This is a genomic window from Pseudomonas sp. NPDC086251, from assembly GCF_044746405.1.
Lineage (GTDB): Bacteria > Pseudomonadota > Gammaproteobacteria > Pseudomonadales > Pseudomonadaceae > Aquipseudomonas.
On the sequence record NZ_JBIVBY010000025.1, the window covers coordinates 1 to 57,671 of the forward strand.

Below are 57,671 nucleotides of genomic sequence, written 5' to 3' on the forward strand. Positions count from 1 at the left end.
GTACGGAGATCGATTCATCAGACCAAACTGGTGAAATGAAGGCCTGCCTAACGGCAGGCCGTTATCGGCCCGCACACAAAAAATCTGACACTCTCGGCTTGGGCCTCATCGCGAGCAGGCTCGCTCCCACAGTGGATCTTCAGTGTCCACAAACCCTGTGGGAGCGAGCCTGCTCGCGATCCGATGGCGCAGCCAGCGGCCATTCACCCTTTACTTCGGAATCAGTGCCCCAGGCACCTGAATCACCCGACTCGCCAACCGATGCCCCGCCTCGGCCGCCTCCACCGGGCTGCCACCTTTCAGCCGACTGGCCAAATACGCCGCGCTGAACGAATCCCCCGCCGCCGTGGTATCCACCACGCGCTCAACCACCTGAGCCGGCACTTCAAACAACTCGCCATCACAACGAATCAGGCACGCCTCGGCGCCACGCTTGAGCACCACTTCAGGCGTGCCGATCTGCTCATAAGCGGCAAACACCGCCTCGACATCGGAAAAATGAAACAGCGCCTGCTCGTCATCGACCGTCAGCAACGCCAGGTCGACGTAGGGTAAAACGCTGCGATACGCTGCCCGCGCTTCCTCGATCGAGGCCCACAAACGTGGCCTATAGTTGTTGTCGAAAACGATCCGCGCATCCCGCTGCCGGGCCTCGATCAAGGTTTCCAGCAGCTTCTCCCGACCTTGCACGCCAAGTACCGCCAAGGTGATGCCACTGAAATACAGCACGTCGTAATCCGGCAACGCCGCCAGGATCTGTGCGGCGGCCGGGGTGGTGAAGCAATCGCGCACGGCCGCCTCGTTGCGCCAGTAGAGAAAACGCCGTTCGCCGGCCGCGTCAGTCTGGATGCAATACAAGCCAGGCAGTCGGCCCGGCAAGCGCTGGACCATGCCGAGGCCGAGGTTTTCGGCGGCCCAGCTTTGGCACATGGCATCGCTGAAACTGTCATCGCCCAGTGCCGTGACGTAGTCGACCGTGCCGCCCTCGGCCAACTCCCGGGACAAATAGACCGCCGTGTTCAGGGTATCGCCGCCGAAGCTTTGTTGCAGGCTGCCGTCGGCGCGCTGTTGCAGCTCGATCATGCATTCGCCGATCAGGGCGATGCGCGGGGTGTTGGGGCCGAGGGTGTTGATGGTGTGCATGTGTGGGGTCTCTGGTGTTGCGGTGGTGTCTGAGCGGGCCTCTTCGCGAGCAAGCCCGCTCCCACATTGGAATGCGTTCCCCTGTGGGAGCGGGCTTGCTCGCGAAAGCCGCGCCGCGGTCTAGACCTTAGAAACAGGTTTCCATGGTTTCGATGACGTTCAAATGCTCATCCACCAGGCAGCCGATCCGCCACTTGTCGAACGTCAGGCACGGGTGCGACGTGCCGAACGAAATGATGTCGCCCACGCGCAACTCAACCCCCGGCGCCACGGTCATGAACGCATGTTGATCCATCACCGCGGTCACCTTGCAGGCGCTCACGTCGTCGCCCGTCGCCGGCACCACGCCAGCCTTGTAACGCAACAACGGCACCGGCAAACCGGCGTCGTAGGCCACGTCGCGTTTACCCAGGGCGATCACCGCAAACCCTGGCTCCGGCAACGATTGCACGTGCGCCCAGACTTCCAGCGCCGGGCGCAGGCCTTCGTGCAGGTCGCTGCGACGGTCGAGCACGCAGCATTGCGCTTCTTTGTAGATGCCATGGTCGTGCGCCACGTAACTGCCGGGGCGCAGCACGCTGAGGAAACGCCCGGCGGCGTTCTGCGCTTCAAAGGATTCGGCGATCAAGTCGTACCAGGCCGAACCCGACGCGGTGATGATCGGCTTGGGAATCGCGAAGGCGCCGCTGTCCTGCAACTGCACCGCCAGACGCACCAGGGACGCGGCGAATTCGCGGATCCCGCTCACGGCATGATCACCGTGGATCACGCCTTCGTAGCCTTCGATGCCGGTCAGCGCCAACGCCGGTTGCGCGTTGATGGCTTTGGCCAGGGCGACGACTTCCTCTTCCGAGCGGCAACCGCAACGACCGCCGACCACGCCGTACTCGATCATCACGTTCAAGCGCACGCCACGCGAGGCGAAGTACGCGCCGAGGTCAGCGACGTTGTCCGGGTGATCGACCATGCAATGGAAATCGAACGCCGGGTCCGCCAGCAGATCGGCGATCAGCGCCATGTTCGGCGTGCCGACCAACTGGTTGGCCATCAACACCCGATGCACGCCATGGGCATAGGCCGCACGGGTCTGGGTCGCGCTGGCGAGGGTGATGCCCCAGGCACCGGCGTCGAGTTGGCGGCGGAACAGCGCCGGGGTCATGCTGGTTTTGCCGTGGGGCGCCAGTTCCGCGCCGCTGTTGCTGACGAAGGTCTGCATCCAGCGAATGTTGTGCTCCAGTGCTTCGCGATGCAGCACCAGCGCTGGCAGGCTGACGTCGCGCACCAGGTTGGCGCCGGTGTGGGCAAAGCCCTTTTCCACGGCGGCAGTATTTTTGGCAGAAGACATGGTCGAACTCCTCACATTCGCGGCCGCAGGCAGCCGCTGTTATTCGTTGATGCGACGGGCCAGGCTGTTGGCGCTGTCGATCAGCACCCGGCGATAGTCGTTGTAGTTTTTCTTCGCATCGGCCCGTGGGGCGACGATGCACAGGGTCGCAATGGCCACGCCGCCGGGGTCTTTGACCGGGGCGGCGAAGCAATGGGTAAAGGTGTCGGCGACGCTATCGAAAGAGAAAAATCCGTCGAGACCGGCCTGACGGATTTCTCCGAGAAACTGTTCCAGCGGCAAGCGTTCGCCACCCGGCAGGATAAAGTCGTCGTGGTCGATCAGGTCGATGATTTCCTGATCGCTCAGATGCGTCAGCAGCAAGCGTCCGGAGGCGGTCCAGGGGATCGGCGCGTTCTCGCCGATGTCCGAGGAAATGCGGAAATGCCGCTCGCCCTCCTTCATCAACGCCACGGTGTATTTGCGCCCGTTGAGCAGGCACATCTGCGCGGTTTCGTGGGTCTGGCTGACGATCTCCTGCAAGGCGTGATCGGCCTCGCGGGTCAGGTCGAAATGGCGCAAATGCGCCTGCCCGAGGAAGTACAGCTGACGGCCGAGGTAGACGTGACCGTCCTTGCCCACAGGCTCGAGAATCCGTCGCTCCAGCAGCGAAGCCACCAGTTCGTAGACCGTGGATTTCGGGCTACCGATGCCGCTGGCGATTTCGTTCGGGCGCAGGGGTTGGCCGATTTCCTTGAGGAAATCGAGGATATCGAACGCCCGGTCCAGACCGCGAGCCCGGCGCTTGATGGTGTCTTCGGTCATGTCAGTGGTTCCCCTTCAAAATGCCGGGAGTTTACCTAGGGTGTTGCAGTGACCGTTAGGCCGTCTTCGCGGGCAAGCCTCGCTCCTACAGGTAATCGTCGTCTGTAGGAGCGAGGCTTGCCCGCGAAGAATTCACCGCAAGTCTCAGGCCTTTTTCTTGTACGCGATGCAGTCGATCTCGACTTTGCAGTCGACCATCATGTTCGCCTGCACGCAGGCCCGAGCCGGTGCGTGTTCGCTTTTGAAGTACTCGGAGAACACCTTGTTGAAACTGGTGAAATCCCGCGGATCCTCCAGCCACACGCCAGCACGCACCACATCTTCCAGGCCATAACCGGCCTCTTCGAGAATCGCGATCAGGTTCTTCATGGTCTGATGGGTCTGTTCGACAATGCCGCCAGTAATAATCTCGCCGTCCACCGCCGGCACCTGCCCGGAAACGTGCAGCCAGCCATCGGCTTCAACGGCGCGGGCGAAAGGACGAGGCGTGCCGCCTGCAGCGGAGCTGCCGGTGCCGTAACGAGTAATGCTCATGAGTGTTTCTCCTGATTTGAAAGTGAACGGTTAAAAGCGCGTGTTCTTGAGGAACTCCGCCAGACGCGGTGATTGCGGGCGCTCGAACAGCTCCTTGGGTGGCCCCTGCTCTTCGATGCGCCCCTGATTCATGAAGACGATCTTGTCCGAGACCTCGAAGGCGAAACGCATTTCGTGGGTCACCAGCAGCATGGTCATGCCGTCTTCGGCCAGGCCCTTGATCACGCTCAGCACTTCGCCGACCAGCTCCGGGTCAAGGGCCGAGGTGACTTCGTCGAACAGCATCAGGCTCGGGTTCATCGCAATGGCCCGGGCAATCGCCACGCGCTGCTGCTGACCGCCGGACAACTGGCCAGGATAGTGATCGCGACGCTCCAGCAAACCGACGCGCTCCAGCCATTTTTCCGCCAGTGCGACGGCCTCGTCCTTGTGCAGCTTCTTGACCTTGAGCAGACCGAGCGTGACGTTCTGCAACGCGGTGAGGTGCGGAAACAGGTTGAACTGCTGGAACGCCATGCCGGTCATGGCGCGATGACGGGCGATGACTTTTTCCGCGTGACGCACGCGTTTGCCGTTGATTTCGTCATAACCGATGGACTCGCCATCGAGCATGATCTGCCCGCCCTGAAACTCTTCGAGCATGTTCACGCAACGCAGCAGCGTGGTCTTGCCCGAGCCACTGGAGCCGATCAGCGTGACCACGTTGCCGCGCTGCATGGTCAGGTCGACGCCCTTGAGCACTTCGAGCTGGCCGTACTTTTTGTGCAACCCGCGAATGTCCAGCAGGGGTTGGCCGTTTTGCGTTTTTGTTGCTTGAGTCTGAGTCATGGCAAGGCCACCCGCTTTTCAATGTGCCGGCCGAGTAATTCGATGGCGTAGTTGATGACGAAAAACAGAAATCCGGCGAACAGGTAAAACTCCAGGGTCATGAAGGTGCGAGCGATGATCTGCTGCGTACTGAGCAGCAGTTCGGCCACACCGATCACCGACAGCAAGGTCGAGGCCTTGACGATCTCGGTGGAGGAGTTGACCCACGTCGGCAAGATCTGCCGCAACGCCTGAGGCAACAGCACGTAGCTCAAGGATTGAAAGAACGTCAGGCCGATGGCCTTGCTCGCCTCCATCTGGCCGCTGGGCAACGCTTGCAATGCACCGCGCACGATCTCGGCGACGTGGGAGCCGCAAAACAGCGTCAACCCCAACGCACCGGCCTGAAACGCACTGATCTGCCAGCCCAGCGCCGGGGCCATATAGAAGCAGGCCAGGACCAATACAAACACCGGCGTACCGCGAATCAGGTCGACGTAAAAGCGAAACGGTGCGCGCATCCAGAACGTGCCGTAGGTCAGCACCAGACCGGCGACGATGCCGACCATCGTGCCCAGCAGAATCGCCAGCGCCGAGACCTGCACGCTGGTCAAAAAGCCCTGCCACAGCACTTCCCGGGCGACCCATAACTCATGCAACCAACTGGGGGATTCGTACATGGGGGCCTCCTATCGGCGAATCGCCAGACGCTGCTCGAGGTAACGCAGCAGCATGGCAATGAGGTAACAGGCCGCAACATAGAGCGCTGTGGTGACCAGCCAGGTTTCAATCACCCGGTAGCTTTCGACATTGATCTTGCGCGCGTAATACGTCAGCTCCGGCACGGCAATCGCCGCCGCCAGCGAGGTGTCCTTGAACAGCGAAATGAAGTTGTTCGACAGCGCCGGCAGCACATTGCGCAGCATCACCGGCACGGTGACGTAGGCCTTGACCTGCCATTCACCGAGCCCGATGGCCAACCCGGCTTCGCGCTGGCCCTTGGGAATGCTCAACAGTCCGCCACGGAACACTTCGGTCAGGTACGCCCCGGCATACAACGACAGGGTGATGATGAACGACGGGATCTTGTCCAGACGAATCCCCAGGCTCGGCAACGCAAAGTAGATCAACAGAATCAACACCAGAATCGGCGTATTACGGATCACCGTCACATACACCGACGCCAGCACCCGCAACGCGCGGTGCTTCGAGAGCAAAGCAAACGCCATCAGCAGGCCGATCACGCAGCCGATGGCGATCGACACCAAGGCCAGTTCGAGGCCCAGACCGAGCCCCGCCAGCAAGGTGTCGAAATCGCGCCACACGGCGGCAAAATTCAACTGATAGTTCATGGTCAGCAGTACCTTGAGCGGGGCGATTTAAAACCGCCCCACTCTCACGGGATCATTTGAATTCGACAGGGAAACCGATGGCGGGTGTCGGCAAATCGACCCCGAACCACTGCTTGAAGGAGGCCGCGTACGTTGGGAACTCAACGCCGGTCATGGCTTCATGCAAGGTGGTGTTGACGAAGTTCAGCCAGTCCTGATCGCCGCGTTTAACGGCGCAGGCGTAAGTCTGTGGGCTCCAGGCGTAGGCCGGGCTGCGGTAGCGGCCCTGGTTCTGCACCATCAGGTATTTCACCGAAGACTGGTCGGTGGCGGCGGCATCGGCACGGCCAGAGTTCACCGCCTGATACATCAGGTCGACGCTGTCGTATTGATCGACCTTGGCTTTAGGCAACGCCTGGTGCACCAGTTCTTCGGCGTAGACGTTTTGCAGCACCGCCACGGTGACGCTGTCGCCAGCGGCTTTCAGGTCTTCGATTTCCTTGTACTTGCTGTTGGCCGGCAACAACAGGCCGACGCCTTCGCGGTAGTACGGCAGCGTGAACGCGACCTGCTGCGCACGGCTGGCGGTCACGGTAATGAATTGGCAGCTCATGTCGACCTTGTCGGTCAGCAGGTTGGGAATCCGCGCATCGGACGACTGCACCACGAACTCGACCTTGCTCGGGTCGTTGAACAACCCTTTGGCCACCATGCGCGCGATATCGATATCGAAACCCTGCAACATGCCGTCCGCGCCCTGGAAGTGCCACGGCGCATTGGTACTGCCCGTGCCCACAATCAATTTGCCACGGGCCAGCACGCTATCGAGCTTACTGTCCGCCGCCTGAGCAACACCCATGGCAGCAGCCGAAGCCGCGAAAAGAAAAACACACGCTTTGAACAAAGAAGGTCGGCGATGCATGGCAAGCACTCCAGGGTGATGTGTATTCCGTTATACCGGACGTTGGTGTGTAACAACGGAATAGACAGCAGAAAGTGTGCCACAGGATGCGGAGGGAATGTAGAGGAGATTGAAAAGTGTTTTGAATCAGAGGGATGCGCAAAACGGCGCAAGCGGTGTTACGAAAGGCACAAGTGAAGAAGCGCTACCGTTGGCTACGGAGGGCGGGTATCAGGTTCACAGTGGGTGCGGTGATGGCTGAAATGGAGCAGAGGTGCTGCCAGGCATTATCGCTCGCCCGCGTCGCTGTAAACGTCGCCCCGCTCTCTTTTCCCGACTGCTATTACAGTCACTACCAGCACTTCATCAATGACGCGATAAACCATTCGATACCCGGCGCTGCGCAGCTTGATTTTGTACGCATTTCCAAGACCGCTAAGTCGATCGGCTGGAACGTGCGGGTTTCCAAGCCGCTCCTGAAGCTTTTTTTTGAACTGCTCCCTCAAATTTGCCCCAAGCTTTTTCCATTCTTTCCAGGCCTTCTCGGAAAATTCCAGCTCATAGGTCATCAATTGAAACCTTTATGGTCGGATCGTTTTCGCGCTCTTTACAAAGGGCTATCAGCTCCAGATCCTCCAGGCGATTCATCATCGCCTCATACTCTTTGGCAGGCACACAATAGAAAGCCGGTTCGTTACGGTTGAGGATCGCAACTGATTGACCACCACCGGCGGCAACCGTACCCATCGGGTTTTTTTTCAATTCAGAAATACTCGCTACAACATGCGAAAGCACGATATGTGTCATGAAGATGCCCCTTAGAGTGCTTTTAGGAGTGCTAAAAATAGCACTCCGAAGCGAATCTGACTTCAATGCTTTTGACATAGAGGGGCGGTGACCATGAGCAGTTAAGGACGTATAGAAGTTACCACTTCACATCCTTCTCAATTTCCGAGTCTCCTATCGGGCGGGTCCTGCAATCGCGTGAGTTCTGTCCAAATTCCCGTGGGAAAATTCCAGGATGGGATGGTGAGCGTAGGAATGTTCTGTCAATCAACGAATGCGGCAGCGCTCAACAGGACCTCATCGCGAGCAGGCTCGCTCCCACATTAGTTCGCGCTCCATCAAACAATGGAGATCAAATGTGGGAGTGAGCCTGCTCGCGAAGGGGCCTTCAGATTCAGCGAAAAATTACCCGCCAACGCGAGCCAGAAACACCCGCGTCACCCGCCGCTCTTCCACCGACATGACGGTCATCCGCCACCCTTCCCACTCATGGCTGTCGCCGATCATCGGCAAACGATCGAGCAGGCTCACCACCAACCCGGCCAGGGTTTGATAGTCGTCGGTCGGCTCCGCAGCAAACCCGGTGTGTTGGCGCACCCGCGCCAGGTTCAATGCGCCGCTGACGACAAATCCGCCCTTCTCTTCAACCACATCCGGACCTTCGATTTCGCTGGCGTCAGGCAGCTCACCAGCGATCGATTCGAGGATGTCGGTCATGGTCAGCACGCCGACAAAGTCGCCGAATTCATTGACCACAAAGGCGATGTGGGTCGACGCCTTGCGCATTTGTTCCAGGGCATTGAGGATCGAATAGCTGTCCAGCAGGTTGACGGTCTGGCGCGCCAGGTGCGCAAGATCGGGCTGGTTGCCGGCCAGGTATTCCTTGAGCAATTCCTTCTTGTGCACGAAGCCCAGCGGTTCATCCACGGCGCCGTCGCGAATCAGCGGCAGCCGCGAGTAGGACGAATGCATCAGCCGCGTACGAATCGCCTCGGCGTCCTCGGCCAGGTCGATGTGATCGACGTCAGCGCGCACGGTCATCAAGCTGCGGATCGGCCGCTCGGCCAGTTGCAGCACGCCGCTGATCATCACGCGCTCCCGACGATCAAACAGCACTTCGCTCGACGCTTCACCGCTGTCCAGCATGTCGGCAATTTCCTCGCCGACCTCTTCCACCGCCAGCTTGCGACCGCCAAGCAAACGCATCACCGCATGGGCTGTGCGCTCACGCATCGGCCGCATGCCTTGCATGGATTTTTTGCGTCGAGCCCGGGCGATCTGGTTGAACACTTCGATCAGGATGGAGAAACCGATGGCCGCGTAAAGGTAGCCCTTCGGAATGTGGAAGCCCAGGCCTTCAGCGGTCAGCGCGAAGCCGATCATCATCAGGAACCCCAGGCAGAGCATGATCACCGTCGGGTGTTCGTTGACGAAACGTGTCAGCGGTTTGCTGGCGACAATCATCAGACCGATGGAAATGATCACCGCGGTCATCATCACCGCCAGTTCATCAACCATGCCCACGGCGGTAATCACCGCATCGAGCGAGAACACCGCATCGAGCACCACAATCTGCGCGACGATCGGCCAGAACATTGCGTAAGCCGCATTGGACGAACGCTGGCCGACATGGCCCTCAAGCCGTTCGTGCAACTCCATGGTCGCCTTGAACAACAGGAACACACCGCCGAACAGCATGATCAGGTCGCGACCGGAGAAACTCTTGTCGAACACTTCGAACAGTGGCTGAGTCAGCGTGACCAGCCAGGAAATACTCGCCAGCAGGCCCAGGCGCATCAGCAACGCCAGGGATAAACCGATGATTCGCGCACGGTCGCGCTGCTCGGGCGGCAATTTGTCCGCCAGGATCGCGATGAACACCAGGTTGTCGATGCCGAGCACCAACTCCAGCACGATCAACGTCAACAGGCCCAGCCACGCGGTGGGGTCAGCTATCCATTCCATAAAAACGTCTCGATCTCGTCAGTGAATTCAGAATGCCGGGCACGGCAAGGCGCGGCGCAGAGGCCGTGGGGCTGCAATGTCAAAGGCGTTCGGAAGTCGAAAGACGGGATGTTTCGCGTGCATCAAGGCCGCGTGGTGGCGCGAGGAGAAAGGATAACCGGGAGGCTCCAGAAGGGTGTTCATGCAAGTCCTGAAAGGAAAAAGGACTTGGATCGTACAGGCGAAGGGGACAATTCCTACAGCCGGAAATCATTACAAAATCTGTAAAACCTTGAGATATCGTTATTCTGACGGCCGTCTTCGCGAGCAAGCCCGCTCCCACACTTGATCTCCATTAATTGATAGAACGTGGACTCATGTGGGAGCGGGCTTGCTCGCGAAGCTTTTGCTCTTAAAGGTTTCTGACCTTCTCGATATACCGCGACACCGCCGCTGATTTCTCGAACCGCCGATAGATCAGCGACAACCACGAACTCGCTTCACAGCCCTTGATCGACCGGTATAACACTCCGGGCAAACCGACGTGCCCGACCACCGACTCCGGCACCACCGCCACGCCCTGCCCTAACGAAACCAACGCAATCACCGCCACCAGGCCGCCCGGTTGCGCCCCCAGTTTCGGTGCAAAGCCGCCCTCGGCGGCGACTTGCAGCGTGCCGCTGATTTGTTCCGGGAGGATGAATGTCTCGTTCTGCAGGTGCTCTGGATTGATCTCGGGCAAACGACACAGCCAGGACTCGCTCGACAGCGCCAGCACAAAGCCTTCGGCGTCCAGGCGAATGGCGTCCAGGCCTTCGGGCAAGGTCATCGGTGAGCGCACATAACCAATGTCGAATCGCCCCTCGACCACCATCGCCGGCAATGACGCCATGGGGCTTTCCCGCACATTCAGGCTGACATCGGGACACTCGCGACTGAAGGCCTGCACCTGCTTTTGCAGCAAGCCCGAATAGACCGCCGAGGCCACGTAACCCAGTTCGATATGACCAATATCCCCACGCCCGGCCCGCTGGGCGTTGTGCTGGGCGTATTCGAATTGGCGCACGGTCGCCTCGGCCTCGATCAGCAACGCGGCGCCGGCTTCGGTCAGGCTGACTTCACGTGTCTGGCGCACGAACAAGCGGGTGCCGAGTTCGTTCTCCATGTCCTGGATCTGCCGGGTCAAGGTTGGCGGCGCGATACCCAGTTGCTCGGCGGCGCGGGTGAAGTTGCCTTGCCGGGCAACGGCCAGAAAATAGCGGAAATGCCGTATGTCCATGGGTGTATTAGCTCAAAGGTAATGAAGTCCCGATGCCTGGCTAACGAAGGCTTTAATGGGCCACGATAAACTCACTGGCAATCACAGTAGAGAGCCAGCGCCATGTACGTCAAACCCCAGATTGCCGTTGTGATCAATGATCTTGCCCAAAAGGCAATCCGGCCATGAGCCGGGTCAACCCGCGCCTGACGCTGCTGACAGCCTCCGGCGTCTGCTCGCTGATCGTCCTCGACACCAATATAGTCGCGGTCACCCTGCCAACGATCGCGCGGGACCTGGGCGCAAACTTCGCGGATATCGAATGGGTGGTCAGCGCCTACATGCTGGCCTTCGCCGCCCTGCTGTTGCCGGCCGGGAGCATCGCCGACCGCTTCGGCCGACAGAAAACCCTGCTCTGGGGCCTGGGCATTTTCATCCTCGCGTCCATCGGTTGTGGCGCCGCGCCCAACGCGTTGTTTCTCGACATCGCCCGTGCCGTTAAAGGCGTCGGCGCCGCGTTGCTGTTGACTTCGGCACTGGCCTCCATTGGCCACACCTTTCACGACGAAGTCGAACGGGCCAAGGCCTGGGCGTTCTGGGGTGCGTGCATGGGCGTGGCGATGACCGCCGCGCCGACGGTCGGTGGGCTGATCACTGAATACATGGGCTGGCGCTGGATTTTCTACCTCAATCTGCCCGTCGGTTTGTTCCTGATGGCGATGGTCTGGCGCGCGGTGCCGGAGTCTCGAGACCCGCAATCGGCACGCCTCGATCCATGGGGCAGCCTGGCGTTCAGTGCGAGTTTGCTGTGTTTGATCTGGGGCCTGATCGAGGCCAACCGGATCGGCTGGAGCAACCCGCTGACCTACGCCCGACTCATCGGCGGCGGCCTGTTGCTTGGGCTGTTCGTGGTGATTGAACGGATGCAGCAGCGGCCGATGGTCGATCTGCAATTGTTCAAACACCCGCGTTTCATCGGCGCGCTGTTGGGCATGTTTGCCTACGCCGGTTGCGCCCAGGTGATGATGACGCTGCTGCCGTTCTACCTGCAAAACGGCCTGGGTTTCTCGGCCATCGCGTCGGGCCTGGGGATGCTGCCGTTTGCCCTGACCATGTTGATTTGCCCGCGCATCGGCGTGCGCCTGGCCAGCCGATTCGCCCCGGCAACGATCATGGCCACCGGTCTGACGCTGGTCGGCAGCGGCAACCTGCTCAGCGCCTGGGCGGTCAGCAGCGGCGGCTACCTGCCCTTCGCCCTGGCGATTGCCGTGACCGGTGCCGGTGCCGGGCTGCTCAATGGCGATACACAAAAAAACATCATGGCGTGCGTACCACGGGAGCGTACCGGGATGGCGTCGGGCATGAGCACCACCATGCGTTTCAGTGCGATTGTGCTGGCCATCGGCGTGTTCGGTGCGTTGCTATCCAGCCACACCGAACAGTTGTTGCGCACCAGCCTGTCCGCACACGGCGCGCAATGGCTCGGCCAAACCCAGGGCATCGCCTCGCGGGTGGTGGCCGGTGACATGGCGGCGGCGATGAGCCTGCTGCCCGACGCTGCGCGCACGGTGGTCGAACCGTTGGCGCGCCAGGCCTTCGTCGGCGGGTTCAGTCTGCTGCTGTGGGTCGCGGGTTTGCTGGCCTTACTCGGGGCGCTGGTGGTGGGGACGCTGATGCGCAAGCCGATTCCAACCGTGTCGAGCGGTTCGGTGAAGGCTGCGAACGTCACTCATGCTTGAGTGACGCCAGCACCCGCTCGGCGTTCGCATCGCAGGCCATGCCCTCGGGTTTGGCCTCGATGTTGTCGAGCAACCCCAGCAATTGCGCCTTGCTCTGGGCAAGGTGCAGTTGCATGGCTTCAATCTGCTCGATCTTGCGCCCAAGGCCCGCCACCAGTTCGTCGTGATTGAACGCACCGGTCACGTTATCGGGGAGCAACTGCTTGAGTTCTTCCAGACTGAACCCGGCCTGCTGGGCGCACTGGATGATTTGCAAGGTCTGCAACACTTGCGCCGGGTAACGCCGATAACCGTTGGCCTGACGCTCCACCTGACGGATCAAGCCCTGAGCCTCGTAAAACCGAATGCGCGATGCGTTCAAGCCACTTAACTGCGCCAATTCACCAATCTTCATCATCGCCTCATTTGCCTGCTTGACATTAAAGTTAACTTTAAGCTTAGCCTCTGCTCTTCACTGATGAGGAGTCAAGCATGTCGCCCTTCCAAGCGTTGAATTTGCCCAACGGCCAGACCATCGGCAATCGTATCGCCAAAGCTGCGATGGAAGAGAACCTTGCCGACACCGGACAGGCGCCTTCCGCCGCGTTGTTTCACTTGTATCAGGCCTGGGCCGAAGGCGAAGCCGGGCTGCTGTTGACCGGCAATGTGATGATCGACCGCCGCGCCATGACCGGTCCCGGTGGCGTGGTGCTGGAAGACGAGCGCGACCTTGAACACTTCCGCCAATGGGCGCGCATCGGCCGTGCCGGTGGTGCGCAGTTCTGGGTGCAACTCAATCATCCCGGGCGCCAGACCATGGCCAACCTCGGCCAGCAAGCCTGGGCGCCTTCGGCGGTGGCGCTGGATCTCGGTTCGTTTTCAAAGATGTTTGCCGAGCCCAAGCCAATGAGCGAGGCCGACATCGACGAGGTGATTCAACGCTTCGCCACCAGCGCCGCTCTCGCGGAAAAAGCCGGTTTTACCGGCGTGCAGATTCATGCCGCGCACGGTTATCTGATCAGTCAATTCCTCTCGCCGCTGACCAATCGCCGGACCGATCGCTGGGGTGGCTCGCTGGAAAATCGTGCGCGTCTGCTGATCAATGTGGTCAGTGCTGTGCGTAAAGCCGTCTCACCGCAGTTCTGCGTGTCGGTGAAGCTCAACTCGGCGGACTTCCAGCGCGGCGGTTTCGATGCCGACGATGCCCGACACGTCATCCAGTGGCTCAACGAACAACAGATCGACCTGCTGGAACTCTCCGGCGGCAGCTACGAAGCGCCGGCCATGCAAGGCGAGGCGCGCGATGGTCGGACCTTGGCGCGTGAGGCGTATTTTCTGGAGATGGCCGGTGAGTTGGCTGGCGTGGCGAAGATGCCGGTGATGGTCACGGGCGGCATCCGGCGCCTGGCGATTGTCGAACAGGTGCTTGACAGCGGCATTGCCATGGCCGGCATCGGCACGGCACTGGCGATTGAACCCGACCTGGTCAAACGTTGGCGTGCAGGTCAGAACAGCCATCCGCAACTGCCGCCGATTCGCTGGAAACGCAAACCGCTGGCGGCGCTGGCGAGCATGGCGGTGGTCAAGTTCCAGCTCAGTCGCCTGAGTCGCGGGCGCAAGACCCGGCCTGAGGTGTCGGCGATATGGGCGTTGATTGTTGATCGGCTGTATATCGCCCGACGGACTCGGCAGTATCGGCAGGCGATGCAGATTAAGCGTGATTATCCGGCACCGAGCTGATGCTTTCGCGAGCAAGCCCGCTCCCACATTAGTCCGTGTTCGATCAAAAAATGGAGATCGAATGTGGGAGCGGGCTTGCTCGCGAAGAGGCCGGCAGAGACAACACAAGACTCAGCCTGAAATCAGCTCATCGATATGTCGATAATCGGCTTGTAGTTCCAATGCCAACTGCTTCGCCCGGCCAAGCCGAATCGGCCCGCGCTCGATATCGATCAGCAGCCCCGGACAGTCGAGCGCCGGCAACGATGGCCACTCCTTCAGACGACCATCCGTCACCAACAACAACCGCTGCCGCTCCGCTGGAAAACGCTTCTGCCGTGCCGCCAGCCACTGCCCCGCCTCGCCCAATGCGGCCAGCAACGGCGTGCCGCCACCGGCGCCCAGGCCATCGAGCCAATGACGCAAACCCGTCGAAGCCTTCAGCCCTTGTACCTGCCATTTCGGCGCGACACCGCTGGCTGTCAGCAAGGCCAGGCGTGCACGCTGGCGATAGGCATCGTCGAACAGTTGCGCCAGCAATCCCTTGGCGTCACTCAACGCCTGATGACGGCGCGTCGAGGCCGAAGCGTCGACGATCACCAGCCACAGTTCATGGGGTGAACGGGTGCGCAGGTGAAACAGCACGTCAGCGCGCAGACGCGGGCGGCCGTTGAGCAAGGTGCCAGGCCAGTTGATCGAGCCGTTGCGGGCGGCGTGACGCTTGCCTTGCTTGCCGTTGTCCAGGCGTCCGGCATGGGGTCTGGCATTCGCCCCCGCGTCAGATCGAGGGCGAATGCCTAAGGCTTTTTTGGCCAGCTCGGCACTTCACGACGGGCGCCCACCGGCAGCGCTTGCGCGGGCATTTCACCCCATTGGCCCTGGCCTTCGCTCGGGCTGGAAGGCTGGGCCGAAGGGGCCTGGGATTGTTGCGGCGCCGGTGGCGACTGTTCGCGGCGCCGATGGCGCAAGGCGAACTCCGCAACGGCGTCGATATCTTCCTCGGTGATACCACTTGCCCCTCGCCACGCCGCGTGGGCTCGGGCTGCGCGCAGCCAGACCAGGTCGGCGCGCAAGCCATCGACGCCAGCGGCAAAGCAGCGCTCGGTAATCTGTGCCAGCGCTTGATCGTCGAGAGGAATGCTTGCCAATGCGCTACGCGCTTTCTGGCAACGCTCGCGCAACGACTGCTGCTGACGTTCCCATTCGGCACAGAAGCGTTGCGGATCACTGTCGAAATCCAGTCGCCGACGGATGATCTGGCCGCGTTCGGCCGGCTGGGTGTGACCACTGAGGGCGACGTTCAGGCCGAAGCGGTCGAGCAGTTGCGGGCGCAATTCGCCCTCTTCCGGGTTCATGGTGCCGATCAGCACGAACTTCGCCGAATGCCGATGGGAAATGCCATCGCGCTCGATCAGGTTGGTGCCGCTGGCGGCCACGTCGAGCAACAGGTCGACGAGGTGATCGGGCAGCAGGTTCACTTCATCGACGTAGAGCACGCCGCCGTCAGCCTTGGCCAGCACGCCGGGGGAAAATTGCGCGCGGCCTTCGCTCAGGGCTGCGTCGAGGTCGAGGGTGCCGACCAAACGTTCTTCAGTGGCGCCCAAGGGCAAGGTGACAAATTGGCCGCTGGCCAGCAGGTCCGCGAGGCCGCGTGCCAGGGTGGACTTGGCCATGCCGCGCGGGCCTTCGATCAGCACACCGCCGATTTTCGGGTCGATGGCGGTCAGGTACAGGGCGAGCTTCAAGTCGTCGGCGCCGACCACGGCGGAGAGCGGGAAATGCGGGGTGTCGGTCATTATTAAATCTCGGTCATGGTCGGTGATCCATCAACAAATATCACAGGCACTTAAATCCCTGTGGGAGCGGGCTTGCTCGCGAGAGGCCATTACATACGCCATCATCGTTGACTGGCAGATCGCCTTCGCGAGCAAGCCCGCTCCCACAGGGGAATTGCGCTAGCCGTCTTCTTCGATGTCGAGCAACAGATTTTCCAGTGCCTCGCGGTATTCACCGGGCTCCTTCCACATCCCGCGCTGCTGCGCTTCAAGCATCCGCTCGGTCATGTCGCGCAATGCGTGAGGGTTGTGCTCACGGACGAAATCACGGGTCGCCGGGTCCAGCAAATAGGCCTCCGCCAGCAACGCGTACTGGTGATCGTCGATCAACTGCGTGGTGGCATCGAAGGCAAACAGGTTATCGACCGTGGCCGCCAGTTCGAACGCGCCTTTGTAGCCATGTCGCTTCACGCCGTCGATCCACTTCGGATTGGCGGCCCGGGAACGGATCACCCGGTTCAGTTCTTCCTTCAACGTGCGGATCTTCGGCAGATCCGGCTGACTGTGATCGCCATGGTAACTGGCAGCCGCTTCGCCACTGAGGCTTTCCACGGCGGCGAGCATGCCACCCTGGAATTGGTAGTAATCGTTGGAGTCGAGCAAATCGTGCTCGCGGTTGTCCTGGTTTTGCAGCACCGCTTGCACCTGGCTCAGACGCTGGGCGAATTGTTCGCGGGCAGCGGTGCCTTCGTCCGAACCGCCATACGCGTAGCCGCCCCAGTTCAGGTAAACCTCAGCCAGGTCCTCGCGGCTTTGCCACAAACGACCGTCGATGGCGCCCTGCACACCCGCGCCGTACGCACCGGGTTTGGCGCCGAAGATGCGCCAACCGGCCTGACGTCGGGCTGCGTCCTCATCCAGACCACTTGCCAATAAAGCCTCACGCTCGGCGCGGACCTTGGCGGCTAACGGGTTGAGATCGTCCGGCTCATCGAGTGCCGCGACTGCTTGCACTGCAGCGTCGAACAAGCGGATCAGGTTGGCGAACGCATCGCGAAAGAATCCCGAGACGCGCAAGGTCACGTCCACGCGCGGGCGGTCGAGCAAGCTCAGCGGCAGGATTTCGAAATCGTCGACCCGCTGACTACCCGTGGCCCACACCGGGCGCACGCCCATCAGCGCCATGGCCTGGGCGATGTCGTCGCCGCCGGTGCGCATGGTCGCGGTGCCCCAGACCGACAGACCGAGTTGCCGCAGGTGGTCGCCGTGGTCCTGCAAATGCCGCTCAAGAATCAGGGTTGCCGACTGGAAACCGATGCGCCACGCGGTGGTGGTCGGCAGGTTGCGCACGTCCACCGAATAGAAGTTGCGCCCGGTCGGCAGCACGTCCAGACGACCGCGACTCGGCGCACCGCTGGGGCCGGCGGGGACGAAACGGCCGCTTAGAGCGTCGAGCAAGCCGCGCATTTCTGCCGGACCGCAAGCGTCCAGGCGTGGGGCGACGACTTCGCGCAAATTGTCGAGAATGGCGTTCACTTCCGACCAGCCGGGTTCTTGTGGGAGCGGGCTTGCTCGCGAAAGCGGAGTGTCAGTCGATAGTGATTTGGCTGACACTCCATCGCGAGCAAGCTCGCTCCTACAGGGGTCGTTCACCGTTTGGGAAATCAGTTGGGCGGCGAACAATTCCAGGCGTTCGCGGGTATCGCCTGCGGTGCGCCAAAGTTCATCGTTAAGGGTTTGCAATTCAACCGGACGTGGTCCGGTCCACGGATCAGCCAACGCACAATCCAGCGGATCGAACCCCAACGCGAACGCCTTGGCCAACGCCCGCAGCAAACTCGACTGTGCCCCGCGCCCGTCGCCACGAGGAATCCGCAGCAGCGCCAGCAATGTATCAATGCGCAAGCGCCCGGTCGGCGATTCGCCAAAAATGTGCAGGCCATCGCGGATCTGCGACTCTTTCAAGTCGCACAGGTAGGTGTCCAGACGCGGCAGCCAGATCGCCGCGTCGGCGTCGCTGTCGAGTTTTTCGTCCAGTTGCAATTCGCGGTCGATGTGCGTGTCGCGCACCAGTTGCAGGATGTCGCGCTGCAACTCCCGGGCACGGCGCGGATCGAGCAATTGCGCTTCGTAATATTCGTCGGCCAGCAGCTCAAGGTTGCGCAGCGGACCGTAGGTTTCGGCGCGGGTCAGCGGCGGCATCAGGTGATCAATGATCACGGCCTGAGTGCGACGCTTGGCTTGGGCGCCCTCGCCCGGATCGTTGACGATGAACGGGTAGATATTCGGCAACGGCCCGAGCAGCGCGTCCGGCCAGCAATTTTCCGAAAGCCCGACACCCTTGCCCGGCAGCCATTCGAGGTTGCCGTGCTTGCCGACGTGGATCACGCCGTGGGCGCCGTAGGTGTTGCGCAACCAGAAGTAGAACGCCAGATAGCCGTGCGGCGGCACCAGGTCCGGATCGTGATACACCGCGCTCGGGTCGACTTGATACCCCCGCGCCGGTTGAATCCCGACGAAGGTCAGGCCGAAACGCAGCCCGGCGATCATCATGCGTCCGCCACGGCACATCGGGTCGCTCTCGGGCACGCCCCAGCGTTCCAGCACTGCTTCGCGGTTGGCCTCGGGCAGTGCGTTGAACATCAGCAGGTAGTCGCCCATCGCCAGGCTTTGCTGGCACGGACGCTGGTCGAGCGTGTCGAGGTCATTGCTGACGCCGCCGAGCAACTGCTGGATCAACGCGGTGCCGCTGGCCGGCAATTCGGCGGGCAGCGGATAACCTTCTTGATGCAACGCACGCAGGATGTTCAGCGCCGCGGCCGGCGTGTCGAGGCCGACGCCATTGCCGATGCGGCCATCGCGCGTCGGGTAGTTGGCGAGGATCAGGGCGATGCGTTTTTCAGCGTTCGGCACCCGCGCCAGATCGATCCAGCGCCGCGCCAGTTCGGCGACGAAATCCATGCGTTCCGGTTGTGGCCGGTAGCAGACCACATCGGACTGACTGCGCTCACTGCGCCACGCCAAATCCTTGAAGCTGATCGGGCGGCTGATGATCCGCCCGTCCAGTTCCGGCAACGCAATGTGCATCGCCAGATCGCGCGGGCCGAGGCCTTGCTCGCTGGCGCGCCAACCGGGTTCGTTGTCCTGGGCGCAAATCGCCTGGATCACCGGGATGTTGCGTCGAAACGGTCGCAGGTGCGGTGCTTCGGGGCTGGACTGGGCGAAGCCGGTGGTGTTGAGAATCACCGTCGCTTCAGTCTCGTCCAGCAGGTCCTCAACCACCGTCAGGCAGCCGGGCTCCTTCAAACTGGCCACGGCGATCGGCAGCGGGTTGAGCCCCGCCGCTTGCAGTCGTTGGCAAAAAATATCGATGAAGCCGGTGTTCGCCGCCTGCAAATGCGAGCGGTAGAACAGCACCGCCGCCACCGGTTGATCAGCCTGCCAGTCGGCTTGCCAATCGCGAAGGTCGGCGGGGCTTTTTTGTGGATGGTAGATCGCGGTGCGCGGCAGGGTTTGCGGCTCGGCCCAGGCATAGTCGCGTTCCAGCCAGCGATTGGCCAGGCAGCGGAAAAAATCCAGGGCATTGCCCATGCCGCCTTGACGCAAAAACTGCCAGAGGCGGTCGCGGTCTTCGGCGGGCACGGTGCTCAGATCACTGAGCTCCGGGTCCGGACGATCATCGCCCGGCACCAGAATCAGCTGCACACCACGCTCCGAGAGCTGCACCAGTTGCTCGACGCCATAACGCCAATAGGCGATGCCACCGTGCAACGAAATCAGAATGACCTTGGCATGGCGCAACACTTCGTCGACGTACAGGTCGACCGAGGCGTGATTCTGCACCTGCATCGGGTTGGCCAGGCGCACGCTCGGGTAATCGTCGGGCAACTGCTGCGCCGCTTCGGCGAGCAGCGCCAGGCTGGAATCACCGCTGCACAGGATCACCAGCTCGGCGGGGGTTTGCCCAAGGTCGGCAATGTTGTCATCCGAGACGAAACCGCCGGGCTGGGTCCTGAGCAGGTGCATGGCTTAAACGCTGAGCGCAGCGCGCAGTTGCGCTTCGAGCAGGGCGGCGTCCAGTTCCTGGCCGATCAACACCAGACGCGTGGTGCGCGCTTCATCGGCGCCCCACTGACGGTCGAAGTGCTTGTCGAAACGCGTGCCCACACCCTGGATCAGCAGACGCATCGGTTTGTTCGGGATCGCGGCGAAACCTTTGACGCGCAGGATGCCGTGCTGGACTACCAATTGCGTCAGTGCGTCCATTAGCAGGCTTTCGTCGGCTTGCGGCAGCTCAATGGAAATGGAATCGAAGGCGTCGTGGTCATGCTCATCGTGATGGCCGTCTTCACCTTCATGGTGGTGATCGTGATGGCTGTGACGGCTGTCGATGTGCTCTTCGGAACCGGCGCCCAAGCCAATCAGTACGTCCAATGGAACGCGACCGCTGCTGGCTTCGATGACTTTGACCGCTGGCGGCAGTTCTTCAGCGACTTCCAGGCGCACACGGGCGAGGTCTTCCGGGCTGATCAGGTCGGCCTTGTTGAGGATTACCAGGTCGGCGCTGGCCAGTTGGTCGGCGAACAATTCGTGCAGCGGCGATTCGTGATCGAGGTTCGGGTCGAGCTTGCGCTGGGCATCGACCTGATCCGGGAACGCGGCGAAGGTGCCGGCGGCCACGGCCGGGCTGTCGACCACGGTGATCACCGCATCGACGGTGCAGGCGCTGCGGATTTCCGGCCACTGGAAGGCTTGAACCAACGGTTTTGGCAGGGCCAGGCCCGAGGTTTCAATCAGGATGTGGTCGAGGTCGCCGCGACGGGCCACCAGTTCGCGCATCACCGGGAAGAACTCTTCCTGAACCGTGCAGCACAGGCAGCCGTTGGCCAGTTCGTAGACGCGGCCGTTGGCTTCTTCTTCAGTGCAGCCGATGGCGCACTGCTTGAGGATTTCGCCGTCGATGCCCAGCTCGCCGAACTCGTTGACGATCACCGCGATGCGGCGGCCCTGAGCGTTGTCGAGCATGTGCCGCAGCAAGGTGGTTTTGCCCGAGCCGAGGAAGCCGGTAACGATGGTGACGGGGAGTTTGGCCAGTGTTTTCATCGGATGCCCTTTGGCAAGGTGGCGGGCATACGGGACGACAATCGCTGCGACGTGCGCGCGCGGAAGAGTTCGCCACCGGATCACCCCGCCCGGTTGTAGTGAGAATCTGTGTCGAGGCAGGTCTCCTGGCTGACGGTGTGCCAATCGTTGGACTGGCGTTGGCTGCGCCTTCCCGCGAAGCCGTTGGACGGCGTTTGCAGTGGCGTGGCAGCGAACATCACCGTTCACAGTTGCGGGGGCAGCCGCGGCATCGACCGCGTTCCCTTCTTAGCTTCGGCAACACGCCGAAGAACCTCGAAAGCGCAAGGCTACGCATCGTGTGGGGGCGGGTCAATGTCTTGTAGCGGCCATCAGGACGCCTTCGCGGGCAAGCCTCGCTCCTACAGGGCCGCGGTGCTTTTGTAGGAGCGAGGCTTGCCCGCGAAGAGAGCGACTCGGTATCAACTGAGAACCCCTGCCAATTGACGCCCAACCCCCGGCCATGCTCTCCTACTCACCTTGTTACGGGTGCCCTTCACAGGGTGAAACGGGAAACCGGTGAATCATGTGCTTTACTCAAGGCCATGTCAGTCCGGTGCTGCCCCCGCAACGGTAAGCGAGCGAAGCGTCAGATCCACTGTGCCAGCAGTTCGGCATGGGAAGGTGATGCTTGCAGGTGTTGGCGTAAGCCTTAGCCCCTCGTGAGCCCGGAGACCGGCCCGCAACACACAGTGACCGATACGTTCACTGAATAACAAACCCGCGGTGGGCGGGCGCTGTTTGAACCTCTGCGCGCCCGACTCGCAGGGATCTTCCATGCGCTCTATTCACCCCACTGACAGACCAGAGGGAAGCGCCATGTCGATTATCAGCAGCACCGGCAGCAACACCGATCAGAGCACTGCCAGCACCACCACGACCCTGACTCAACGCCTGACCGCTGCCGTTTGCGCATCGATCCTTGGCGCCAGTCTTGTGTATTTCGCCGGTTTCTCGCACATCGAAGCGGTGCACAACGCCGCGCACGACACCCGTCACAGCTCCGCTTTCCCGTGCCATTGAGACCTGCCGACATGATCAAGCGTATTGCGCAAACCGCAGGTTTCACCGGACTGCTGGCCGCCCTGCTGCTGACCCTGCTGCAAAGCTTCTGGGTGGCTCCGTTGATTTTGCAGGCCGAAACCTACGAAAAATCCGAACCTGCTGCCGTTGAAATGCACGAACACGCTGAGGGCGCCGTGGCCGCTCACACCCACGACGCCGAAGCCTGGGAGCCAGAAGACGGCTGGCAGCGCGTGCTGTCGACCACTGGCGGCAATCTGGTGGTCGCTGTCGGTTTCGCCCTGATGCTCGCCGGTCTCTACACCTTGCGCGCACCGACCAAAACCTCGCAGGGCTTGCTCTGGGGCCTGGCCGGTTATGCGACGTTCGTGCTGGCGCCGACCCTCGGCCTGCCGCCTGAGTTGCCGGGCACCGCTGCGGCCGATCTGGCGCAACGGCAGTTCTGGTGGATTGGCGCGGCGGCCTCCACCGCCGTCGGTATCGCTTTGATCGTGTTTAGCCGCCACTGGCTGATGAAAGTCCTTGGCGCGGCGATCCTGGCCGTTCCTCACTTGATCGGCGCTCCGCAACCGGAAGTGCATTCGATGCTCGCTCCGCAAGCGCTGGAAACCCAGTTCAAAATCGCGTCGCAGCTGACCAACATGGGATTCTGGCTGGCCCTGGGCCTGATCAGTGCCTGGTTGTTCCGCCGCAAAAGCGCGGGTCAATACCACGCATGACGGATACCCGCGCAGCGCCGACCCTGGCAGTCGGCCTGGGCTGCCAGCGCGGCTGCCCCGTCAGCACGCTGCGGGCATTGCTCGATCAGGCGTTACAGGCGCATCAAATCGGACTTCATCAGATCAGGGCCCTGGCCAGTATCGACATGAAGCGCGATGAGCCTGGCCTGATCGAACTGGCCGAACAACTGTCGCTGCCGCTGATTTATTTCAGCAGTGCGCAACTGGTCGGTTATCAAGCGCAACTCAGCCATCAGTCGGACATCGCGTTCGAACGCACCGGCTGCTACGGCGTGGCAGAAAGTGCCGCCCTCGCCCTCGCCGAACACCTGTCCCAGGCGCCGGCAAAACTGCTGATTTCGCGACAAAAGTATGCCCAGGCCACCCTCGCGTTGGCCTGCGCTGTCTAAAATCCCCGATAATCCCCGTCTTCGATCATGAGCAATCTTCATCTGAAGCCTTGCCCAGACCCTTTTCTCACAGGAACCGACGATGACCGTCTATTTCATTGGCGCAGGTCCCGGCGACCCGGAACTGATCACCGTCAAAGGCCAACGGCTGATTCGCACCTGCCCGGTCATTATCTACGCCGGCTCCCTGGTGCCCACCGCCGTGTTGGCAGGCCATCAGGCCGAACAGGTAGTCAACAGCGCCGAATTGCACCTGGAACAGATTATCGACCTGATCAAGACTGCCCATGCCAACGGCCAGGATGTGGCTCGGGTGCATTCCGGCGATCCAAGCCTGTATGGCGCCATTGGCGAACAGATTCGTTACCTGCGCGAATTCGACATCCCGTTTGAAATCATTCCCGGCGTGACCGCGACGGCGGCCTGCGCGGCGTTGCTCGGTGCGGAACTGACACTGCCGGACGTGTCACAGAGCGTGATTCTGACCCGCTACGCCGACAAGACCGCGATGCCGGCGGGCGAAGAGCTGGGTAGCCTGGCGCAGCACGGGGCGACCATGGCGATTCATTTGGGGGTCAATCATCTGGAGAAGATCCTGGCTGAATTGCTGCCGCATTACGGCGCGGATTGTCCGATTGCGGTGATTCACCGGGCAACCTGGCCGGATCAGGATTGGGTGGTGGGAACGCTTGAGGATATTGCCGGGAAGGTGGAGGCGAAGGGGTTTCGGCGTACGGCGCTGATATTGGTCGGTCGGGTGTTGGGCAGCGATCATTTTAGTGAGTCGTCGCTGTACCGTGCCGGGCATGCGCATTTGTATCGCCCATAGGGCCTCTTCGCGAGCAAGCCCGCTCCCACATTTGATCTTTGTCGGGCTCAAAATTTGTGTGCGCAGGAGATTAAATGTGGGAGCGGGCTTGCTCGCGAAGGCGTCAGTGAATTTCACCCATAAAAAAACGGCGCTCACGGGGCGCCGTTTTTTTTGTTTGCAGCGAACACCTTACTCAGTAGTAGGCGTTTTCTTTCTGCGTGTGGTCGGTCACGTCGCGAACGCCCTTGAGCTCGGGAATGCGCTCGAGCAAGGTGCGCTCGATGCCTTCACGCAAGGTCACGTCTGCCTGGCCGCAGCCCTGGCAACCGCCGCCGAACTTGAGCACGGCGATGCCGTCCTCGACCACATCGATCAGGCTGACCTGACCGCCGTGGCTCGCGAGCCCCGGGTTGATTTCGGTTTGCAGGTAGTAGTTGATGCGCTCGTTCACCGGGCTGTCGGCGTTGACCATCGGGACTTTGGCGTTTGGCGCCTTGATGGTCAGCTGGCCGCCCATGCGGTCGGTGGCGTAGTCGACTACCGCATCGTCCAGGAACGCTTCGCTGAACGAGTCGATGTAAGCAGTGAAGCTTTTCAGCCCCAGCGCCGTGTCTTCAGGTTTTTCTTCGCCCGGCTTGCAATAAGCAATGCAGGTTTCGGCGTACTGGGTGCCAGGCTGGGTGATAAAGACGCGGATGCCGATGCCTGGGGTGTTCTGCTTGGAGAGCAGATCAGCCAGATAATCGTGGGCGGCGTCGGTGATGGTAATAGCGGTCATGGAAACTCCTCGCAGGCTTGGGCGCAGTTTACGCCAATCATCGCGCCGGACAAAGTCCTAGTATTTTTGTCGGGAAAGAGCCGGGACCGGCTCGACCGCCGGTTCGCCGTCGATCCAGTCTTTAAGCCACCGATAGCTGCATTTTTCCACCCATTCGTAGCTTGCCCACGAACCCAGGCCAATCGTCGCCGCGCAAACAACGAACATCACGTAGGGGTTTATGCCGTAGCGCTGTGCGACAAAACCGCCGGCAGACAGCACCAGCACGTGCATCAGGTACACCGAGTAGGAACAATCACCGAGCAGCTTGAACAGCCGATTGTTCGCGAAAAAGCGTTCCAGCGACATGCACGCCGTGACCAGCACCGCGCTCGGCACGCCCCAGGTCAGGAATCGTGGTTGCGGCGCCAAGTGATAAATCGCCGTCAACGCGCCGGCAATGCCCAGCAATGGCAGGTACAAGCCCGGCTTGATCCAGCCACGGCGGTAGATCATGCCGATGGCGATCCCCAGCAGAAACTCATAAACGATACCCGAGCGATAGAACTCGCTGACCCAGCCATAACCGGTCCACGCCTGGCACACCGCGAACAGCAGCGCCGCCACGACCAGCAACCGCACCTGCAAGCGAAACAGCAGCGCCCAGGCGAACAGCAGGTAGAACAGCATTTCGTAGTTAAGCGTCCAGCCGACGTTAAGCGTCGGATAAATCCCGTAGCCGCCGGGGTTCTCGGTAGGAATGAACAGCAGCGACAGCAGGAAATGCGACCAGTCGACCGTCTGATCCGGCAGCAAGGGTTTGGCGAACACCACCAGCAACGCCATCAGCACCGTATACAGCCAGTACGCCGGGACGATGCGAAAGAGTCGATACAGCAGAAAGCGCCCCGGCGGCAGCGACTTGCCCTCGGTGGAGAGGAAAATCACCAGGCCGCTGATGACAAAAAACACGTCGACGCCCACCGCCCCCTTGTCGATGAACATCTGCCCCACCGGCCCATGGGCCTTGAAGTCGAAGAAAATCTGCATGAAATGGTGGCAAACCACTGCCCAGGCGGCGATGGCGCGCAGTGCCTGCACTGAAATCAACATTGACCGCCCTCCCGCTCCCGATCCGCAATCCGCCGCATTTCTCTTGTGGGAGCGGGCTTGCTCGCGAAAGCGGTGTGTCAGGCAATATTAACGTCGACTGACACACCGCCTTCGCGAGCAAGCCCGCTCCCACATTGGATTTGCGGTGCCTACAGATCCGACACCGGCCAGCTGTCAAAGGTCGATCAAAGATTCTCGTAGCGGTTCATGTCCAGCACGCCCTCTTCCACCGGGTCGGTCTCATGCACGTAGCGGCTCAGGTCATGGAAGTAGAACCAGAATTGCGGATGGCTACGGCGAATTCCCCAGCGTTCGACGATTTTCTCGAAGCGATGGGCGTCCTTGGCGTTCTCCATCGCGTCGACGAACTCGGGCACCTGCCCGGCCGGAATGTTGAACATGAAGTTCGGATAGCTGCTGAGCACGCCGGGGAAAATGGTCAGCGTGTCGAGCCCCGGTTGATAGCGCAGCGACTCACCGAGCAGGAACGCCACGTTGCTGTGCGCGCGGTTGCGCAGCAGGCTGTAAACCTCACGCTTGCCGCTGGTGGTCTCGATACGCAACATCGTTGCTTCCGGCAACTGATCGATGACCTTAAGCCCCGCCGCCGGACGCGACGTCAGGCGACTCAAGGCCTGCTCGGCACTCTGCAATTGCAGATCGATGTTCGGTCGCGAGCAATAAGCACCGTCACAGCGATTGATCGGATCGGGCTTGGCATTTAGGTCGCCGTAGCGGGCCAGCAACTGCATCGCGAAATCACGTTTGGGGTCGTTTTCGTTCAGGACGAGCGCCGTCTCCTTGTCGTTATCGATGGCCTCGTAATCCAGCCACATCTTGATCTTGCCGCTGTTCTGGTACCAATCGTCGAGGTACGCGTCCCGCGAATCCGCCGGCATCAAGCGCAGGAAGTTCTGCTCGGCGCCGTTACGGATCAGGTCGAAATACAGCCGCGTCTGCGCCTGATGGGAGACGTTGCCGAACACGTCGAAGTTGACCGCCAGCTGATAGTAGGTGCGCTCCAGCAGCGGGAAGTCGAACAGCCACATCGTTTGCGGCACGTCACCGATCAGGCCTTTGTTCACCGAAGCGCTGTCGAAGTGGCGGAAGATGGTCAGCAAGGCGTTATCGTTGCCGGCCCACAAGGTCGACCAGCTCGGCGCCGGCGCATCGGCGTAACTGTCGCGGCGCAGCGCCTCGTATTCGTTACGCTTGTCGCGGTAGTCGTGCCACAGGCTCAGGACACTGCCGACGTCGTCGTTCTGCCCCGGCATCGCCAGCAACGGCGTGGCCTGACCGCGGTAGTTCGGGTCAATGATGTAGAGGTCGTGTTCCGGCGCCTGGAACAGCGCCCAGAAGTTATCGCGGATCACATCAGTGGCAATCTGACCGCGACAGACCGGGCCGCGAATGAAGGTGCGCACGAAGTATTCGGCGTTATCGAGCATGAACTGGTAGCGCGCCTGGGCCGGGATCGCCTCGAAGGTGGTGAACGGATTGGCCCGGCGCTCCGGCCCGTAACCCGGCAAGGCGTTGACCTGCCAGTTGCCGTTATAAAAGAGGGTTTTGATCCGCGCCATCTTCGCCGCGCTCAGCGGATAGGTGATGTGGGTTTTCTGCACAATCACCCCTTGCACCGGCCACAGGCGGTAATACACCTGAGTGCCGGGGTCGTCGTTCGGGCGGCGGGTGTTGATCAGGTCGATCGGCTGGCCGGTCGGCGTGCGCGAACGCACCCACTGGAAGAAATGCCCCGGCTCGCCGTCCTTGAAGTAAAGGTGAGCGAGAAACCAATGCTCGAACAACCAGCGCCCGACCAGGCTTTGCCGCGCCCCGGGCGCGTTCAGCAGGTTTTCCCATTGCACCACCTGCAGCGCTTCCTTCGCCGAAGGCACCAAGCCTTGCTCATCGATGGGCGCGCCGGAGGCCAGCCAGCGTTGCAGCGTCTGGTATTGCTGATCGGTCAGGCCGGTGACCGCCAACGGCATGCCTTCTTTCGGATGCGCCCGGGCATAACCTTCGAATTCTGCAGGCATGGCGCAACTGTTTTCCCGGTTCAGGCCCAGGACAATGTCTTCCGGCAACTTCGCGTTGGGCTGCAACGGCGTGGTGTGTCCCAGCTCCAGCATCCGCGCCATCAGCGCGGCCTGGCTGCCCTGGGCGTCGAGTACCGAATAGAAGCTTTTTTGCTGCCAGGCGCGTTTACCGAACGCGTCGTAAAACAGCCGGGTCGGTGCAGCGGCCTGGCTGCGTTCGCCGTCATAGACCGGAATCTTGGTCGCACCGCGCGCGACCCCTTCGCCACTGCCCAGATTGAGCTGACAGGCGGCGTCGTAGCAGGCATGGCAGGCCACGCACTTTTCGGTGAAGATCGGTTGGATGTCGCGGGTATAGGAAATGCCAGCGGAGATGGCCGGTTCCTGCGCGGCGGCGCCCCAGCTTAAAAACAGCAACACCATGCTGATGACGCGATAAGGCATGTCCCTGGTCCCAATCATGAAAAAACGCCGCGATTCTAACGCTCGGACACCCGTACCAACATGAGCGATATTCATGCAAAAACCGGACATGCTCTAAAAGCGCGCAGGTTTGCTATTATCCCGCCCCTTCGTCATGGCCTTACCGAGTAGTCCAAATGTCCGATCGCAGCGTTCGCCTTCAAGCTCTCAAGCACGCCCTCAAAGAGCGCATCCTGATTCTCGATGGCGGCATGGGCACGATGATCCAGAGCTACAAGCTCGAAGAGCAGGATTACCGTGGCAAACGCTTCGCTGACTGGCCGAGCGACGTCAAAGGCAACAATGACCTGTTGGTGCTGACGCGCCCGGACGTGATTGGCGGCATCGAGAAAGCCTACCTGGACGCCGGCGCCGATATTCTGGAAACCAACACCTTCAACGCCACGCGGATTTCCATGGCCGATTACGGCATGGAAGAACTGGCCTACGAACTGAACGTAGAAGGCGCTCGCCTGGCGCGCAAGATCGCCGACGCGAAAACCCTCGAGAACCCGGACAAGCCGCGCTTCGTCGCCGGCGTGCTCGGCCCGACCAGCCGCACCTGCTCGCTGTCGCCGGACGTGAACAACCCCGGCTACCGCAACGTGACCTTCGATGAACTGGTGGAGAACTACACCGAGGCCACCAAAGGCCTGATCGAAGGCGGCGCCGACCTGATCCTGATCGAAACCATTTTCGACACCCTCAACGCCAAAGCCGCGATCTTCGCCGTGCAAGGGGTTTACGAAGAACTCGGCGTCGAACTGCCAATCATGATCTCCGGCACCATCACCGACGCCTCCGGCCGTACCCTGTCGGGCCAGACCACGGAAGCGTTCTGGAACTCCGTGGCCCACGCCAAGCCGATCTCGGTCGGCCTGAACTGCGCCCTCGGCGCCAGCGAATTGCGCCCGTACCTGGAGGAGCTGTCGAACAAGGCCGGCACCCACGTTTCCGCGCACCCGAACGCTGGCCTGCCAAACGAATTCGGCGAGTACGACGAACTGCCGGCGGAAACCGCCAAGGTCATCGAAGAATTCGCCCAAAGCGGCTTCCTCAATATTGTCGGCGGTTGCTGCGGCACCACGCCGGGCCACATCGAAGCCATCGCCAAAGCGGTGGCCGGTTATGCGCCGCGCCAGATTCCGGAAATTCCGAAGGCCTGCCGCCTCTCGGGCCTGGAACCGTTCACCATCGATCGCAGTTCGCTGTTCGTCAACGTCGGCGAGCGCACCAACATCACTGGCTCCGCCAAGTTCGCTCGGCTGATCCGTGAAGACAACTACACCGAAGCTTTGGAAGTCGCCCTGCAGCAGGTCGAAGCCGGCGCCCAGGTGATCGACATCAACATGGACGAAGGGATGCTCGATTCGAAGAAGGCCATGGTGACCTTCCTCAATCTGATTGCCGGTGAACCGGACATCTCCCGCGTCCCGATCATGATCGATTCCTCGAAATGGGAAGTGATCGAAGCCGGCCTCAAGTGCATCCAGGGCAAGGGCATCGTCAACTCGATCAGCATGAAAGAAGGCGTCGAGCAGTTCATTCATCACGCCAAACTGTGCAAGCGCTATGGCGCCGCCGTGGTGGTGATGGCCTTCGACGAAGCCGGCCAGGCCGACACCGAAGCGCGCAAGAAAGAAATCTGCAAACGCTCCTACGACATTCTGGTCAACGACGTCGGCTTCCCACCGGAAGACATCATTTTCGACCCGAACATCTTCGCCGTGGCCACCGGCATCGAAGAACACAACAACTACGCTGTGGACTTCATCAATGCCTGTGCCTACATCCGTGACGAACTGCCGTATGCCCTGACGTCGGGCGGCGTGTCCAACGTGTCGTTCTCGTTCCGTGGCAACAACCCGGTGCGTGAAGCGATCCACTCGGTGTTCCTGCTGTATGCGATCCGCAACGGCCTGACCATGGGCATCGTCAACGCCGGCCAACTGGAGATCTACGACCAGATCCCGGCCGAACTGCGCGACGCCGTGGAAGATGTGGTGCTCAACCGCACCCCGAACGGCACCGACGCCCTCCTCGCCATTGCCGACAAGTACAAGGGCGATGGCAGCGTCAAGGAAGCCGAGACGGAAGAGTGGCGTAACTGGGACGTCAACAAGCGTCTGGAGCATGCGCTGGTCAAAGGCATTACCACGCACATTGTGGAAGACACCGAAGAGTCGCGTCAGTCGTTTGCCCGGCCGATCGAAGTGATCGAAGGCCCGCTGATGTCGGGCATGAACATCGTTGGCGACCTGTTCGGTGCCGGCAAAATGTTCCTGCCGCAGGTGGTCAAATCCGCCCGTGTGATGAAGCAGGCCGTGGCGCACTTGATCCCGTTCATCGAGCTGGAAAAGGGCGACAAGCCGGAAGCCAAGGGCAAGATCCTGATGGCCACGGTCAAGGGCGACGTGCACGACATCGGCAAGAACATCGTGGGCGTGGTGCTGGGTTGTAACGGCTACGACATCGTCGACCTCGGCGTGATGGTGCCGGCAGAGAAAATCCTGCAAGTGGCCAAAGAGCAGAAGTGCGACATCATCGGCCTCTCCGGTCTGATCACGCCTTCGCTGGATGAAATGGTCCACGTGGCCCGCGAGATGCAGCGTCAGGACTTCCACTTGCCGCTGATGATCGGTGGCGCGACCACCTCCAAGGCGCACACGGCGGTGAAGATCGAACCGAAGTACAGCAACGACGCGGTGATCTACGTCACCGACGCTTCCCGCGCCGTGGGCGTGGCGACGCAGTTGCTGTCAAAGGAATTGAAACCGGCGTTCGTCGAGAAGACCCGCCTGGAATACATCGACGTCCGCGAGCGCACGGCCAACCGCAGCGCCCGCACCGAGCGCCTGAGCTACCCGGCGGCGATCGCCAAGAAGCCGCAGTTCGACTGGAGCACCTACGAGCCGGTCAAGCCGACGTTTACCGGCGCCAAAGTGCTGGACAATATCGACCTGAAGGTGCTGGCCGAGTACATCGACTGGACGCCGTTCTTTATCTCCTGGGACCTGGCCGGCAAGTACCCGCGCATCCTCACCGACGAAGTGGTCGGTGAAGCCGCCACCGCGCTGTTTGCCGACGCCCAGGAAATGCTCGCCAAATTGATCGACGAGAAACTCATCAGCGCCCGTGCGGTGTTCGGTTTCTGGCCGGCCAACCAGGTGCGTGACGACGATATCGAAGTCTACGGCGATGACGGCAAGCCATTGGCCAAGCTGCATCACCTGCGCCAGCAGATCATCAAGACCGACGGCAAACCGAACTTCTCCCTGGCCGACTTTGTGGCACCGAAGGACAGCGAAGTGACCGACTACGTCGGTGGTTTCATCACCACCGCCGGCATCGGCGCGGAGGAAGTGGCGAAGGCTTATCAGGATGCCGGCGACGATTACAACTCGATCATGGTCAAGGCCCTGGCCGACCGCCTGGCCGAGGCCTGCGCCGAGTGGCTGCACCAGCAGGTGCGTAAAGAGCATTGGGGTTACGCCAAGGATGAAACCCTGGACAACGAGGCGCTGATCAAAGAGCAATACACCGGCATCCGCCCTGCCCCGGGCTACCCGGCGTGCCCGGATCACACCGAGAAATCGACGTTGTTTGCCTTGCTCGATCCAGAAGCCAGCGAAATGAAAGCGGGCCGCAGCGGCGTGTTCCTCACCGAGCATTACGCGATGTTCCCGGCGGCAGCGGTCAGCGGCTGGTACTTCGCGCACCCGCAGGCGCAATACTTCGCCGTGGGCAAGATCGACAAGGACCAGGTGCAGAGCTACACCTCGCGTAAAGGCCAGGAATTGAGCGTGACCGAACGCTGGTTGGCACCGAACCTCGGGTACGACAACTAAGGCGCGCCGAACACCCTGTAGGAGCGAGGCTTGCCCGCGAAGGCGTACTTGAGATCGCCTTCGCGGGCAAGCCTCGCTCCTACAGTCGTTCCGGTCATTTGCCCAATTTTGTACCCAGCCTTCGTCCCTGTGGGAGCGTCAGGTGCCTGGGTTGTTCGAGGCGTCAACCTCTTGGCGTGACAGTTCGATCATCTTGCTGTTGCGCGCCGCTGCCAGGTCGAAAAGCTTGATCATTAACGTTGCGTCGTCGACATCCACCGTCTCCTCGGACGTCTCCGCCTCATCGAGTGCGCGGAATTCTTCAGGGTATTTTTCCTTGAGGTAGTCGACCCAGTAATCACGCTGGATCAAGTCTTCAAAGAAACTGTCGGACTGTTCCGCGCTGATCACCTCGATCCGGGCTTCTGCCAATTGTCGGGGCGTTACGCCCGAGGCATAGGTCATGTGTTTCGGTTGCCCCGGCAGTTCCAGACCGTCGCTCCAGCCCTCCGTCAGGCCGATTCGATAACCCAGGCGCACTTCCGCTTCATCCCGACCGTTGCGCGCAGCGGCTTTCGTTGCCAGGTCGTCGACCTTGTCCAGGCGGAAAAGCTGCCGCGACAGTTTCAACAGCGCCTCACCCCTTACGGCCAGACGCCCTGCGGGTATTTCGAGCAAGATGTTGTGGGTGAAGACTTTGCTTTCCAATCCGCTGAAGGTGAGGATTCGACCGTCAACGCAGGTGCCATGCGTGTTGGCGCTGGCGAACAGAATTTCCCTGAGTTCGCTATTGCTGGCGGCGGCGTCCAGCACCGTCCACACCCGACGCGTCAGGTCGGCATTCGCCACCCGAAACTCCTGCGTGTCCTGCAATCGCGAGAGCAAATGAAAGAACGCCGCGTTGTCCGGCTCGGCCGCCAGTTGCCTCCAGGTCTGCGTTTTGCCCGCCAGTTCCTGGGGAGCCGCGTTGGCTAACCAAGGTGCACTTTGCTGGAAATCGGGCGGTACCTCGGGCAGGGTTTCATCGGATTCGACGCTTTCACTTTCACCGTCACCCTCGCCGCTGGCATCGGCCAGCATTTCGTCCAGATCAGTGCGCGACAGTCCCATCACCGTTTCGCGTGCCCCTGCCTCGCGGTAATCCCTGAGCTGCTCAAGACTCTCAAGCTCCAGACTGTAGTTTTCGCTCAGGTCTGTACCGGCAATCAGCGCCTCGTGGCTGCCATCCAGAATCTCGGAAGGCATTGCGGTGAGGTAGTTACCGCTCAGGTTCAGTGTGCCGAGATGATTCGCGTCCAGCACGCCTTGCGGCCAATCGGTCAAATTGTTGTTGCGCAGGTCGAGCGTCTCCAGTCGCACAAACACCTCGACATCAAATTCGTCCAGCCCGTTGTAGCCCAGATCCAGCCATTTCAGGTGCTCCAGTCGGTTCAACGAAGCGTACAAGTGCTCGGTATCATTCAATCGATTGGCGGAGAGTTCCAGCCGTTCGAGGTTGACCATGGACTGGATGGGCTCCGGTAGCGCTCGCAGCTCATTGCCGTTGAGCTTCAACGATTTCACTTCGGTGAACGCCTTGAGAAAACCGTCGGAGCCCTGCGCGGTGAGCCTTACCCCGGTCAGGTCCAGCGTGTCCACGTGAGCGAACACTGCCGGCAGCTCGGGGAAATCGCCCAATTGCAGACCGTTGAGATTCAACACCTCGCCCATCGCACCTGCCGCGCCCGTCAAACGTTCGCGCCAGCATTCGAGGATTCGCATCGCACCCAGTCGGCGACTCTCCGACGATACTGCCCAACCTGCGCCGTGAGTTTCCCGGGTAAACAGCCAACCATTCAATCGGCGCGTCAGGTCTTCAAAAGTCTGATCCCATTCCCCTAGCCGCTCGATGATTTGAACCTCGGTTGCACCGCGGTTGCGCATCTGCTCGATGGCTTGCAGCGCTTCATCATCGGCGAGTGCCGGATTCAGTCGTTGCAGGCGTGTGGCAAAATGCGCGTTGCCCTCGCCCACAGGCACTGGCGGCAACGGCAGCAATTGCCGGGCGATGGAAAGGCCACTTTCTGTCGGCGGGAAGGTCGCCGGCACTTCCTCCAGATCGAACCTTTCCAGCGTGCCCGCCGGCAGGACTTTGGCAATTTCGATGCGTTGCCGAGCCATTTCCAGCGCCTGCATGGCTTGCGCGGTCAACGGTATACCGGTCAGCTGGCTCTTGAGCAGCACGTCATCCACAAGGTCGGCCGGTAGCGAGTATATCTGGCTGCCACGCACATCCAGCCAGGCCAGATGCGGCAGATTTTGCGTTCCCGTCGGCCATTCATGCAGATTCGTGCCCCGCACATTCAAGACCTTCAGGCGAGTCATCCGGCTGATGTCCAGCGTGTTCAGCGGGTTGTCGCTCAAGTCCAGGGATTCAACCCCGCGCAGGCCATCGAGTGCTTGCTGCACCTCGGGATCGACGACCAGTCGGTTGCCGGAGAGATCGAGACGGGTCAACTTCGCAAGATCGCCCGGCGCAATCGGGACTTCGGTCAAACCATTAGCGCTCAGGTCGAGAGTGTGCAGTTCGCTAAACCCTCGAACAAAACCACGGAACTGTTCGGCCGGCGCTTGCACCCCTCTCAAGTACAGGGTTTGGACATGATCGAAGGCACCGGCAGGCAGTTGCGGAAACTCAGTGAATTGCACTTTCGGCAGATCAAGCGTGGAGGCATCGACCGGCGCGCCGTAGCGCTTGAGCACACCGTTACGCCAACACGTCCTGATAAAAGCCGCCGCCCAGGACCGCCCCATCACTTCCTTCAAATCCATTTTCTGCTGCATCGCACGACCGGCCCAGTCGTTCAACTGCCCGTCCAGCACGCGGAACTGCTCGCTCAAGGCATCGACAGCGTCGAACCTGGCCTGCGCACCCTGCCATTGCTCGAGAAAATGGTTGAACAGGCCCAAGGAAGGCTCATCCATGCCATCAGCCAGACGTTTCAGCTCACTTTTGCAGTAGTCCCTGACCATCTCTTCCCGGTCAATAAGGTGTTGTGGGTGATTCTTGACGTACTCATAGGCCGGTTTGAAGTGTTCACGGCTGAATTTCGACCAGTCCAGCGACAATCCGGACCACAACCGTTCATGCCCCTCGAACAGACCGTCCGGCACCGTACTGATCCCGGTGCTTTTCAGGTCCAGTCGTTGAAGGTGCGGCAGTTCAAGCACACCGGTGGGCCATTGATCCAGCGAGGGTGCAAGGACCTTGAGTGCGCGCAGGTTGCGCATGCCGCTGACATCCAGTGCCAGCGGTGCATAACCCGAGGAAAACACACTGAGGTCTTCAAGTGTGGTCAACACACTCAACCTCGACGGCATGTCCACGGCGTAGGGCACCGCCGAAGACAGGCTCAGGCCGGTGAGGTCCGGCATTGAGCTCAATGCCGCGGGCACGTTACTGAACTCGTCGCTGGTTGAATTGATCCGCAGGCTTTTCAGCTTGGGGAAGGTGCCCAGCAGCGCATCAATGCTGGCGTCCGTGACACACCGCCCCCAGAGCAGCAAATCATTCACGTGTGAAAAATCCGCCGACAGAGGCGGAATCGGGTCGTCACACACCACTTCAAGTGAACGAAGCTGCGCCTGTTCCTCGGCCAGCGGTGCATTGCGCCAGGCTTGCTTGATGTTTCGCGCCGAGGCCGCCTTGCCCCCCAACATGGACTGCAAGGTCGTCTCCGAAACCGAGTCGCCCACCCATTGATCGAGCGTGGACTCAAGCTCCTGCCATTCACGCAGGCGCCTCTGCAAATGGCTGAAAATCTGTGCGTCGGTCTTTCCCTCTCGCAATTGCTTGAGGATGAAACCGTTGGCCTGCTGATCGGTGAGCAGCGGATAGACATCCCGTACGCGACTCACCAACGATAGATTGACCCCTTGGCCGCGTCCGCTGGCGTAGTAGCCCACGGTGCGCTCTGTCACCCGTACGGGCGGTTTGAACGTCGTGTTCCTGCCCGAGCGTTCCTCCAGTCGTTGCGCCAATTCGGCTCGATGCTTGATGGCCGAGTCGACAATGGCCCGCTGTAAATCGGCGCTTTGGCTGACGTGGGGAACACCCAGTGCCTGGCGCGCCTCATCAGGCAAGGCGTGTAGGATCGAGGCGAAAAAATTGTCGCCCATCGAGGGCACGCTATTGAGTGCCTCGCCATGTTCATCGAAGGCCTGGTAGGCCGGGCCCTTTTTGACCACATACTTGCGACTCGCAGCGGCCTCGCGGCCGATGCCATCGATCAGCGGGCCGTTGATGTGGCCGTCGCGAATCTCCAGGCGCACCTCGTCGGACCATCCCGGCAGTTTTTCCAGTGCGTGCAAGGCAAGCCATTGGCTGTCAGCCGAAACCATGCGTCCAAGGTGCAGACCGGCAAAGGCCTGACCCACACGCCCCTGCTGCGCATACCAACGGGCTTGTTCCAGCAGGTTCAACGGGACTCGTCGCGATGTTTTCAGGCGAGTGAGCTCCTCGGCACTGGCATCCAGCAGAATCCGTTGCGCTGCAGATTCGCCCAGGCCCGGACACGCTCGTTGCAACAGGGTGATGAATGGATCACTGGCTTCAACCTCGCCGACATCAACCGCAAACAGCCGCAAGGCGTCAGCCAACTCCGGTGGCGGCGGCAGATGATCCAGGTGCATTTTACGCAAGGCATTGTCATCGACACCGACGGCGTCCGCGATCTTGAGCAGTTGCTCGTCGCTCAACGCCTCGGTCACCGGCCCCATGCGCCGCAGCAGCGTCAAGCGGTCCCATTGGAGCGGGCGCTCAAGCGTATGTCGCCAGGCGCCATGCCCGTTGTGTTCGAGGATCGGCTGATAGGCGTTAGCGTCGGTCGGATGCTTGATGCGCCATTTTTTTTGCGGCTCATCGTAGGTGACTTCATAGACCTTGCCGCTCTGCCGGAGGTAGGTCTTGCGGTTTACCCGGTGCAGTCCCCGTGCGTCGGGGACTGCATTTCGACCCAGCGCAAGATCGCTTTCATACGCCCTCAGGTCCGGTTTCCATAAACGGCTTTTCCCATCTGCTCGCGTGACGTGATCGAGTTTCTCGATCACCGGCTCGGGTTTCAGCGTTGCCAGTTTGCCCAGCACTTTGCCCCCGCCGGCCATCACGCCGATCAGCGCCAGATTCTGCGCCACGTCGATCAGATGCGCCTTGGCGGCTTGGCGATCGCCCTCACTCCATTCGATCGCCCCCTCGAAGGATTCGTACAGCAACTGCCCGGCCATCACGGTGATCATGATCTCGCCCAGCACCGGGACGAACATCGACACCATGTTCAATCCCAGCATGCCGATTTCCAGCAGGTGATTAAGCTTTTCCGCGCGTACTTTCGCATCGACGTCAGCGGTGGGAACCGCATGACTGCGCGCGTCGGCGATGACCTTGGCGCGGTGCTGTTCGTAGAGATAGGTCCAGAGATCGCTGTTGGCGGACCAGATGCCATCAGCCCCTTTGCGAGTGACAGCGAACGGATTGAGATAAGGGTCTTCGACCGGCTCGCGCGTGGCCTGGGGCTCGGGCGGCAGCTCTTTGATACGGGCGATGGTCGAAATCGGCGGCACTAACTGGGCGACTTTTACCCAAATGGATCGCCATGGATCAGAGGGCGAGTCCGCTGAGGGTCGGGTGAACTGGCTGAAATAATACGGACGGTCGGCGTAGGCCACGAACTGGCTGAAAAAACGCTGATGAGCTGTCGCGCGCCCCTGATCGGACGGCGATTCATCACCGGCGGTGAACTGGCGTTTGAACTCATCACGCCACTGCGAAGGGGTGTAGCGCTTGAGCGGGTGCTCCGGGTCGTGGGGGATGTAAACGATGAAATCATCGGTATAGCGGTATTGTTCACAGATGCTGAACACGACGCAGCCGGTCATTCTTCGTTTCATCAAACTCAAGTCGCGAAACCACACCGGCCTGTTACCCAGAACGGGGTGGATTTCACCGCCGACCACCGACTGGATCATGCTGTAGTCTTCGGGCTCGATATCCTTTTTCAACAGGGCCAGTTCGGCAGCGGCGCTCAGCGCTGTTTTCTGACTGTTCACGAATTGCTGGCGAAGCGTCGCCTCCCTCTGCGCCTCCGCCGGCTGGAAAAACCCTTTCACGTAGGTTTGATACTGGGCGCCGATATCCAGCGTGCGACAGAGTGACAAGAACTGCCTGACCGTCATCGCGACGGTGGCGACTTCAAACGTGCCGGGGGTCAAGGTTTCTACAACAAACCCGGATTTTTGATGAAAGGCGCCCTCCTCGCACTCGGACGCTTCAAAGTTATGCAGCGCAGCCTGCAACAACGACAGTTTCAGCACCTCGAACGAGGTGATTTCGATTTCAAAGACGCCCACTTCCAGCGGTCGCCTCAGGCACAACAGGGTTTTATTGACGTCCAGGTCGATCCCGAACTGCTCCTTCAAGGCTGTGCCGAGCAACGGGGCGGCGAATGTGTCGATGTCCTGGAGCGCTGACATCGTCTTGTCCAGCGCTGTCTGGGCGGTAAAACTGGCGTTGAACCTGTTGCTCAGTGCCTGCCGTTGCTCGATGGACGCGCCTTCATACCAGGCCGGCAGGTGCGCCCGGGAATCTTTTATCGCCGCACGTCTGGCCGGCGTGGCGTCAATCAGCCAGTCGGGGCTGACCTGTTCAAGGAACTCGCTATGCAGGCTGGTTTTTTCTCGGTGAATACGGGGCATGGTGTCGCTCCTGACAAATGGAACGACAGGACACCATTTGAAGAACGCGCCTCTGCGGTAGATAGTTATGGCGTGAATGCCGGTGTGTTACCAACGGCTTCGGCGGCACGAACGGCCGGATTGGCTATGCTCTTGGGACATTCTTTCAGGCGAGGAATTTATGGACGACCCAGTCGACAACAAACCGCCGACGTTCTGGCAGATGCTGCACAGCGTGATGGCGGCGGCCTTCGGGGTGCAAAGCGGGAAAAACCGCGCGCGTGATTTCACGCACGGCAAGCCGAGTCATTTCGTGATTCTGGGGATCCTGTTCACAGCGGTGTTCGCCCTGACACTGTTTGGCATCGTAAAACTGGTGCTGCTCCTGGCGGGCGTTTGAACCCGGCTCAGTGCATCAACGTTTGCAGGCTGAACGGGTAACGGTACGTCGTGGGCTTGCCCTTGGCCGAGAGCTTGTGGAAATCCACGCCGAAATTCTGCGCCGTGCCCATCGCCAACAATTGCCTGGCTTGCGCCCGATCAATCAATTGCAACAACGGGATCTGCCGGTCGCGACCACCATACTGGCTGACATCCACGCCCTGATCGTCATCATGCAACTGCACCAGCGCCCAGCCGCCGAGACTGAAGTGCCCGCCCAGCAATACGCTCAATCGATTGTCCAGCAACGCCTGCAACGCTGCCGGTGAATTGTTGATGGCACCGAACAGCGCGTCCTTCCCGGGTTTGCCGCCGGTTTCGGCATACGCCTGCATGGCGCCGAAGGCCATTTCGTCATTCGCCGACCAGACCAGCGCGGTCTGCGGGTAGCGCTTGAATAGCAATTTGGCCTGCTCGTAGGCCCGCTGATAGGTCCAGCCGCCATACACCAACTGACGCAACCGCACTTCAGGATGTTCGGCCAGGGCGCGCATCATGCCCTTCTCGCGCAACTGCGCGGCGGGGGTGATCTTCAAACCGGAAAAGGCCAGCAGGTCGATGAACTGACCGGGACCTACCGCGCCGTGCAGGCGAATCAGCTCCTTGAGCATCAGGTAGCCGCCCTCCTCATCGTTGGGCACCAGGCTACCCAGCCAATCGGGGTAGTTGTCCGGCTGCGAGCCGAGCAGGCTCATCTGGCTTGCGGTCAGGGCGTTATTGACCATGAACAGTTTCACCCCGCTGCCTCGGGACAGGCGGAGGATTTCGGGGGCGACGTACTGCTCGTTGACGAACACCAGATAGTCCGGGCGAACCGGCCCTTGCAGGGCTTCGCGCGCCTGCCTGAGGGTGATTTCGGCCACCCGGTCGGAATACTGGATGCGCAAATCCATGTCCAGGTCAGTGGCGGCGGCCTGCATGAATTGCGAGTAGCTGACCCAAAAAGCTTCCTTGGTGGTTCCCGGATTCAGGAACAACACTGACGCCGCTTGAGCGCACGGTCCCACGACCGTACCCAGCGTCAGCAGTACACCACACAGAAACTTCAACATTGATCGCCCGAGCCCTGAAAATTCGCCGCGCATTATAGCCAGCGAACTCCCGTCAAACGGCGTTTATTCCGGTTTTTGTCCAACAATCGTCAGGACAGGGCCCGGACGGGGTCGATTACTGATGACTGACCCAGAAGACTGCTGTGCCCACGACCAGGATGATCAGAAACAGAATCGCCCAGGCATCGACGGTGCTATCGGGTTTTGAAGCTTTGGTAGGGTTGCTCATTGCATCGCCTCTTGTCGGTTTTATCGGTGATTGCATAAAGACTCGACCACAGTAAAGACGACGATTGCCCGCACCACAAATGTGGGTTTTAGCCCAATGCATCTCATTAGTCGTTTTGGTTCTTTGCATATACTCAAACATCACTTTTGCGCATAACTGCAAACTGGTATCTTGCCCCGGCTCCGTTGGGAGTGCGCGGCCGTGCGCGCAGAATTGCCGAGGCAGTATCGAGACTTCAGCAAGCCAAAAACGCAGCTGGATCCGACCGGCCCAAGCCTGAGAACAGGACTTATATGTACGTATACGACGAGTACGATCAGCGGATCATCGAGGACCGCGTCAAGCAGTTCCGTGATCAGACCCGACGCTATCTGGCAGGCGAGCTGAGCGAAGAAGAATTCCGCCCCCTGCGCTTGCAAAACGGGCTTTATATCCAGCGTTTCGCGCCGATGTTGCGTGTGGCGGTGCCTTACGGCCAACTGACTTCGCGCCAGACGCGAATGATGGCCAAGATTGCCCGCGACTACGACAAGGGCTATGCCCACATCAGTACCCGGCAGAACGTGCAGTTCAACTGGCCAGCCCTGGAAGACATTCCGGACATCCTGGCTGAACTGGCCACCGTGCAGATGCACGCGATCCAGACCAGCGGCAACTGCCTGCGCAACGTCACCACCGACCAGTTCGCCGGTGTCGCTTTCGACGAGTTGATCGACCCGCGTCCGTGGTGCGAGATCGTCCGTCAGTGGACGACATTCCACCCGGAATTCGCCTACCTGCCGCGTAAATTCAAGATCGCCATCAACGGTTCGACCTCCGACCGTGCCGCCATCGAAGTCCATGACATCGGCCTTGAGCCGGTGCACAACGCCGCTGGCGAACTGGGTTTCCGTGTGCTGGTCGGTGGCGGCCTCGGTCGTACGCCGGTGGTGGGAGCATTCATCAATGAATTCCTGCCGTGGAAAGACCTGTTGAGCTACCTCGACGCCATCCTGCGGGTTTACAACCGCTATGGCCGTCGTGACAACAAGTACAAGGCGCGGATCAAGATCCTCGTCAAAGCCTTGACCCCGGAAGTCTTCGCACAGAAAGTCGACGCGGAAATGGAGCACCTTCGCGGTGGCCAGACCACGCTGACCGACGCCGAAGTGCATCGTGTCGCCAAACACTTCGTCGACCCGGACTACAAGGCCCTGGACAACCAGGCTGCCGAACTGGCCGAACTCGACAAGCAGCATCCGGGCTTCGCCCGCTGGCGCACCCGCAATACCCTGGCCCACAAGAAGCCGGGTTATGTCGCTGTAACCCTGTCCCTGAAGCCGACCGGTGTTGCACCGGGCGACATCACCGACAAGCAGCTCGATGCCGTTGCCGACCTGGCCGATCGTTACAGCTTCGGTCAGCTGCGCACCTCCCACGAGCAGAACATCATTCTGGCCGACGTTGAACAGAGTCAATTGTTCGCGATGTGGGGCGAGTTGCGCGAGCAAGGTTTCGCCACGCCGAACATTGGTCTGCTGACCGACATCATCTGCTGCCCGGGCGGCGACTTCTGCTCCCTGGCCAACGCCAAGTCGATCCCGATCGCCGAATCGATCCAGCGCCGTTTCGACGACCTGGACTACCTGTTCGACATCGGTGAACTGGACCTGAACATCTCCGGTTGCATGAACGCCTGTGGTCACCACCACGTCGGCCACATCGGCATTCTCGGCGTAGACAAGAAAGGCGAAGAGTTCTACCAGGTGTCCCTCGGTGGCAGCGGCAGCCGCGACGCCAGCCTGGGTAAAATCCTCGGCCCGTCCTTTGCCCAGGACGCCATGCCTGACGTGATCGAAAAGCTGATCGACGTGTACCTTGAACAACGTACCGAAGACGAGCGTTTCATCGACACCTATCAGCGTATTGGTATCGACCTCTTCAAGGAGCGCGTCTATGCAGCGAATAATTAAGAACAACGAAGTCGTCGACGAAACCTGGCACCTGCTGCCCAAGGATTTCAACATCGACGAGATCAGCAACTGCGACGACTACATCGTCCCGCTGCAACTGTGGCGCGAACACAGCCGCATGCTCAAGGCCCGCGATGGCGGCCTGGGCGTGTGGCTGGATGCCGATGAAGAAGCCGAAGAAATCGGTGAAGACGTGGATCAGTTCCAGGTGATCGCCTTGAACTTCCCGGCCTTCACCGATGGCCGCAACTACTCCAACGCCCGTTTGCTACGTGACCGTTATGGTTTCAAAGGCGAATTGCGGGCGATTGGCGATGTCCTGCGCGACCAGTTGTTCTACCTGCACCGCTGCGGTTTTGACGCGTTTGCAATCCGCGCCGATAAAGATCCGTACGAAGCCCTGGAAGGTCTCAAGGACTTCTCGGTGACCTATCAGGCCGCCACTGACGAACCGCTGCCGCTGTTCCGTCGCCGCTAAGTAACGCGTACAACAAAAAGCCCTGAATCGGAAATCCGCTTCAGGGCTTTTTTGTGTCCGGCATAAACGATTACGGGGCGATGCTTACCAGAAGCGTTGCTGGGTCAACCGGCTCCACCAGCTCAGCAGTACCCGATCCACCGAACCGCTGGCCGCCATGCCGATGCGTTCCTGCAGGCTTTTGCGTTCGGCGTAGTGCAAGTGATAGAGCTCGGACTGTTTGGCGCGTTCGGCCAAATATTCGTCGCTGGTCTTCAGTTCGTCCACCAGTTGCTTGTCCAGCGCCGCGATGCCCAGCCAGATTTCACCAGTGGCCACTTCATCGATGGCCAGTTGCGGGCGATAACGGGCCACGAAGTTCTTGAACAGTTGATGGGTGATGTCCAGGTCTTCCTGGAACTTCTCCCGGCCCTTCTCGGTGTTTTCGCCAAACACCGTCAGGGTGCGTTTGTATTCGCCGGCGGTCAGGACTTCGAAGTCGATGTCGTGCTTTTTCAGCAGGCGATTGACGTTGGGCAACTGCGCCACCACGCCGATCGATCCGAGAATCGCGAATGGCGCGCTGATGATCTTCTCGCCGATGCACGCCATCATGTAGCCACCGCTGGCCGCGACCTTGTCGATGCACACGGTCAACGGCACGCCCGCCTCACGGATACGCGCCAGTTGCGAGGACGCCAGGCCGTAGCTGTGGACCATGCCGCCGCCGCTTTCCAGGCGCAGCACCACTTCATCCTTGGGCGTGGCGAGGGTCAGCAGCGCGGTGATTTCATGGCGCAGGCTTTCAGTGGCCGAGGCCTTGATGTCGCCGTCGAAATCGAGCACGAACACCCGCGGTTTTGCCTCGGGTTTTTTCTTCTGTTTTTTCTCGGTTTTAGCCTGGGACTTGCGCAGGGCCTTGAGCTGGTCCTTGTCGAGCAGGGTTTGCTCCAGGCGCTCGCGCAGCCCTTTGTAGAAATCATTGAGCTTGCTGACTTGCAGTTGGCCGGCCGTCTTGCGTCGACCTTTGCTGCGCAAGGCCGCAAAACTGGCCAGGACCACCAGAATGGCGATCACCAGTGTCACGGTCTTGGCCAGAAAAACGGCGTATTCGGCAAAAAACTCCACAGGGACTCCTTCAATGCGATGCGCTGCATTAACGCGCGCGGGATTAGCACCAGCATACCCATGCGTCGGCCCGGCGGCCAGCCGTGAAACCTCTGGCAACAGGCCTGTAACGGGCATTTCAAACAAGCGTATGTTTTTTCATTGACAGCTCACCGCCATCCTCATAACCTCGCCGAACCTTCAACGTACCGGGATGACGCGGACGTGGGCAGTATCTATTTGATTCGACATGGCCAGGCCTCCTTTGGTGCAGACGACTATGACGTCCTGTCGCCGACCGGTATTCGCCAGGCAGAAGTACTCGGCCAACACCTGGCCGGGCTCGGCATCAGCTTCGATCGCTGCCTCTCGGGCGACCTGCGCCGGCAGCAGCATACGGCCAACAGTGCGCTGGAACAGTTCGCGGCCGTGGGCCTGCCGGTTCCGCCCCTGGAAATCGATTCCGCCTTCAATGAATTCGACGCCGACGCGGTGATCCGCGCGCTGCTCCCGGCCATGTTGGCGGACGAGCCCGAGGCGCTGGACATCCTGCGCAACGCCGCGCAAAACCGCGCCGAGTTCCAGCGCATCTTCGCCCTGATCATCGAACGCTGGCTCGCCGGCACTTTTGACACACCGGGCCTGGAAAGCTGGCTGGGGTTTGTCGAGCGCGTGCAGGCCGGTCTGCAGCGAATCCTCGAACAGGCCGACAATACCCAGAAAATCGCCGTGTTCACGTCCGGTGGCACCATCACTGCCCTGCTCCACCTCATTACCCAAATGCCTGCCCGCCAGGCGTTTGAACTGAACTGGCAAATCGTCAACACCTCGCTCAACCAACTGAAGTTCCGTGGTCGCGAGGTGGCGCTGGCTTCCTTCAACAGTCATGCCCATCTGCAACTGTTGAAGGCCCCGGAACTCATCACGTTTCGCTGAGTCCGGACTATTGTGACCCTGGCTGTAATCACCCAGCTCTAATTACCCAAGAAAGGATCGAACCATGACCTCCGTAGCTGATGCCGTACAAGCAATGAAAGCCAAGTTCAACCCAGCCGCTGCTGCCGGTCTGGACCTGGTCTTCGGTTTCCGCATCGACGACACCAAGAACTTCTCGCTGATCGTCAAGGACAGCACCTGCGAGCTGCAAGAAGGCGAAAACCCGGACGCCCAGGTGACCCTGGTGATGGACGGCGAAACCCTGCAAGGCATCGTTGACGGTTCGACCGACGGCATGCAAGCGTTCATGGGCGGCAAACTGCGCGCTGAAGGCGACATGATGCTGGCGATGAAACTGTCCGAGCTGTTCCCAAGCTAAGACGGCGGCTCCCTGCTTCGGGGAGCCTCTCTGGCTGCACACGAATCCCGCCCCTTGTGGCGGGATTTGTCGTTTTTCACCCCCGGAAAACGGCCCTCCACGGATTTGCCGTCTATATTCTTTCTGGCCGCCTGCGTCAGACACCGGCTGTTTGCCCTCGCTTTTTCATGAAGAGCCTCTGCGCGGAGCACTGCCATGAGCCCACCTGACGACCACGACGGTTTCAATCGCCGACGTGTACTGCAAGGCCTTTCGGCAGGTGCCGTCGGCGCCTGGATCAGCCCGCTATTCGCAGGGAGTAAAACCATGCCCGATGCCCCGGCCGACCTCATTCTGTACAACGGACGCCTGCACACCGTCGATCGCAAGAAACCCCAGGCCAGCGCCGTCGCGATCAAGGATGGGCGCTTCGTGGTGGTCGGCAGCGATGCCCAGGCCATGGCCCTGCAAGGGCCCGGCACGAAAATCGTCGACCTGCACGGACGCACGGTGATTCCTGGTCTCAATGACTCGCACCTGCACCTGATCCGTGGCGGCCTCAATTACAACCTCGAACTACGCTGGGAAGGCGTGCCATCACTGGTCGATGCCTTGCGTATGCTCAAGGATCAAGCGGATCGCACCCCCACACCGCAATGGGTGCGGGTGGTCGGCGGCTGGAACGAGTTCCAGTTCGCCGAGAAGCGCCTGCCTACGCTTGATGAACTGAACAAGGCTGCGCCGGATACGCCGGTGTTCGTCCTGCACCTCTACGACCGTGCCCTGCTCAACCGCGCGGCGTTGAAAGTGGTCGGTTACACCCGCGACACACCGAACCCGCCAGGCGGTGAAATCCAGCGCGATGCCAATGGCGACCCGACCGGCATGCTGATCGCCCGCCCCAACGCAATGATCCTCTACTCGACCCTGGCCAAAGGGCCGAAACTGCCACTGGAATACCAGGTCAACTCGACCCGCCAGTTCATGCGCGAACTCAATCGCCTGGGGGTCACCAGCGCCATCGATGCCGGCGGCGGATACCAGAATTACCCGGACGACTATCAGGTCATCCAGCAACTGGCCAAAGACCAACAGCTCACGGTGCGCATCGCCTACAACCTGTTCACCCAGAAGCCCAAGGAAGAGCTGACCGATTTCAAAAACTGGACCAGCACCTCCCGCTACGGTCAGGGCGATGACTTCCTGCGACACAACGGTGCCGGGGAAATGCTGGTGTTCTCGGCGGCAGACTTTGAAGACTTCCTCGAACCACGCCCCGACCTGCCGCAAACCATGGAGCAGGAACTGGAGCCGGTGGTGCGGCACCTGGTGGAACAACGCTGGCCGTTCCGCTTGCACGCGACGTACAACGAGTCCATCAGCCGCATGCTCGACGTGTTCGAGAAGGTCAATCGCGACATTCCGTTCGATGGTTTGCCGTGGTTTTTCGACCATGCCGAAACCATCACCCCGCAGAACATCGAACGGGTCAAAGCCCTCGGTGGCGGCATCGCAATTCAGGACCGCATGGCGTTTCAAGGCGAGTACTTCGTCGACCGTTACGGCGCCAAGGCGGCCGAGCACACGCCACCGATTGCCCGCATGCTGGCCGAAGGAATCCCCGTTGGCGCCGGCACCGATGCCACGCGGGTCTCCAGCTACAACCCGTGGACGTCGATGTACTGGCTCGTCAGCGGCCGCACCGTCGGTGGCCTGGAGTTGTACCCGCAAGGCTTGAGCCGCGACACCGCGCTGGAACTGTTCACCCATGGCAGCGCCTGGTTTTCCTCGGAGCAAGGCAAGAAAGGCCAGATCAAGGTCGGGCAACTGGCGGATTTGATTGCGCTGTCGGCGGACTACTTTCACATCGAGGACGAAGCGGTCAAATGGATCGAATCGGTGCTGACCATTGTTGACGGCAAGATCGTCTACGGCGCCGTCGAGTTCGAAAAACTCGGGCCGCCTCCAATTCCCGTGGTACCGGAATGGTCGCCGGTGACCACAGTTCCGGGACACTGGAAACCCTTGGCGCCGATGGCGGCGCAGGTGCATCAGTGCGTCGGGGCGTGTGCGGTGCATGCGCACAGCCATGAACGGGCGCGATTATCCTCGGCACCGGTCAGCGATTTCGCCGGTTTCTGGGGGGCGTTTGGTTGTTCGTGTTTCGCGTTCTGAACGACGTTCCCATTAACACCGACCATCAAATGTGGGAGCGGGCTTGCTCGCGAAGGCGTCGTGTCAGCCGACATCAACGGTAACTGACACACCGCCTTCGCGAGCAAGCCCGCTCCCACATTTGATCGTCGTTGGACGCACGATCAAGGTTGTAACAACAGCGCCACCAACGCACTCCACCCGGTCTGGTGACTCGCGCCCAACCCGCGCCCGGTTTCCCCGTGAAAATACTCATGGAACAACACCAGGTCGCGGCTGGCAGGGTCGGCCTGTAATTGCGCATACGCCGCCATCGACGGTCGATTGCCCGCTTCATCTCGCAGAAACAACCTAGTCAAGCGCTGGCTCAGGCTGTCGGCAACGTCCTCTAGCGACGCCAGAAATCCCGACCCCGTCGGGTACTCCACCGAAAAATTCTGATCGTAGTAACGGTGAAACTCGCGCAAGGATTCGATCAACAGGTAGTTGATCGGCATCCACACCGGCCCACGCCAGTTGGAGTTGCCGCCGTACAGCCGCGACCCCGCGTCCGCCGGCTCGTAACGGGCGCAGAGCCGATCCCCGTTGATCTGCATGCCAAACGGCAGCTCGGCGAAGGCTTTGGACAGCGAGCGAATACCGAATTCAGAGAGAAACTCGCCCTCGTCGAGCATGCGTTTAAGCAAGTCCTTGGTGCGTTCGCCACGCAACAGCGCCAGCAGCATCCGGTTGCCTTCCCCCGGCTCGGTCCAGCGCGAAACCAGACTGGCCAGGTCCGGTCGATGATGCATGAAGCCAAGCAGGCGCTCACGCAATCCCGGCAAACCTTCGTGCTCGCGCTGCTCCAGTACCTGCACCGCAAACAGCGGCATCAGACCGACGATCGAGCGCAGGCGCAGCGGTTCGTTGACGCCGTCCGGGCGGGTGGAGCACGTCGTAGAAAAACCGGTCCTGTTCGTCCCACAACCCTTCGGCTTCAGAGTCGACCCGATTGATCGCCCCGGCGATGTACAGAAAATGCTCGAAGAACTTCACCGCGATGTCGACGTACACGCTGTTGCGCTTGGCCAGTTCCAGGGCGATGCGCATCAAGTCCAGGGCATACGCGGCGACCCACGCGGTGCCATCGGCCTGATCGAGTTGGTAGCCCGGCGGCAACGCGGCCGAGCGGTCGAACAGCGCGATGTTGTCCAGCCCGAGGAAGCCACCCTGGAACAGGTTGCGACCCTCGGCGTCCTTGCGATTCACCCACCAGGAAAAATTCAGCAGCAGCTTATGGAAAATCCGTTCGAGGAAGTCCATGTCCCCGGCCCCGGTCAGCGCCTTGTCCTGCTGATACACCCGCCAGCAGGCCCAAGCATGGACCGGCGGATTGGCGTCGTCGAAGCGCCATTCATAGGCCGGCAACTGGCCGTTGGGGTGCATGAAGCGGTCTTTGACCAGCAGCAATAATTGATGCTTGGCGAATTCCGGGTCGATCAGCGCGAAGGCCACGGCCTGAAAGCCCAGGTCCCAGGAGGCGTACCACGGGTATTCCCAGGTATCGGGCATGGAGACGATGTCGAAATTCGACAGGTGCCGCCAGTGCTTGTTGCGGATGTGCGAGCGCCCGGGCGGTGGCGCAGGTTGCGCCGGATCGCCGTCGAGCCACTGGTTGACGTCGAAGTAATACAGTTGCTTGGACCACAGCAACCCGGCCAGGGCCTGGCGTTGCACGTTGCGCGCATCGGGGTCGTCTATCGCGCTTTGCAGCGCGGCGTAAAACCCGTCGGCCTCGGCGCGTCGGCGTTCGAACAACGCCTTGGCATTTACCCGAGCGGCACCTGACGGGGCGAAGCGAAGATAGACACTGCGACTCTGACCGCCCTCGAAGGCCAGCACAAAATGCGCCGCCACCCGCGTTCCCGCGTCACGGCGGATCGCGTCGTTGACGCCATCCACCAGGAAATCGTTGATCCCGTCTTTGAACGGACCTTTCGCCACCACACCGTCAAGCCTGGGGAAGTTGCTCTGGTTTTCGCAGAACAGCCATTCGCAGTCTTCCTCGCCCCAGGCACTGGCCTGTCGATCAGCCCGTTGCGGGTGCCGCGCCAGAACCTGATCACCCTCCAGCGTCAGGCTCGGTTTCTGCCCGTCGGCCACCCAGCTCCAGGTGTTGCGCGCCCAGAGTTGAGGCAGTACGTGCAAGCGCGCCGGTTGATCGGCGCGGTTGTGCACGGTGACGCGCATGAAGATGTCGTCGGCCGTGTGCTTGGCGTATTCCACCGTCACGTCGAAGTAGCGGTCGTCCTCGAACACGCCGGTGTCGAGGATTTCGTACTCGGTATCCGCCAGGCCTCGGCGAGCGTTTTCGGTGATCAGGTCGGTGTAGGGAAACTCGGCCTGAGGGTATTTGTAGAGCATGCGCATGTAGGCGTGGCTCGGTACGCCATCGACGTAGAAATACAGTTCCTTGACGTCCTCGCCATGATTGCCTTCGGCGTTGTTCAGGCCGAACAGACGCTCCTTGAGAATCGGGTCGCGCTCGTTCCATAGCGCCAATCCCAGGCACCAGTGCTGGGCCTTGTCAGAAAACCCCGCCAGCCCGTCTTCGCCCCAGCGATAGGCGCGACTGCGGGCATGATCATGAGGGAAATAGCGCCAGGCATCGCCATCGGCGCTGTAGTCCTCGCGCATCGTGCCCCATTGGCGCTCGCTCAGATAAGGCCCCCATTCACGCCAGGCCTCGGCCTCGCTGCCGACCAGCCGCTGGCCTTCGACAGTGCCTTGGATGTTCGCAGCGGGTTTGACCGTCATGGGTGAGTCCGTTGGGCGAAAGACGGTTGCAGTGTAGTGCCTCGCGACTGAACACCACCTGTCGCCGCTACAGGTACTGCGCGGAGGCTGCATGAACTGGCTTACAATGCCTGCACTTCCCGCACCGGCCTCTCCATGGACATCGAACTCGCCCGCACTTTCCTGGAAATCGTTCGTCACGGCAGCCTCGCCGCTGCCGCCGAAAAACTCCACGTCACCCAGACGGCGATCACCGCGCGCGTGCAGAAGCTCGAGAGCCAATTGGGCAGCACGCTGTTCGTGCGTAACCGCGCCGGTGCCCGCCTGACTCCGAACGGTGAAGCCTTTGTGGTCTACGCCAATCAACTGGTGCAGACCTGGGAAGCTGCACGCCGGGACTTGCCGCTCCCCGAGGGTTACCACGACGTGCTGCACATCGGGGGCGAGGTCAGTCTGTGCAACCCGCTGATGCTCAGTTGGGCCGGGGCGCTGCGCGAGAAAATCACCAGCCACGCCCTGCGCATGGACATCCGTGACGGCGAAAACCTCCTGCGCCAACTGGAACTGGGGGTGCTGGATGCGGCGCTGGTCTATCAGCCCGAATACTGGCCAGGCCTGCAAGTCGAACAGGTACTGGAAGAAAAACTGGTCCTCGTCCGACTGGCCGGACGACCCGATCCGTATGTGTACATCGATTGGGGCCCGGACTTCCGCCGCCAGCACGATGCCGCGTTGCCGGAAAAAGCCAAAGCCGCGTTGAGCTTCAACCTCGGCCCACTGGGCTTGCAGTACATTCTGGAAAACGGCGGCAGTGGCTACTTCCGCACCCGGGTGGTCCAGAGCTATCTTCAAAATGGCCTGCTGGAACAAGTGCCCAAGGCCCCGGAATTCAGTTACCCCACCTACCTGGTTTACTCCCGCGACCGCGACTCGGCGACCTTGCAGCAGGCCTTCGACTTGCTGCGCGAAGTCATCCGGTCCGACGATGACTGGTCGCAGCGCTGGAACCCGCTGACCTGAGTCCGGTTTGCACCGGAGCATGGCGTTTGTGGCCGCAAGGTTCGCCCAGCCAAAACGACGGGATCGGCTACGCTGCTGGTTATAACAATAACCTCAGGTGAACGCAGTGAGGCAGACCACCGAATCATTTCGCAGCCGCTACCGCGCCGACATTCATCCACTCTACAACCCCTGGTTGCATGGCGCCTTTGTGCTGCTGTTCGGGGTGCTGGCCATTGGCGGATTCTGGAGCACCGTGCATCAGGTCACGCCCCAAGAGTGGCTGGCCGTGCCGCTGACCTTGCTGTTGTTCAACTTCGGCGTGTACAGCGTGCACCGGCACTTGGGGCACCACAAAAAAAGCTTCGCGCGAATGTTCTATGCCCGACATGCCGGCGACCATCACAGTTTTTTCGCCCCCGGCCACATGACCTATGACAACGCCCGCGACTGGCGGGTGATCCTGTTTCCGGCCTGGCTGATTGTGTTGCACACGGGGGTCATCACCCTGCCCCTCTGGTGGCTGCTCAAGCAGTTCGACGCCAATGTCGCCGGCCTGTTCGGTGGGTGCCTGGTCCTCGGTTACCTGACTTATGAAGTGTTCCATGCGTGCGAACACCTGCCCCCCGGCAACCCGGTCACGCGCCTGCCGTGGATCCGCCAGATGCGTCGCCTGCACGAACTGCATCACCGCCGCGAGCTGATGCAGGAGCGCAACTTCAACATCGTGTTTCCGCTGATGGACTATCTGTTCGGCACCCTCTACTGGGAGCCGGAGCAAATCTCCCCGAACTCGACGAGTACGCCCATGACCCGCATGCAGCATCAGATCAACATTGCCGCCAACCCGATCGACGTGCTCGCTTACGCCAGCACTGTGACCCGTTGGCCAGAGTGGCATCCGTCATCCCTCAAGGTCGAAGGCCAGCGCGGCCCGTTGCATGCCGGAGTTCGCTTCGAAGAGGACATTCGGGCGGGCGGGCGCGAGGGGCATTTGAGCTGGATCGTCGACGAATATTTGCCAGGACGGCGCTGGTGCGCTCGGGCCCGGGGCGATCATGGCCTGTCGCTGGTGGTGACTTACGAGTGCGAGGCTGAAGGTGACGGCACGCGGTTTGTCCGCACCCTGGAGTACCAATTCAGCGGCCTGGCGATGCGCATCGCCAATCGCCTGCTGCTCAAGCGGCGCATCGCTAATGAGTCGGCAGCCTCAATGCGAGCCCTGCGCGAGATGGCGCTTAAACACCTGGCCTCCACTGGAGCCGCGGCGTGAGTCGAACCGTCAAGTTTCGCCATTTCGTGTTGCTGGTGATCGTGGCCATCGGCGCCTACGTGTTGCTGATGCCGACCAAGGTGCAACCGGTGGCCTGGACGCCGCCACCGGCGCCCTCCCTGACCAGCGGACTGTACGCCGATAATCAGCGCCTCAAAGGTGTCGAACGCGTCGGGATCGCCGGTATTGAGGGGCCGGAGGCGTTGCTGCTGGAAGACAGCGCCCTGATCACCGGCCTGCATGACGGTCGGCTGATTCGCACCAGTCTCGATGGCAAAGTGACCAAAATCCTGGCCGACACCGGCGGCAGGCCGTTGGGCCTGGCTCGCCATCCCAACGGGTTGCTGGTGATCGCCGACGGGGTCAAGGGCTTGCTGTCGCTGGATGCCCAGGGTCGGTTGATTGCATTGACCACCGCCGCCGGCGGCGTGCCCTTCGGTTTCACCGACGACGTGGCCATCGACAAGTCCGGGCACTATGCCTATTTCAGCGATGCCTCCAGCCGCTTCGGCTATGGCAAGGACGGCGAGGCGATCATCGAGCACGGTGGCGACGGCCGGTTGCTGCGCTACGACTTCCAGACCGGCAAAACAGCGGTGCTGCTGGATAAGCTGGAATTCGCCAACGGCGTGACCCTGGGTCCGGACGACAGCTATGTGCTGGTCAACGAAACCGGTGCCTACCGCATCAGCCGGTACTGGTTGAGCGGTCCGAAAGCCGGCACCCACGATCTGTTCATCGACAACTTGCCGGGGTTGCCGGACAACCTGGCATTCAACGGCCGGGATCGCTTCTGGGTGGCGCTTTATGCCCCGCGTAACGCACTGCTCGACGCCACGGCGCCGCATCCCTTCGTGCGCAAGATGATTGCGCGGGCCATGAAAGTGCTGCCCAAACCAGTGGAGAAACGCGCGTTTTTCTTGGGGTTGGACCTTGAAGGCAAGGTGATTGCCAATCTGCAGGATGGCAGTAGCGACAATTATTCGCCGATTACCACCGTGCGCGAATACGGGGACTGGTTGTATTTCGGCTCGTTGAAGGCCGATCACATGGCGCGATTGCCGCTAAGTACCGCGTTGCAGAAGTAACGCAAATCAAATGTGGGAGCGGGCTTGCTCGCGAAGAGGCCGTGTCAGCCGACAGAGATGTCAACTGAATGACCGCTTTCGCGAGCAAGCCCGCTCCCACAGGGTTTGTGGTGGGCCAACTTACCGCGGGTCCGGCTCGTTATCGCGCACCGCGTTATCCGTTTCTTCTCGCACGCGTTCCGGGTCCATGGCGGTGTCATCGTCGTCCAGCGGGATGGCACCTTCATTATTTGGCAGTTCGTCGATGCCCGGTTCATCTTCGGGATTGATCGTGGTGCGGCCCGGACTCAAAGGTTCGGGGCGCGTGGGAATCGGGTCATAACCGCCCTGTTCCTCGCTGGGGTACTTTGGTTTTCCGGGAAGGGTTGGATCAGGCATGGGGCACCTCGCATGGAGCCGTCAATTCGGACTCTGATCATTCGAGGTGCCGGTATTTATCGCCGTTCCAATTATTGCGTCACCGATGGTCGGTGGCTGGACACGGCACGTCAGGATGGCGTCTGAAGTCGGTCAACGATCTGGTTCTTAACCTGCACGCGCTTCTCCTTGAGCTTCTTCAGTGCGTCATCGCTCGGCGCATCCGATTTGGCGGTTTCAGCCTTCACCACCTCGGCGTCCGCTTGCGAATACTTGTTGATCAGTGAATCCAATAACGGATCCTTGGTGCGTTTTTGCTGGATATCTTCCTTTGACAGTTTCAAGTCCTGATAAAGATCGTGTGGCACCGGCATGGAACACCTCCGTTTGTTGATCGGAGGCAAACGCGATCGATTGCGTTCACCAACTATCAGAATGGCCTTGGTTAGCCGGTTCTGTCGACCGCCTATCAGACCAGCGGTGTCCGTTCGTCGTCCTGCCATAATTGCGATTAAACCTTTGCCCGTCCGTCGGCCTCCACAGTTTAACGATCACTCGATCGCCCCTGAAAACCTGTGTGGAGAATAACCAATGGACGGATTTACCCTGCGCCACCTGACGCTGGCCATCGCCTTGAGCACCAGCATGGGCATGGCCTGCGCGGCCACCTCAAATGACTTCGTCGATAAAGCGGCGGCAGGCGGCATCGCTGAAATTGAAACCAGCCGGCTCGCCCTGGAAAAAAGCAAATCGGCGGATATCAAGGAATTCGCCAACATGATGATCACTGACCATGCCAAGGCCAATGATGAGCTGGCGGCGATCGCGAAAAAGAATGACATCGAGGTGCCGGACAGCACCACGCTGGTCAAGCAGGCGAAAGAGAAAATCCTCGACATGCGCGATGAATCCTTCGATGCGGCCTACGCCAATAACCAGGTGAAGGCTCATGAAGACACTATCGAATTGTTCAAGAAAGAAGCCAATACCGTGACGGACGACAAGGTCAAAGGCGCTACGGAGCTCAAGGGGTTCGCGCAAAAAATGTTGCCGGGGCTGGAGAAGCATCTGGATATGGCGAAAAAACTGCAGGCGGCTCATCCGAGTAAGTAACGCCCCACCAAACAGACCGCATTGATGGATGCTTTTAAAAATGTTTGGGATGGGGGCATATCCGTTTCTGCGGTAATGGCAGCTATTGGTTCCGCCCTTACGGCGGGTCACTTGGAAAAGCCCCAAGTAACCAAGGGCTCTTGCCCCGCCATTCGGTGCCTCGCTGTGGCTCGGCATGCCCTCACTCCGGCATTGCTCCGGGGGCCCGCCGCCATCGGCCATCCATGGCCGGGGGCGGCTACCGCGGCATCCTTGCCGCGGTGCCCCCTGCGCAACGCCTGCGTTCGGCCTCTGGGAAAGGGGCGGCAGATCTGAAGCCAAAGCAAAGCAACAGCCAGATCAAAAGCGAACACAGCATCTAAAAAAAACACCATCCCCCGTAGGAGCGAGCTTGCTCGCGATGGACCCACAGGCACCGCGTTTATCCTGCTGAAACGCGCCATTATTGATGTTCTTCGCGAGCAGGCTCGCTCCTACAGGGGAATGCGTATTCCCCAATCAGGCCGGCCTGCAGGCCGCCGTGCTTTTGATCTTGATGCACCGTCCCATCGAGAGGCCGAGCGCAGGTTCTGCGTAGTGGGCAACCCGGCATGGATGCCGGGTTAGCCGCCCCCGGCCATGGATGGCCGATGGCGGCGGGCCCACGGAGCAGGACCGGAGCGAGGGCATGCCGAGCCACAGCGAGGCACCGAACGACAGGGCAGAAGCGCTTTGGTTACTTTCGCGCTTTTCGAAAGTGACCCGCCGTAAGGGCGGAACCAATATCAGCCGTTACCGCAGCAATGGATATACACACCCATGGATGCTGCCTGTATGCCCCTCAACCTAGCCACCATCGGTATCAATATCGGCATCAGTCTCATCGCCAGGTTTCGGCCGATCCGGATGCGGCTTGAAACCCGGGCTGAACTCATTGTCGTTATCGCTGTGAACGTTTTTCTGGTCGACCGCCTTGTCCGCGCTTTCCGGTTCGGCGGTTTTCGCGTCCTCCAGACTCCTTTCGTCTTTCATACGTACCTCGTTCGTCAGTGCAATGGCGCGGCTGAAGCAGTCGAGCCTTGTAGATTCGAAGCCATCGCGCAGGCAGGAGTTCCATTTGCAGGGCGTTAAAGATCAAGGCCGAAAGGTCGCAGCCTCCGGCAGCGCCTACTAGAGTTCATAGGCACCGGATGAAATAAAACCGGCCCGACGACCAACTATTTCATAGGGCAAATGTCACTGATCTTACGTCGATCGAATTATGGGGAATCGGCAAACACTTCCAAGGAGTCAAGGCACATGGCGGCACTGCAAACCACTACACTCGATGCGATGAAAAAGAACCAGGCGCAACTGCTCGCCGAATGGACGACCAGCCTGGCGGCCAGCGGTGCTTCGCGTAACCTCAAGGAACAGGACCTGCAACAACAGACGTCGGAATTTCTGCAGCTGATCGTTTCCGGGCTGGAACGAGGCAACAGCCAGAACGTCGCGGCCCCCGGCTGGGACGAGATTCGCCAGTTCCTCGAAAAGCTCTCCCACACCCGCGCCCTGCTCGGCCAGGACTCGCATCAAACCGCCAGCTTCATCTTCGCCCTGAAAGGCCCGCTGTTTTCCCTGCTGCAAAACCATTACCAGGACAATCCGGCGCTGCTCGCCGAACAACTCTGGGAAGTCTCCGAACTGCTCGACGCCCTGGGCATGCACACCATCCGCACCTTCCAGAAATCCCGCGAAGCGGTGATCAAGCGTCAGCAGGAAGAATTGCTGGAACTGTCGACCCCGGTGGTCAAGCTCTGGGACGGCGTACTGGCGCTGCCGATGATTGGCACCCTCGACTCACAACGCACCCAGGTGGTGATGGAATCGCTGTTGCAGCGGATCGTCGACACCGGTTCGGAAATCGCCATCATCGACATCACCGGCGTGCCGACCGTCGACACCCTGGTGGCGCAGCATCTGCTCAAAACCGTGACCGCGATACGCCTGATGGGCGCCGATTGCATCATCAGCGGCGTGCGGCCGCAGATCGCCCAGACCATCGTGCATCTAGGCCTGGACCTGCAAGGCGTGGTGACCAAGGCCAATCTGGCCGATGCCCTGAAACTGGCCCTGACCCGGCTGGGATTGTCCGTCAGCAAGGCGGACTGAGCCGATGGAGCGCATTCCGATTTTGCAAATGGGCGACTTCCTGCTGGTGACCATTCAGGTCGACATGCATGACCAGTTGGCCCTGACCCTGCAGGACGATTTGTCCGAGCGCATCAGCAGAACCTCGGCCCACGGAGTGCTGATCGACATCTCCGCCCTCGACATGGTCGATTCGTTCATTGGACGGATGATCGGCAC

General features: G+C 60.7%; 45 protein-coding genes, 1 pseudogene and 2 riboswitches (1 of these 48 running past the window's edge). Of the genes and pseudogenes, 19 read left to right on the forward strand and 27 right to left on the reverse strand.

Annotation, left to right across the window (positions count from 1 at the left end; genetic code table 11):
• Window positions 1-210: 210 nt before the first annotated feature.
• The 12 genes from ACIPL2_RS25085 to ACIPL2_RS25140 all read right to left on the reverse strand — a co-directional run bounded on the left by ACIPL2_RS25085 (window position 211) and on the right by ACIPL2_RS25140 (window position 10,874).
• Window positions 211-1,143, reverse strand: a complete 933-nt coding sequence (locus tag ACIPL2_RS25085) for a sugar kinase (protein ID WP_401360841.1) — start codon at window positions 1,141-1,143, stop codon at window positions 211-213.
• Between the two features lie 127 nt (window positions 1,144-1,270).
• Complete coding sequence (locus tag ACIPL2_RS25090; RefSeq protein WP_401360843.1) at window positions 1,271-2,488, reverse strand: amino acid deaminase; 1,218 nt, start codon at window positions 2,486-2,488, stop codon at window positions 1,271-1,273.
• A gap of 39 nt (window positions 2,489-2,527) precedes the next feature.
• Complete coding sequence (locus tag ACIPL2_RS25095) at window positions 2,528-3,292, reverse strand: IclR family transcriptional regulator (RefSeq protein WP_401360845.1); 765 nt, start codon at window positions 3,290-3,292, stop codon at window positions 2,528-2,530.
• Between the two features lie 144 nt (window positions 3,293-3,436).
• Window positions 3,437-3,826, reverse strand: coding sequence for a RidA family protein (locus ACIPL2_RS25100; RefSeq protein WP_401360847.1), 390 nt, complete (start codon window positions 3,824-3,826; stop codon window positions 3,437-3,439).
• 30 nt (window positions 3,827-3,856) lie between these two features.
• Entirely contained in the window at window positions 3,857-4,654 is a 798-nt protein-coding gene (locus ACIPL2_RS25105; protein ID WP_401360849.1) for an amino acid ABC transporter ATP-binding protein, read from the reverse strand.
• Entirely contained in the window at window positions 4,651-5,313 is a 663-nt protein-coding gene (locus ACIPL2_RS25110) for an amino acid ABC transporter permease (protein WP_401360851.1), read from the reverse strand. The genes ACIPL2_RS25105 and ACIPL2_RS25110 overlap by 4 nt, the downstream gene beginning before the upstream one ends.
• 9 nt (window positions 5,314-5,322) lie before the next feature.
• Complete coding sequence (locus ACIPL2_RS25115; RefSeq protein WP_059405928.1) at window positions 5,323-5,985, reverse strand: amino acid ABC transporter permease; 663 nt, start codon at window positions 5,983-5,985, stop codon at window positions 5,323-5,325.
• Window positions 5,986-6,037: 52 nt separating this feature from the next.
• Complete coding sequence (locus ACIPL2_RS25120; RefSeq protein WP_401360853.1) at window positions 6,038-6,886, reverse strand: transporter substrate-binding domain-containing protein; 849 nt, start codon at window positions 6,884-6,886, stop codon at window positions 6,038-6,040.
• Window positions 6,887-7,152: 266 nt separating this feature from the next.
• On the reverse strand, window positions 7,153-7,434 hold the full coding sequence (locus tag ACIPL2_RS25125; RefSeq protein WP_401360855.1) for a type II toxin-antitoxin system RelE/ParE family toxin: 282 nt from the start codon (window positions 7,432-7,434) through the stop codon (window positions 7,153-7,155).
• Window positions 7,424-7,672 (reverse strand): type II toxin-antitoxin system Phd/YefM family antitoxin, encoded by a 249-nt coding sequence (locus ACIPL2_RS25130; protein ID WP_059405931.1) that lies wholly within the window; start codon window positions 7,670-7,672, stop codon window positions 7,424-7,426. Before ACIPL2_RS25130 ends, ACIPL2_RS25125 begins: the two co-directional genes overlap by 11 nt.
• A 384-nt stretch (window positions 7,673-8,056) precedes the next feature.
• Window positions 8,057-9,616, reverse strand: a complete 1,560-nt coding sequence (locus tag ACIPL2_RS25135) for a transporter associated domain-containing protein (RefSeq protein ID WP_401360858.1) — start codon at window positions 9,614-9,616, stop codon at window positions 8,057-8,059.
• Window positions 9,617-10,007: 391 nt separating this feature from the next.
• Window positions 10,008-10,874: a LysR family transcriptional regulator gene (locus ACIPL2_RS25140; protein ID WP_401360860.1), complete on the reverse strand. Its 867-nt coding sequence runs from the start codon at window positions 10,872-10,874 to the stop codon at window positions 10,008-10,010.
• A gap of 164 nt (window positions 10,875-11,038) precedes the next feature.
• Here ACIPL2_RS25140 and ACIPL2_RS25145 point away from each other — a divergent pair, with 164 nt between their 5' ends.
• Window positions 11,039-12,592: an MFS transporter gene (locus ACIPL2_RS25145; protein ID WP_401360862.1), complete on the forward strand. Its 1,554-nt coding sequence runs from the start codon at window positions 11,039-11,041 to the stop codon at window positions 12,590-12,592.
• On the opposite strand, the gene ACIPL2_RS25150 is transcribed toward ACIPL2_RS25145, so the two are convergent.
• On the reverse strand, window positions 12,579-12,986 hold the full coding sequence (locus ACIPL2_RS25150) for a MerR family transcriptional regulator (protein ID WP_401360864.1): 408 nt from the start codon (window positions 12,984-12,986) through the stop codon (window positions 12,579-12,581). The two genes, ACIPL2_RS25145 and ACIPL2_RS25150, sit on opposite strands and share 14 nt — an antisense overlap.
• Window positions 12,987-13,063: 77 nt before the next feature.
• On the opposite strand from ACIPL2_RS25150, the gene ACIPL2_RS25155 reads away from it, so the two are divergent.
• Window positions 13,064-14,311, forward strand: a complete 1,248-nt coding sequence (locus ACIPL2_RS25155; RefSeq protein ID WP_401360866.1) for an NADH:flavin oxidoreductase/NADH oxidase family protein — start codon at window positions 13,064-13,066, stop codon at window positions 14,309-14,311.
• A gap of 111 nt (window positions 14,312-14,422) precedes the next feature.
• On the opposite strand, the gene ACIPL2_RS25160 is transcribed toward ACIPL2_RS25155, so the two are convergent.
• The 4 genes from ACIPL2_RS25160 to cobW form a co-directional block, all read right to left on the reverse strand.
• Window positions 14,423-15,085, reverse strand: coding sequence for a VWA domain-containing protein (locus ACIPL2_RS25160; protein ID WP_401360991.1), 663 nt, complete (start codon window positions 15,083-15,085; stop codon window positions 14,423-14,425).
• A 2-nt stretch (window positions 15,086-15,087) separates the two neighbouring features.
• Window positions 15,088-16,086 (reverse strand): ATP-binding protein, encoded by a 999-nt coding sequence (locus tag ACIPL2_RS25165; protein WP_401360868.1) that lies wholly within the window; start codon window positions 16,084-16,086, stop codon window positions 15,088-15,090.
• A 159-nt stretch (window positions 16,087-16,245) separates the two neighbouring features.
• Window positions 16,246-20,091, reverse strand: coding sequence for a cobaltochelatase subunit CobN (gene cobN / locus ACIPL2_RS25170; RefSeq protein WP_401360870.1), 3,846 nt, complete (start codon window positions 20,089-20,091; stop codon window positions 16,246-16,248).
• A 3-nt stretch (window positions 20,092-20,094) separates the two neighbouring features.
• Entirely contained in the window at window positions 20,095-21,168 is a 1,074-nt protein-coding gene (gene cobW, locus ACIPL2_RS25175; protein ID WP_401360872.1) for a cobalamin biosynthesis protein CobW, read from the reverse strand.
• Between the two features lie 97 nt (window positions 21,169-21,265).
• Window positions 21,266-21,480, reverse strand: a riboswitch (cobalamin riboswitch).
• 176 nt (window positions 21,481-21,656) lie between these two features.
• Window positions 21,657-21,885, forward strand: a riboswitch (cobalamin riboswitch).
• A gap of 120 nt (window positions 21,886-22,005) precedes the next feature.
• On the opposite strand from cobW, the gene ACIPL2_RS25180 reads away from it, so the two are divergent.
• The 4 genes from ACIPL2_RS25180 (at window position 22,006) to cobM (ending at window position 24,167) form a co-directional block, all read left to right on the forward strand.
• Window positions 22,006-22,209: a CbtB domain-containing protein gene (locus tag ACIPL2_RS25180; protein WP_401360874.1), complete on the forward strand. Its 204-nt coding sequence runs from the start codon at window positions 22,006-22,008 to the stop codon at window positions 22,207-22,209.
• Window positions 22,210-22,220: 11 nt separating this feature from the next.
• Window positions 22,221-22,928 (forward strand): CbtA family protein, encoded by a 708-nt coding sequence (locus ACIPL2_RS25185; RefSeq protein ID WP_401360876.1) that lies wholly within the window; start codon window positions 22,221-22,223, stop codon window positions 22,926-22,928.
• Complete coding sequence (locus tag ACIPL2_RS25190) at window positions 22,925-23,338, forward strand: cobalamin biosynthesis protein (protein WP_401360878.1); 414 nt, start codon at window positions 22,925-22,927, stop codon at window positions 23,336-23,338. The genes ACIPL2_RS25185 and ACIPL2_RS25190 overlap by 4 nt, the downstream gene beginning before the upstream one ends.
• Window positions 23,339-23,420: 82 nt before the next feature.
• Window positions 23,421-24,167: a precorrin-4 C(11)-methyltransferase gene (gene cobM / locus ACIPL2_RS25195; protein ID WP_401360880.1), complete on the forward strand. Its 747-nt coding sequence runs from the start codon at window positions 23,421-23,423 to the stop codon at window positions 24,165-24,167.
• Window positions 24,168-24,342: 175 nt separating this feature from the next.
• On the opposite strand, the gene nfuA is transcribed toward cobM, so the two are convergent.
• The 3 genes from nfuA to ACIPL2_RS25210 form a co-directional block, all read right to left on the reverse strand.
• Window positions 24,343-24,927: a Fe-S biogenesis protein NfuA gene (nfuA, locus tag ACIPL2_RS25200; RefSeq protein ID WP_007898222.1), complete on the reverse strand. Its 585-nt coding sequence runs from the start codon at window positions 24,925-24,927 to the stop codon at window positions 24,343-24,345.
• Window positions 24,928-24,984: 57 nt separating this feature from the next.
• On the reverse strand, window positions 24,985-26,019 hold the full coding sequence (locus tag ACIPL2_RS25205; RefSeq protein ID WP_401360882.1) for an acyltransferase family protein: 1,035 nt from the start codon (window positions 26,017-26,019) through the stop codon (window positions 24,985-24,987).
• A 185-nt stretch (window positions 26,020-26,204) separates the two neighbouring features.
• Complete coding sequence (locus tag ACIPL2_RS25210) at window positions 26,205-28,499, reverse strand: fatty acid cis/trans isomerase (RefSeq protein WP_401360884.1); 2,295 nt, start codon at window positions 28,497-28,499, stop codon at window positions 26,205-26,207.
• 155 nt (window positions 28,500-28,654) lie between these two features.
• On the opposite strand from ACIPL2_RS25210, the gene metH reads away from it, so the two are divergent.
• Entirely contained in the window at window positions 28,655-32,365 is a 3,711-nt protein-coding gene (gene metH / locus ACIPL2_RS25215; protein ID WP_401360886.1) for a methionine synthase, read from the forward strand.
• A 138-nt stretch (window positions 32,366-32,503) separates the two neighbouring features.
• On the opposite strand, the gene ACIPL2_RS25220 is transcribed toward metH, so the two are convergent.
• A complete protein-coding gene (locus ACIPL2_RS25220) occupies window positions 32,504-39,073 on the reverse strand; it encodes an NEL-type E3 ubiquitin ligase domain-containing protein (RefSeq protein WP_401360888.1) in 6,570 nt (2,189 codons plus the stop codon).
• Between the two features lie 160 nt (window positions 39,074-39,233).
• Here ACIPL2_RS25220 and ACIPL2_RS25225 point away from each other — a divergent pair, with 160 nt between their 5' ends.
• Window positions 39,234-39,452, forward strand: coding sequence for a DUF2970 domain-containing protein (locus ACIPL2_RS25225; protein ID WP_059405948.1), 219 nt, complete (start codon window positions 39,234-39,236; stop codon window positions 39,450-39,452).
• A gap of 7 nt (window positions 39,453-39,459) precedes the next feature.
• On the opposite strand, the gene ACIPL2_RS25230 is transcribed toward ACIPL2_RS25225, so the two are convergent.
• Window positions 39,460-40,545, reverse strand: a complete 1,086-nt coding sequence (locus ACIPL2_RS25230) for an ABC transporter substrate-binding protein (protein WP_401360890.1) — start codon at window positions 40,543-40,545, stop codon at window positions 39,460-39,462.
• Between the two features lie 522 nt (window positions 40,546-41,067).
• Between ACIPL2_RS25230 and ACIPL2_RS25235 the strand changes: the two genes are divergently transcribed.
• Both ACIPL2_RS25235 and ACIPL2_RS25240 read left to right on the forward strand, forming a co-directional pair.
• Window positions 41,068-42,726 (forward strand): nitrite/sulfite reductase, encoded by a 1,659-nt coding sequence (locus ACIPL2_RS25235; RefSeq protein ID WP_401360892.1) that lies wholly within the window; start codon window positions 41,068-41,070, stop codon window positions 42,724-42,726.
• Complete coding sequence (locus tag ACIPL2_RS25240; protein ID WP_007898212.1) at window positions 42,710-43,204, forward strand: DUF934 domain-containing protein; 495 nt, start codon at window positions 42,710-42,712, stop codon at window positions 43,202-43,204. Before ACIPL2_RS25235 ends, ACIPL2_RS25240 begins: the two co-directional genes overlap by 17 nt.
• 84 nt (window positions 43,205-43,288) lie before the next feature.
• Here ACIPL2_RS25240 and sohB read toward each other — a convergent pair whose 3' ends face one another.
• Window positions 43,289-44,311: a protease SohB gene (sohB, locus tag ACIPL2_RS25245; protein WP_401360894.1), complete on the reverse strand. Its 1,023-nt coding sequence runs from the start codon at window positions 44,309-44,311 to the stop codon at window positions 43,289-43,291.
• Between the two features lie 204 nt (window positions 44,312-44,515).
• On the opposite strand from sohB, the gene ACIPL2_RS25250 reads away from it, so the two are divergent.
• The 3 genes from ACIPL2_RS25250 (at window position 44,516) to ACIPL2_RS25260 (ending at window position 47,759) form a co-directional block, all read left to right on the forward strand.
• Window positions 44,516-45,226: a histidine phosphatase family protein gene (locus tag ACIPL2_RS25250; RefSeq protein ID WP_401360896.1), complete on the forward strand. Its 711-nt coding sequence runs from the start codon at window positions 44,516-44,518 to the stop codon at window positions 45,224-45,226.
• A 64-nt stretch (window positions 45,227-45,290) separates the two neighbouring features.
• Window positions 45,291-45,605, forward strand: a complete 315-nt coding sequence (locus ACIPL2_RS25255; protein WP_007946492.1) for an SCP2 sterol-binding domain-containing protein — start codon at window positions 45,291-45,293, stop codon at window positions 45,603-45,605.
• Window positions 45,606-45,911: 306 nt separating this feature from the next.
• Window positions 45,912-47,759: an amidohydrolase gene (locus tag ACIPL2_RS25260; RefSeq protein ID WP_401360993.1), complete on the forward strand. Its 1,848-nt coding sequence runs from the start codon at window positions 45,912-45,914 to the stop codon at window positions 47,757-47,759.
• A gap of 143 nt (window positions 47,760-47,902) precedes the next feature.
• Here the strand turns inward: ACIPL2_RS25260 and ACIPL2_RS25265 are convergent.
• Window positions 47,903-50,534 (reverse strand): annotated as a pseudogene (locus ACIPL2_RS25265) (MGH1-like glycoside hydrolase domain-containing protein).
• 135 nt (window positions 50,535-50,669) lie between these two features.
• On the opposite strand from ACIPL2_RS25265, the gene ACIPL2_RS25270 reads away from it, so the two are divergent.
• From ACIPL2_RS25270 to ACIPL2_RS25280, 3 genes are all read left to right on the forward strand, one after another.
• Window positions 50,670-51,533 carry a LysR family transcriptional regulator gene (locus tag ACIPL2_RS25270; protein ID WP_401360898.1) on the forward strand — a complete coding sequence of 288 codons (864 nt, stop codon included), beginning with the start codon at window positions 50,670-50,672 and terminating at the stop codon, window positions 51,531-51,533.
• Between the two features lie 106 nt (window positions 51,534-51,639).
• Window positions 51,640-52,785 carry an SRPBCC family protein gene (locus ACIPL2_RS25275; RefSeq protein WP_401360900.1) on the forward strand — a complete coding sequence of 382 codons (1,146 nt, stop codon included), beginning with the start codon at window positions 51,640-51,642 and terminating at the stop codon, window positions 52,783-52,785.
• On the forward strand, window positions 52,782-53,873 hold the full coding sequence (locus tag ACIPL2_RS25280) for an SMP-30/gluconolactonase/LRE family protein (RefSeq protein ID WP_401360902.1): 1,092 nt from the start codon (window positions 52,782-52,784) through the stop codon (window positions 53,871-53,873). The genes ACIPL2_RS25275 and ACIPL2_RS25280 overlap by 4 nt, the downstream gene beginning before the upstream one ends.
• 120 nt (window positions 53,874-53,993) lie before the next feature.
• Here the strand turns inward: ACIPL2_RS25280 and ACIPL2_RS25285 are convergent, their stop codons facing one another.
• On the reverse strand, window positions 53,994-54,251 hold the full coding sequence (locus ACIPL2_RS25285; protein ID WP_401360904.1) for a hypothetical protein: 258 nt from the start codon (window positions 54,249-54,251) through the stop codon (window positions 53,994-53,996).
• Window positions 54,252-54,361: 110 nt separating this feature from the next.
• Complete coding sequence (locus ACIPL2_RS25290; RefSeq protein ID WP_401360906.1) at window positions 54,362-54,604, reverse strand: hypothetical protein; 243 nt, start codon at window positions 54,602-54,604, stop codon at window positions 54,362-54,364.
• A 217-nt stretch (window positions 54,605-54,821) separates the two neighbouring features.
• Between ACIPL2_RS25290 and ACIPL2_RS25295 the strand changes: the two genes are divergently transcribed.
• Complete coding sequence (locus ACIPL2_RS25295; RefSeq protein ID WP_401360908.1) at window positions 54,822-55,343, forward strand: DUF4142 domain-containing protein; 522 nt, start codon at window positions 54,822-54,824, stop codon at window positions 55,341-55,343.
• Between the two features lie 825 nt (window positions 55,344-56,168).
• Here ACIPL2_RS25295 and ACIPL2_RS25300 read toward each other — a convergent pair.
• Complete coding sequence (locus ACIPL2_RS25300; protein WP_059405961.1) at window positions 56,169-56,354, reverse strand: hypothetical protein; 186 nt, start codon at window positions 56,352-56,354, stop codon at window positions 56,169-56,171.
• A 267-nt stretch (window positions 56,355-56,621) separates the two neighbouring features.
• On the opposite strand from ACIPL2_RS25300, the gene ACIPL2_RS25305 reads away from it, so the two are divergent.
• Together ACIPL2_RS25305 and ACIPL2_RS25310 are read left to right on the forward strand one after the other, a co-directional pair.
• Window positions 56,622-57,473, forward strand: coding sequence for an STAS domain-containing protein (locus ACIPL2_RS25305; protein WP_401360910.1), 852 nt, complete (start codon window positions 56,622-56,624; stop codon window positions 57,471-57,473).
• A gap of 4 nt (window positions 57,474-57,477) precedes the next feature.
• Window positions 57,478-57,671: the 5' portion of an STAS domain-containing protein gene (locus ACIPL2_RS25310; protein ID WP_401360912.1), read on the forward strand. It continues 169 nt past the right edge of the window; the window shows 194 of its 363 coding nt (coding positions 1-194); its start codon is at window positions 57,478-57,480; its stop codon lies off the right edge, out of view.

Coding starts and splice junctions, on each gene's coding strand:
- cobN (WP_401360870.1), bottom strand. CDS start 20,091: ATGCACCTGCTCAGGACCCAGCCCGGCGGTTTCGTCTCGGATGACAAC.
- ACIPL2_RS25100 (WP_401360847.1), bottom strand. CDS start 3,826: ATGAGCATTACTCGTTACGGCACCGGCAGCTCCGCTGCAGGCGGCACG.
- ACIPL2_RS25290 (WP_401360906.1), bottom strand. CDS start 54,604: ATGCCGGTGCCACACGATCTTTATCAGGACTTGAAACTGTCAAAGGAA.
- ACIPL2_RS25285 (WP_401360904.1), bottom strand. CDS start 54,251: ATGCCTGATCCAACCCTTCCCGGAAAACCAAAGTACCCCAGCGAGGAA.
- ACIPL2_RS25150 (WP_401360864.1), bottom strand. CDS start 12,986: ATGAAGATTGGTGAATTGGCGCAGTTAAGTGGCTTGAACGCATCGCGC.
- ACIPL2_RS25135 (WP_401360858.1), bottom strand. CDS start 9,616: ATGGAATGGATAGCTGACCCCACCGCGTGGCTGGGCCTGTTGACGTTG.
- ACIPL2_RS25260 (WP_401360993.1), top strand. CDS start 45,912: ATGCCCGATGCCCCGGCCGACCTCATTCTGTACAACGGACGCCTGCAC.
- ACIPL2_RS25295 (WP_401360908.1), top strand. CDS start 54,822: ATGGACGGATTTACCCTGCGCCACCTGACGCTGGCCATCGCCTTGAGC.
- ACIPL2_RS25305 (WP_401360910.1), top strand. CDS start 56,622: ATGGCGGCACTGCAAACCACTACACTCGATGCGATGAAAAAGAACCAG.
- ACIPL2_RS25185 (WP_401360876.1), top strand. CDS start 22,221: ATGATCAAGCGTATTGCGCAAACCGCAGGTTTCACCGGACTGCTGGCC.
- ACIPL2_RS25090 (WP_401360843.1), bottom strand. CDS start 2,488: ATGTCTTCTGCCAAAAATACTGCCGCCGTGGAAAAGGGCTTTGCCCAC.
- metH (WP_401360886.1), top strand. CDS start 28,655: ATGTCCGATCGCAGCGTTCGCCTTCAAGCTCTCAAGCACGCCCTCAAA.
- ACIPL2_RS25240 (WP_007898212.1), top strand. CDS start 42,710: ATGCAGCGAATAATTAAGAACAACGAAGTCGTCGACGAAACCTGGCAC.
- ACIPL2_RS25140 (WP_401360860.1), bottom strand. CDS start 10,874: ATGGACATACGGCATTTCCGCTATTTTCTGGCCGTTGCCCGGCAAGGC.
- ACIPL2_RS25120 (WP_401360853.1), bottom strand. CDS start 6,886: ATGCATCGCCGACCTTCTTTGTTCAAAGCGTGTGTTTTTCTTTTCGCG.
- ACIPL2_RS25105 (WP_401360849.1), bottom strand. CDS start 4,654: ATGACTCAGACTCAAGCAACAAAAACGCAAAACGGCCAACCCCTGCTG.
- ACIPL2_RS25095 (WP_401360845.1), bottom strand. CDS start 3,292: ATGACCGAAGACACCATCAAGCGCCGGGCTCGCGGTCTGGACCGGGCG.
- ACIPL2_RS25115 (WP_059405928.1), bottom strand. CDS start 5,985: ATGAACTATCAGTTGAATTTTGCCGCCGTGTGGCGCGATTTCGACACC.
- ACIPL2_RS25210 (WP_401360884.1), bottom strand. CDS start 28,499: ATGCCTTATCGCGTCATCAGCATGGTGTTGCTGTTTTTAAGCTGGGGC.
- ACIPL2_RS25255 (WP_007946492.1), top strand. CDS start 45,291: ATGACCTCCGTAGCTGATGCCGTACAAGCAATGAAAGCCAAGTTCAAC.
- ACIPL2_RS25230 (WP_401360890.1), bottom strand. CDS start 40,545: ATGTTGAAGTTTCTGTGTGGTGTACTGCTGACGCTGGGTACGGTCGTG.
- ACIPL2_RS25225 (WP_059405948.1), top strand. CDS start 39,234: ATGGACGACCCAGTCGACAACAAACCGCCGACGTTCTGGCAGATGCTG.
- ACIPL2_RS25110 (WP_401360851.1), bottom strand. CDS start 5,313: ATGTACGAATCCCCCAGTTGGTTGCATGAGTTATGGGTCGCCCGGGAA.
- ACIPL2_RS25125 (WP_401360855.1), bottom strand. CDS start 7,434: ATGACCTATGAGCTGGAATTTTCCGAGAAGGCCTGGAAAGAATGGAAA.
- ACIPL2_RS25155 (WP_401360866.1), top strand. CDS start 13,064: ATGTCGCCCTTCCAAGCGTTGAATTTGCCCAACGGCCAGACCATCGGC.
- cobW (WP_401360872.1), bottom strand. CDS start 21,168: ATGAAAACACTGGCCAAACTCCCCGTCACCATCGTTACCGGCTTCCTC.
- ACIPL2_RS25190 (WP_401360878.1), top strand. CDS start 22,925: ATGACGGATACCCGCGCAGCGCCGACCCTGGCAGTCGGCCTGGGCTGC.
- nfuA (WP_007898222.1), bottom strand. CDS start 24,927: ATGACCGCTATTACCATCACCGACGCCGCCCACGATTATCTGGCTGAT.
- ACIPL2_RS25205 (WP_401360882.1), bottom strand. CDS start 26,019: ATGTTGATTTCAGTGCAGGCACTGCGCGCCATCGCCGCCTGGGCAGTG.
- ACIPL2_RS25180 (WP_401360874.1), top strand. CDS start 22,006: ATGTCGATTATCAGCAGCACCGGCAGCAACACCGATCAGAGCACTGCC.
- ACIPL2_RS25085 (WP_401360841.1), bottom strand. CDS start 1,143: ATGCACACCATCAACACCCTCGGCCCCAACACCCCGCGCATCGCCCTG.
- ACIPL2_RS25220 (WP_401360888.1), bottom strand. CDS start 39,073: ATGCCCCGTATTCACCGAGAAAAAACCAGCCTGCATAGCGAGTTCCTT.
- ACIPL2_RS25235 (WP_401360892.1), top strand. CDS start 41,068: ATGTACGTATACGACGAGTACGATCAGCGGATCATCGAGGACCGCGTC.
- ACIPL2_RS25145 (WP_401360862.1), top strand. CDS start 11,039: ATGAGCCGGGTCAACCCGCGCCTGACGCTGCTGACAGCCTCCGGCGTC.
- ACIPL2_RS25270 (WP_401360898.1), top strand. CDS start 50,670: ATGGACATCGAACTCGCCCGCACTTTCCTGGAAATCGTTCGTCACGGC.
- cobM (WP_401360880.1), top strand. CDS start 23,421: ATGACCGTCTATTTCATTGGCGCAGGTCCCGGCGACCCGGAACTGATC.
- ACIPL2_RS25165 (WP_401360868.1), bottom strand. CDS start 16,086: ATGACCGACACCCCGCATTTCCCGCTCTCCGCCGTGGTCGGCGCCGAC.
- ACIPL2_RS25130 (WP_059405931.1), bottom strand. CDS start 7,672: ATGACACATATCGTGCTTTCGCATGTTGTAGCGAGTATTTCTGAATTG.
- ACIPL2_RS25300 (WP_059405961.1), bottom strand. CDS start 56,354: ATGAAAGACGAAAGGAGTCTGGAGGACGCGAAAACCGCCGAACCGGAA.